Origin of the sequence: Rhodococcus sp. JVH1, from assembly GCF_000280725.2 — a bacterium.
GTDB lineage: Bacteria > Actinomycetota > Actinomycetes > Mycobacteriales > Mycobacteriaceae > Rhodococcus_F > Rhodococcus_F jostii_A.
This window is the reverse complement of record NZ_CP166289.1, coordinates 4,576,421-4,633,261: the sequence shown is the minus strand read 5'-3', so window position 1 is coordinate 4,633,261 and position 56,841 is coordinate 4,576,421. Positions and strand designations below refer to the sequence as shown.

Sequence of the window (56,841 nt, the reverse complement as noted above, 5' to 3'; positions counted from 1 at the left end):
CCCTGATACTTGCCGGCGCGTTTGCCCGCGAACGCCGTCAGCGCCTCACGGTGGACCTCGGTGTGATGCGCGAGCGCCCACGGAGCGGCCGACAGCTCGAGAGCAGTGACTCCAACGGCTGGTGCTGGGACTCCCGCAACAGGAGAGCTTCGTGCCACTGGGGTCGTTCCCGGTGCGGCGAAGAACGCGCGGGGCGAGGCGACCCGCAGGTTAGTCGAGCACATCGGGTTCGCTCATACCGAGGGCGATCTCACGACGTTGATGGCGGTGACCAGGGGCAGGATCGACGCTGATCAGACGCGTCTCGAGCTGGAGCTGGAGCCGGAGTCGCAGGTCTGCGCGGGAGGGAATGCGGTGGTGCGCTCGCACTACAGCGAGGTCCTGTGGGCCGACCTGGCCGGGACGTATTAGGCGCTGGGGTTCGATGAGATCGGCGATGAGACATTCAAAGTCGCTAGTGTGCGCCCGACTGATCGAGCCGAACAGCAAACTCGACACGACCGGGCGCTCGAAGACATCAGCGTCCAGGCACCCCCCGGAACACCATCAACGCCAACCTGCGGGGCTGTCGTTCATCGTCGCCTCCCGAACCTCCAAGGCCCCCAGGGAACTCGAGGATCACTTCGGCCGCCGCGGTAACACTATCGCCGAAGGTGACACCGCGGAGCTGACCCGCTCGATGGGCCACGGCCCTGACCGGCGCGACCGCAGGGTGGTGTGGCACTAAAAGTGGCAGCGCGCCCAACGCGACCGGCGCACCACTAACGCGCAGATCGACCGCACCCAGCGCGTAGGCGACCTGGCAGAACCACTACGAAGGTAACGATCCGTCAAGGTCACCGGACGAGCGTCATCCTGGATGAGGCATCAATCGAGCGGGCCCGCCAGTCCGCCGGCCACACGGGCTACGTCACCGACATCGAGCCGACGGTGATGGTCGGAAATGCGGTCGTGGCCGCCTATCACACCCTGCGGAAAGTCGAGCAGTTCTTCCGCCTCGCCAAGTCCGAACTGAAGGCCCGACCGGTCTTCCACCGCACCCGCGAGTCGATCGAGGCGTACCCGACCATCGTGCTCGCCGCTCCAGCCATCGCCCGCCCGCGCCGCGCGGCCAACGCAGCAGAACACTACTGAAGCGTCCGTGTTTTACGTAGTTATGAATTATTCTCTGTAGTTGCGGACTTGAAGCCTGAAGCCTATGGTGTACACCACATCCCAAGCGAGACTTGGTCGCAGTCACACAGGTTCCAGGTCTCGCACCCCTCCAGCTCGTTCGGCCCTCTAATCACCTCTGATCAAAGGGCTACAGCGAGCGGCAACCCTGCCCCATCTCAGTGTTCGAAAGGTCCAAATCGATGACCGCAATCCACGCTCCAAAGAACGACCTGGCACAGTCTGCGGAAACACCTACCTATGACGTCATCGTTGTCGGTGGCGGTTTCGGTGGCATCTATCAGCTACGCCATCTTCGGGACCGGGGATTCTCTGTGATCCTCCTTGAAGCCAGTGGCGGTTTCGGCGGGGCATGGAGCCTCAATCGCTATCCGGGAGCAAGGGTGGACAGCCACGCACCGGTATATCAGTTCACTGACGAATACCTCTGGAAGGATTGGGACTTCTCGCAGATGTACCCCGATCATGAGGAAATGCGTAGCTATTTCAATTATGTTGATTCCAAACTGGACCTGAGCAAGGACAGTCGATTCAACACTAAGGTCGTGGGCGCGACATTCGACGAAGAGCAGCGGATGTGGAGCCTCGAAACACAGGACGGAGCCACTTTCCGGGCAAGGTTTGTGGTGTTCGCGACAGGGTCGACCACGGAACCCTACACACCATCCATCCCAGATATGGATGCGTACCAAGGAGAACTGGTTCATACCGCCCGATGGCGTTCCGATCTGGACATGACGGGAAAGCGCGTCGCGATTATCGGAACTGGCGCAAGCGCTGTTCAGGTAGTGCAGGAAGCAGGCCCAATAGTCGAAAACCTCACGGTTTTCCAGCGCACTCCGAATATTTCGTTGCCTATGCAACAGAAGTACTTGGACGATGAGGAACAAGCCGCCCTCAAGAACAAAATGCCCGATGTTGCCGCGAAATGTCGCGAAACCCACGCAGCGATCGACTACGACTTTGACCCCCGGAGCGGTTTCGAAACCCCGGAGGACGAGCGCAATGCTGTCTTTGAGCGCCTCTGGAATCAGGGCGGATTCGCATTCTGGCTGGGAAATTTCTCGGACTATCTATTCAATGACAAAACAAATGCGCTGACATATGAGTTCTGGAAGAACAAGATCAAGCCCCAGATCAAAGACCCAGTCAAAGCAGAGCTGTTGGTCCCAGAAATCGCCCCTCACCCCTTCGGAGCCAAGCGGCCGGCCCTCCATCAAAACTATTATGAGGTGATGAATCAGACGAACGTCTCTCTTGTCTCCACCAAAGAGACCCCGATCGTCGGATTCACCGAAACTGGGATTCGCACAGCCGACGGAGTCGAGCACGGCGGGTTTGACATTATCGTTCTCGCCACAGGCTTCAACAACAACACCGGCGCACTAACCTCGATCGACGTTCAGAACGCGAATGGCGTCACTTTACGTGACAAATGGAGCCAGGGCGTAGACGCGTACCTCGGAGCAGTCACAGCCGGGTTCCCGAACGCCATTTTCGTCTACGGCCCCCAGAGTCCTGCTGCATTTGCGAACGGGTCCACGAACGCCGAGCTTCAGGGCGAGGTCATGGTCGACTTCTTCGAATTTCTTCGGTCAAACGGACTCACCCGTTTCGAATCGACAGTTGAAGCGGACAAAGCTTGGACCGCGCACATCAACGAGACCGACGACACGGCGCTATTCAATCGGGCCAAGTCTTGGTATAACGGGGGCAACATTCCGGGCAAGAAAATGCAGATGCTGCAGTATCTAAACGGCGTGCCGACATACTTGCAGTTCTGGCAGAAGGAAAAGGAGTCCGGATATACCGATGGGCTGACCGTGTCATGACTTTTCATCACTTGGTCGCTATATCATGGACCCGGTCGATCGATGACTCGAATATATCGGCTTTCGCAATTGCGCTTGATCAGCTGTCCGCCGAATGTACAGAACTGCTACATGCCTACGCTCATGGAAGAGACATCAGTTCGCGCGACGTGAGCAGCGACTACGGGATTTCCGCTGCGTTTCATGATCCAACAGGCTATGCCGAGTACGACGTGCATCCTGCTCATATTCGCGCAAAGGAGCTGCTCTCCAAGTTCGCGGCGAAATACACCGTAGTGCAATTTGAGGCGTGACTAGCGCCTAGGATGCGTTAACTCGAAGCTGCAATCGCCATATCTACCACCGAAAGGGCAGGCAATGAAGAACCATTCACTGCAGACAATATCCAGTGGGCATGGCTACCTCGAAGCACCACGCTGGCACGATGGTCGACTATGGGCCAGCGACTTTTTTGGCAAGCACGTCCTTCATTTCGAAGAGGACGGCAGCCACACTGCATTCGCGACGCTCGAAGAGTCACCGTCTGGGCTCGGTTTCCTACAGGATGGATCGGTCTTAGTGGTCCTCTTGGATCCGACGAAGAAGAAGGTTGTGCGCATCGCGTCCGACGGATCCGTCAGCGAGTACGCCGATATCGCGCATATCGCCCGCGGAATGGCAAACGACATGCTGGTATCGCCGTCCGGACATGCCTACATTGGTAACTTTGGCTTTGACCTCGGGGCTGAGGATCCGAAGGCAACAACTTTGGCCCACGTAACACCCGAGGGCAACGTAAGCAGAGTTGAAGGCGATGCGACATTCCCGAACGGAGCTGCTCTTAGCGCGGACGGTCGAACTTTGCTCCTCGCGGAGACTTTCGGTCACCGGATTGATGCTTTTGACGTAAACGCCGATGGTTCCTTGACTAATTTCCGAGTGTGGGCACAACTCGACGAGAGCATGCACCCTGACGGGATTGCACTGGACACCGAAGGTGGCGTCTGGTTCGGCAATGGCCTGACCAACGGCCCGGAGAGCGGCTTCTATCGCGTTGAGGAGGGCGGCGAGATCACCGATTCCGTTCTCGTGCCTGACGCCTGGGCTGTTGCGTGCACGTTCGGCGGATCGGACCTGGATGTGCTGTACATGTTTTGCAATGCGACCACTCTCGAGCAGTTCGGTGAAGGTAAGTCACAAGGCACCGTCCGCACCGCGCAGGTGAATCGACGTGGCGTCGCACAGTAGGCCGGCCTGAATCTCCCTAGAGGTGGGCCGTCCGTGCGGAGTTCGATCGGGCCCGAGACGGCCCGAGACGGCCCGATCGGTACTCCGTCCGTACGGAGTTCGATCGGGCCCGAGACGGACCGATCGGTACGGTGCCGAGCAGTCATCTAGTCATGCGCTTCAACTGTAGACGCTCCAGCGCTTTGCCCTTCGTTTGGCTGCGGCAGCGTATTGACCGTAATCGTCTTTCGTAAGCAACCTTGGAAGACAAGGTATATGACCACTTTAGAGAGGTTACATTATGCCCCCATCCGGTGGCGCCGACCGCAGACAGTTTTATATTAACGGTCAGTGGCGAGAGGCTGTCGACCCAGAATTATTTACTATTGCAGAAGCAGCAACCGAGCGGCCGCTGGGCGTTGCCGCAATGGGTGGTCCTTCGGAGATTGACGAAGCTGTTTTGGCCGCGCGGGCGGCACTCGACAACGGCCCCTGGGGGCGTTCCACCCCGCACGAACGGGCCGAGACTATGCGGCGGTTCGCCGATAGCCTCGAGCGCCGAGGAGAATCCACCGCGCGCTTGGTCAGTCAGCAGAATGGCATGATTAGGCCTTTATCGATTATCAGTAACGCTGCGGCCCCGGTAGCGGTACTGCGTTCAATGGCTGAGCTCGCCGAGGCACGGACTTTTGAGACTCGCCGCCCCAGCAAGAAGGGGCACACCATTGTGCGGCAAGAGCCAGTCGGTGTTGTTGGTGCAATCGTTGCGTGGAACTATCCTCAGTTGCTGGCTATGGCCAAGATCGCTCCTGCTCTCGCCGCTGGGTGCACTATCGTTTTGAAACCAGCCCCCGAAACTGCGCTTGACGCCTACGTGCTCGGGGAAGCAGCGGAAGATGCAGGTCTGCCGCCTGGAGTCCTCAACATTGTTGCTGGTGGCGTTCGCGCGGGCGAGGCCCTTGTGGCCCATCCGGGTGTGGACAAGATTGCATTTACCGGGTCAACGGCTGCAGGGCAGGCGATAGGCGAGGCGGCAGGCCGGTCCCTCAAGAGGGTATCGCTCGAGCTCGGTGGCAAGTCGGCGGCCGTTGTGCTCCCTGATGCGGATCTGGATGTCTTCGCTAGGAGCCTGGACGACGCTGTGTTCAAGAACGGGGGGCAGACGTGCACCACAAACTCCCGTATCTTGGTTCCCCATGGTCGTTCCCAGGAAGTTCTAGATGTCCTGGCTGCCTATGTGGATGATCTGGCGATGGGGGACCCGCTTGACGACGCGGTCACTTTGGGCCCGATGGTGAGCGATCAACACCGAGAGCGAGTTAGAAACTATATCCGGCTTGGGGAGTCTGAGGGATTCCAGCTTGTCCGTGGCGGCGCCGAGCCGCCTGATGGCCTAACGCGAGGGTGGTTTGTTTCGCCTACTATTTTTGGAGGCGTGGACAATAACAGTCGACTGGCGCAGGAGGAGATATTCGGTCCTGTCATCTCCGTTATCCCGTACGGGTCCGAGGATGAGGCCGTTCGTATCGCAAATGACACCGTCTTCGGTTTGGGCGGGGTCGTCTTTACTGAGGATCACGAGCATGGCCTAGATATCGCGTCACGTATCAGGTCTGGCACAATGGGGATCAATTATTTTTCGATGGACATGGGCTCCCCCTTCGGGGGCGTGAAGCACAGCGGAATTGGGCGAGAATTCGGCCCTGAGGCGCTGGATTACTATCTTGAATACAGGTCCATCTATGTCTAGTCGCCTCGGAGCCTTCCGACCCCACTCCCTGTTCAAGGGGATGCCTAGAGGCTTCATGATTTACCTTCCCCCTCGGCCGGCCCGACCCTTCAATACCCACCAGAATGAGCAGCCATGACCAACTCGACAGTCAACGCCCTTTCGGCCGACGCCTGGGACGCCTCTTCCAATTCAGCCGCGCTGCCTCCGCGGACTGGCGCGCTCACAGACATTCGCGTCGTCGACCTGTCGCGGGTGCTCGCCGGACCACTGTGCGGGCAGATGCTTGCTGACCACGGTGCGGACGTAACGAAAGTAGAGCCACCAGCCGGCGACGAAACCCGCGGTTGGGGCCCGCCGTTCGTCAGAGAAGACCACAGCACGTACTTCGACGGGCTCAACCGCAACAAGCGCAACATCAGCGTCGACCTACGAATCGAGGAAGGACAGCAACTCCTGCGCCGAATGCTCGCCGAGGCCGACGTCGTGATCGAGAATTTCAAGGCCGGGACGCTCGAGAAGTGGGGCCTGGGAGACGAAGTACTCGCCGCGGAGTTCCCGCGCCTCGTACACTGCCGGATCACCGGGTACGGAACCGACGGGCCGCTTGGTGGCGCGCCCGGGTACGACGCAGTGCTTCAGGCACTGTCCGGGCTGATGAGTATCAACGGCGAAGCTGACGGCGAGGCGATGCGGATCGGGATCCCGCTGGTGGATATCATCACCGGCCTCAATGCGATGAACGGCATCCTCATGGCACTGCACGTGCGGCGCGAGACCGGGCGCGGGCAGCTTGTCGACCTCGCGCTGCTCGACAGCGCGGTGTCGATCCTGCACCCACACGCCGGCAAATGGTTTGCTACCGGCGTCGCGCCGGAACGCACCGGCGTCGCCCATCCCACCATCTGTCCTTACGAGACGTTCATCTGCAGTGACGGACCGTTCTTCATTGGTGCCGGTAACGACCGGCAGTTCCGGTCGCTCGCCAACGCGTTGGACGCGCCCGGGCTCGCCGAGGACCCACGGTTCACGACGAATACCGATCGTATGGCGAACGCAGTACAGCTGCGCAAGGTCCTCGGCGGACTCATCGGCGGTTGGCAGCGCGAGGCCCTGGCCGCCGCGCTTCGACTGGCCGGTGTTCCCTCGGGGGCCGTGAACAACGTCGGGGAGGCACTCAACCTTCCGCAGGTGCGGCACCGAAAGATGGTGATCGAATGCGACGGGTACCGAGGTGTCGGCGTACCAGTAAAGCTGTCCGAGTCCCCCGGTTCGGTGCGATTCGGCCCTCGCCACCGCGGCGCCGACACCGACGCTGTTCTCGCCGAGCTCGGATTTTCCGAGAACGAGGTTGCGTCTCTACGCGGCTCCGGGGTATTGCCGGAGTAGCGGGGCCGCAACACCCGTGAATTCCGTCATTCGGGGGCGTTCCGAGGACGGCATACCGATTGCAGCACAGTGGTTACGAACTCCGGTCCGTTGTCCATCCGCAACACCAGCGGCGGTCCACCCTACAGCGCGAACGCCTTGTCCAACTCGATCAAAGCGAGCCATAGCACCGGCCTGGAAGTAAGCGATCATCGAAACCTTCGTCGCCCCGCACTGCCCATTCGTCGTCCCCGTCGAAGACACCGAGCAGCACCGCATGCTCGGGAGGCTCGAAGTAGCGGTCGGAGTACGGTTCCAGCAGCACATGCTTCTCCGTGAGACGAACCTGCCCGAGCCCGTCGACTCGCAGAAGTCGCGCCGTCGGCCACTCCTCCCGCAGCGCCTCGGCGTCGTCGCGCAGTGCGGCGGGGCGGTCGAGGCCACTACGCGAAGTCGCGGCCAGTCGCGATCGAGTTCGATCATAGATTCACGCCCAATCTCGTAATGGTGTTTCACAATTGCTCAGACAACTCATGCTCGTGCCGCGCGCCTTCGCCCATCAACTCTGAAAGCCCCGGAGGGCTCGCCTTCCAGGCACCGTACCTACCGACGCGTCATCAACGCGGTTATTTCACAGATGATCTTATCCACAATGAAGAATGGCTATCTGAAACTTACTTGACTGCAAGCTAAGTGACACGACGCACCAACCTTGTATCATCATATCCGTTGCACCCCAACCTTTTTAATCGATACTCAAGGCTGTTACCCTTGGCCGTGGCACGGTTCCCGCCGATCAACTGATCTCGATTAGCGAAGTGGTTTGTCGAGTGCCTTTCCCCAACAAAAACCCTCAAGGAGCACGCTATGCCGCTGTTGCATGTGACCCAGACCCCCGGCCAATCCGCCGAAGCGAAGCGTGAGCTATTGAAAAAGCTGACCGCTGCATACGTGGACGCGACAGGAGCGAAACCGGCAAGTGTCTGGGTGACGATCGAAGAAGTGTCGAAGGACGATTGGGCCATCGGCGGTGAGACTCTGACCGAACGAGCCTCGAAGCCGGCCTGACCGACTTTCGGCGAGCGACTCCGACTTCTCGTTCGGCCACCTCGGTCGCGCGAGAGGCCGGAACCCACCCTCGGTTCTCACTGAACGTCGGCGCCCCCGATCAACTGGACGTGGTGCCCTCCGCTCACCTGCTGAGCGGAGGGCACCACGTCGAGAAACTCGTCGATTCCATCAAATGTTGCGGAAACGGCGTAGTCGGCGTTGCCGTCCTTGATTCCGAGATCTCGGCCGTGCCGATACTGAACAATCTGCGGACTGCAGCCGAAGTCGGGACCGACAACTACAAGTCAGTCATCGTGACTGATTGACCCTCACACAAGGAGCAACTTTCATGGATGATCCCGTTCTCGTCCAGCGCGACGGTGTTATCGAGACCTGGACAATCAATCTGCCCGAAGAACGCAACCCGATCTCCGGCGAGGACGTGATCGACGCGCTCGTTGAATGCGTGGCCGCTGTCAATGCCAGCCATGAGACCAGAGCAGTCATCGTGACGGGCGCCGGTTCCGCGTTCTCGGCCGGCGGTAACGTGAAGGACATGGCGGAAGGCCGCGGGCTCTTCGGAGGCAAGCCTCACCAGCAGCGCGAGGGCTATCGGAAGGGAATTCAACGTATTCCTCGGGCTATGTACAACTGCGACGTCCCCCTGATTGCGGCGGTGAACGGCCCCGCAGTGGGCGCCGGCTGCGATCTCGCGCTCATGTGTGACATGCGGATCGCCTCCGACACGGCCTTCTTCGCAGAAAGCTTCGTCAAGCTGGGCATTATTCCCGGGGACGGTGGAGCGTGGTTGCTGCCACGCGCGATCGGCGCGGCCCGCGCTGCCGAGATGACGTTGACCGGGGACCGCGTCGACGCGGCGACTGCACTGGAATGGGGGCTGGTCTCCCGGGTCGTCGCCCCGGAGCAGCTGCTCGACGAGGCGCGCGGGCTGGCGGAGCGCGTAGCGGTCAATCCGCCGAACTCGGTGCGGATGGCAAAGAAGCTTTTGCGTGAGTCCCAGCATCTGAGTCTCGATAGTTTGCTCGAGTTGTCCGCTGCCATGCAAGCGCTGTCCCATCACACCGCCGACCACCGGGAGGCCGTCAGCGCGTTCATGGAGAAGCGTCCGGGTTCCTTCACAGGTGAGTAGCACCTGAATCGCTCGAGGCTGGGTCGGTATCACCGGAGAATGACCGCCCAGCCGCCCGCGAGCACAGTATGAGAACCACGAACGAGCAGATCTATCACCGCCTGACCCAATGACATGCGCTGGCCGTGGAGGCAGTCGTTCACGGTTCTAGACTCGAGGTGCGATGGAGGTGCGCGATGGACAACGGATCCGTCCTGCAAGCCCATGACCGGCGGCCGCCGTGGGGGCTCACGGCGGCCGCCGCCGGCTGTGTGGCAATGGTGCTGACCTCACGCTGCAGGTGCTGGTCGTCGCCGCCGTACTCGCCGGTGTGGCGATCCCGGCGTTCCATCGCACACGTTGGCGCCCGTTGGCGGCCCGGGTGCGCCTCGATCCGCGCCGGGTTGTGCGTGCCCGCGATCCCGTTGTCGGTGCTCGTGCTCGTCGATTCGCTCTGACCGGCGCCGGACCCGCACACTCCTCCCATGCAGCAACTCCTCGCGGACAACGAACTCGCCCTCACCGTCGTGATGTGCGTGGTCGTGGTGGCGCTCGCCGCCGCCGCGGTGCCCTGCCCGCACAGCTTCCGGCTTTTCATCCGCGCCTTGGCCGGCCGAGCGTCGATAGATTCCCGCCCGCATCCCGTCGAACCCTGAGGGGCGCTAGCCGGTCAGGTGGTTGGTGCGCGTTCGAGGAGTGCGGGACGCCCGTGGTCCCCGGACGGGATCGGGTAGAAGGTGTGGTGGGTGGTGGGGTCGACCACCACGACGTGCGCGCCATCGGCGAGGTGACCGGACCCGACCTCGGTAAGGTGTCCGCCCTCCTGGTCGAACACGCTGACGGTGCCGCTCTCGGCGGCAACGTAAAGGCGGTGCGCCCCTTGGTCGTAGGCGAGCACATCTGGTTGCCCGCCGACCCCGGCGGCACCGGCGGTCTTCCAGGTCGCCAGGTCGACGGTGAGCAGGGTGGCATTGTCCTCGCAGGCAACGAACGCGAGCCGTGCCGGTGGGTCGAGGGCGAGGCCGTGGCCGCCGCGGCATCCAGGTGTCGGAAGCCTGCGGATGACGGTAAGGGTTTCGGGGTCGATGGCGGCGAGATCGCCCGTGCCTTGGACCGCGACGAGCATCTGGTCGGCGACCGGGTCGTAGGCGACGTTGCCGACGTCGCCGCCGAGGTCGACTGTGCCGCGCACGTGTGCGGTGGCGGCGTCGATGACGGTCTCGCTGCCGCCGGATTCGTTGGTGGTCCACACCGCACCGCGTTTCGGGTCGTAGGCGATCCCGTCCGGGTAGTCACCGGTGGGGGCCTGTCCGAGCACGGCGGCGGTGTCTTCGTCGAGGAGGACCAGGCGATTGTCGCCGGTGGCGGTGACGTAGACCCGGCGCAACTCGGGGACGACGAGGACGCCGTGTGCCTGCGGCAGGTTCAGGATCGTTCGGACGACCTGCTGGGTGTGGACGTCGACTTCGATGACCTCGCTGGCGCCGAGGTGTGCAATGAACAGCAGTCCCCGCTCGGAGTCGAGACTGCCGTAGTCGAAGCGTGAATTGTCGCCGGGAAGGGCGATCTCCGCGACCGGGCGCAACGGCAGCGGGCCACTCTCCGGTGGTGTCGACCGGGACGAGCACGCGCCGACCAGGATCGACGCCCTAACGAGTGCGGGCAGCAGCCGGGCTGGTCTCAGTCTGCGCCGGTCACCGGTACGGGTGCCCATCCCAGCTCCTGTCTGCTTCCTGACTGGTCAGGTTCCGGGTGTGACGTGGGTGGCCGCCTCTTCGTCGTCGACGGCCTCGAACACGACGGCCACTTTCACGGTAACCACGGTTACAGTCCAGTAACCAGGTGCGCGCCCAAGTCGCCCCACCGGCCCCCGAACCCACGGATAGACATCGCAGTGAAACCGTGGTTACATCACGGTTGTGGAACCTGAACCGGCACCGGACGAGCGACCCGACGAGTGGGTGATGCTGGCGTATCGCATCCCCCGCGAGCCGTCGACGCCGCGGATCGCGGTGTGGCGCAAGCTCCGCAAGTACGGGGTGTTCCAGCTCGCCGACGGGGTGGTGGTGCTGCCCGCCTCGGCCCGCACCCGCGAGCAGTTCGACTGGGTCGCCGAGGAGATCGTCGAGGCGCACGGGCAGGCGGAGGTGTGGACCGCCGCCCCCACCACCCAGAACCAACAGGACCGGATGCGGGCGAAGCTCTCGGCCGATCGGGCCGCCGAATACGACGAGATCACCGACGCCGCCGAAGCGGCACGCTCACTGCCCGACCCCGACGGACGGACCAAGAAGCTCACCCAGCTGCGCCGCCGGATGCGGGAGATCGACAAACGCACCTTCTTCCCGACCGCCCAGCGGGACGGCGCGGAGGCCGCGTTAAAGGGGCTGGCGACCGGCCGGCCCGCGGAAACGCAGGTGCCGCAGTGAGGTGGGCGACCCGCGCCGGGATCCACATCGACCGCGCCGCCTGCGCGTGGTTGATCCGCCGCAACATCGACCCGGACGCCAAATTCCTGTGGGTGACCGATCCGGCGGACGTCCCGGACGATGCGACCGCGTTCGACATGCGCGGCGTCGAACTCTCGCATCACCACGGTGATTGCAGTTTCGAGACGATCCTGCGCCGCTACGAACTCACCGACCCGGTGCTGTGGGTACTCGCCGAAATCGTGCACGAGGCCGACATCGACGACGGAAAGTTCGACGCCCCCGAAGCCCCCGGCCTGGACTCGGTGCTGCGCGGGCTGTCGTTGACCGGCACCGACGATCAGACCCTGGCGGTGGCGACCCGCATCTTCGACGGGCTCTACGAATTCCATCGCCAACGTGTCCTGTCCGGCCGCGAACCGTCCTGACCCCGATGCGACCCGACCATCCTGCCCCGCCCTGACTTTCATGTTTCGGAGACCGACGTGAGCAGTAACGAACCCACCACCCGCGCCACACCGGCCCCCACTTCCCGACGCCGCGACTTGATCCCGCTGCGGCAGGCGAGCTGGGCGTGGTTTCTGATCTCCCTGCAGACTTTCGGTGGTCCGGCCGGGCAGATCGCGGTCATGCAACGCACCCTCGTCGACGAGAAGCGGTGGATCGGGCAGAAACGGTTCCTGCACGCCCTGAACTACTGCATGCTGCTGCCCGGCCCGGAAGCCCAGCAGCTCGCCATCTACACCGGGTGGCTGCTCAACGGCACGATCGGCGGTCTGATCGCCGGGGTGTTGTTCGTGCTGCCCGGGATGATCGCGATGCTCGGACTGGCCGCGATCTACGTCGCGTTCGGGGCCACCACTATCGTGCTGGCCATCTTCGCCGGCATCGCCCCCGCCGTCCTCGCCGTGGTCGTGCAGGCTGTTACCCGGGTCTCGAAGCGGGCGCTGACCCGGCCCGCGCACGTGGTGATCGCGGTCTGCGCATTTTTCGCGTTGGCGCTGTTCGCGGTGCCGTTCCCGATCGTCATCGCGGTGGCCGGGTTTGCCGGCTGGCTCATCGGCCGCCGCACGCATGGCGCCGACAACAGCGGCACAACCGAGAAGGACACTGACGAGACGCCGCCGCTGATCGCCGACGACGCTCTGCACGCCGACGCCCCCAGCCTGCGCCGGGCGGTCCTCGTGCTCGGTGTCGGTGTGATCGCGTGGGCCGTTCCGATGGTGGCTGTGGTGGTGTTCACCGGCCGGCACAGTGTGTTCACCGAACAGGGGATGTTCTTCTCCGGCACCGCTTTGGTCACTTTCGGTGGCGCCTACGCCGTCCTGGCCTACGTTGCCCAGAAGGCGGTGGAGACCTACGGCTGGCTCACCCCCGGCGAGATGGTCCGCGGTCTCGGGCTGGCCGAGACCACCCCCGGGCCGCTGATCATGGTGGTGCAGTTCGTCGCGTTCCTCGGCGCCTACCGCAACCCCGGCGATCTCGACCCCTGGGTCGCCGCGACCATCGGCGCGCTGCTGACCACGTGGGTGACGTTCGTGCCGTGCTTCGTGTTCATCTTCCTCGGCGCCCCCTACGTCGAGCGGCTCCGCAACAACACCCACCTGACCTCCGCGCTGAACGGCATCACCGCATCGGTGGTCGGAGTGATCGCGAACCTGGCCCTGTACTTCGCCGTCCACACCCTCTTCGCCGACGCCTCCCTGCTGCACTGGGGGCCGATCCACCTGCTGGTGCCCGACCTGAGCACGATCCGCCCGGTCGTCGCGGTCATCGCCGTCCTCGCCGGGGTGATGATCTACCGGCTGAACTGGTCCGTGCTGCGCACCCTCGGGGTCTGCGCCCTCCTCGGCCTCACCGCCGGCCTGGTCGGGCTCCCCGTCACCTGACCTGCGCCGCCTCCCTCACACACGTCGAATGCGCGACACCGCCCGCGCCAATGGCCAGGTAGAAGTTGATACCGCCCCGATCAGCGGCTCGTTTCCCTCGTCGATGGCCCCGCCGCAGGCTTTGTGGGCGCACCGACAGTTTCCGGCGAAAAACGGGCTGAGGTGGGGATTCCTCCACAGTGCCAACACAAGGGCTCGGACTCCCAGCTATAGCTAAAGGGTCCGCCAGACCACCCCAGTTCGCCTCAAGAAGTAGCGAGCAAACGCAGGTCGACAGGTTGTCCGTCTGAGGGGAACGGCAAGGACGTGAAGTTGAGTGGGGCGACGTAGTCGGCGTCGACGTGCCAGTCGAAGCGCAGGAGGAGGTGATGCATGATTGCTTTGATCTCGGCGCCGGCGAAGTGCATTCCGAGGCATTTGTGCACGCCACCACCGAAGGGCTCCCAGGCATATCGGTGCACCTTGTCTTCACGTCGATGCTCCGCGAAGCGTTCGGGATCGAAACGCTCGGGTTCGGGCCAGTACTGCGGCATGTGGTGGGTGAAATGTGGCACCACCGCCGCGTAGGTTCCCGCAGGCACGAAGTGCCCTTGCACCTGGGTGTCGCGAACCGCTCGGCGCGCCATGACCGGCACCGGAGAGACGATCCGGAGGCATTCCTTCATGACCAGATCGAGGCTGTCCAGTCCGTCGAGATCGGCATAACTCGGCGCCGGGGTCCCCAACGCGAGCGACTCCGCCCGGCATCTGTCCTGCCACTGCGGGTGTTGACCCAGATACTGCATCATCGTGGAGATGGTGATCGTGGAGGTGTCGTGCGCGGCCATCAGGAGGAAGATCATATGATCGACCACCTCGTCGTCGCTGAAGCGTTGTCCTGCTTCGGATTCGATGTGACAGAGCACGGAGAACAGGTCGTCCGTTTCGTGTGATCGACGCGCCGGTAGGTATTGCCGGAAGAAGTCTTCCAGGACTCGGCGTCCGTCTAGTCCTCGCTTCCACCTGGTCCCCGGGACCGGATAGCGGACCACCGAGGTTGCCGCCTGCACGCAATCGACGAAAGCCTTTTTCACCGAAGAAATCTCGCTTTCGGTAGACCCTTCCGCGCCACCCATGAAAATGTCGGTGGCGAGATCGAGAGTGAGCGCCTTGAGCGCCGTGTAGGCGCGGAATCCGTTGGTGGGAGTCCAGGCGTCGAGCGCCGAATCGATCGCCGGGTTGAGAACGTCGACGGTATTCTCGAGGCGCGATCGGGTGAAGGCTTGCTGCATGATTCGACGGTGTCGTAGATGTTCTTCCGAATCGAGAAGCATGAGGCCACCGTGAAAGAAGGGGCCGATCAGCACCGACCAGCCGTCACCGTTGACGAATGCCCGATCTTTGTTCTGCAGCACTTCCTGGCATGCGTCGGGTCCGAGGACTGCGACCCAACGCCGACCGACCATCGAGAACCAGGAGACCTCGCCGTAACGGTCCCAATGCTTTTGCATCAATGCGAGTGGATCTCGGATGTATTCGAGTACGTGCCCGACGCCGGGCAGCCCCGATCGCCCCGAGACCGGTTGCAACTGCGACTGTACGGGTGGAACGGCCAGGATCTTGGACATGACGAACCTCAACTCCCGTCTCATCTGACAGCGCGTCCTGTCAGATGAGCGTAGTCTGCGCCATCGAGATCACGTCTGTCAATATCGATCCATGACTCCCCCTACGCCCCGTCGATACGCTGGCCTGAGCGGCGACCAACGTGCAGCACTGCGCCGCGAGAGTCTGCTCGAGGCGGGATTGGACGTGTTTGCAGCCACAGGTAAGGGCGGCGCCACCATGACCGCCATCTGCGCGCACGCCAAGTTGACGGAGCGATACTTCTACGAAAGTTTCACCAGCAGAGACGAACTCCTACAGAATGTCCTGGACGGCATCGCCGACGAGGTCCGTCAGGCCGGACTGGATGCGCTTCGAGCGAGCACCGGGACGATCGAACAACGCGTACGAAATGCCATCGCATCGTTCGTCACCATCCTCACCGAAGATCCACGCAAGGGACGTGTTGCGATGATCGAATCCGCCGCGTCCGAACCTCTGCGCACCCACCGACGCGCAGCACTGCGGGGCTTCGCTCAGATGGTGGCGGACGAAGCCACGCGCATATACGGAGACAGAGCGTGGTCACCACATCAAGGTGAAATCAACGGACTGCTGTTTGTGGGCGGCTTGGCCGAGCTGGTCACCGCATGGTTGAACGACGAGATCTCCATCACGCCCGGCGAGATCGTCGATGCGGCAACATATCAATTCACCTCCACCGCACACCGATGAGGGGCGCGGTGCTTGGGCTCGTAATGTTGGCCACGGGGACACGGACGCGTTGTTCGAGATCGTCGTCAGATCCGGATCGAAGAAGGTTCCCGGCTGGACTACGCCACCGATGGGTGACGGTACCCACATTGATGCCGTGGGGGCAGTTCGTCGGCCAGAGCGAACGACAGATTGTGCAATCCGGCTTTACCGATCGAGGCAGACGCCTCGATGCACAGGAAAGTCAAGGTCCTGACGCTGCGACGAAATGCTGTACACGCGGCTACCCAACACTTGCACTGTGCGGCATCGATCAGTGTGTAGGGCCAGTGCTTGGGGCGCACTCGCCGACGGAGGTGCCTTTTCACTCCTTCAGAACGACCGGACCGTAGGTGTCGGCGTATTCGAGCGCGAGTTCCAGCTTCAGCCTGTTCGGTCCGACGGGGCGGCCGAGCAACTCCTCGGCGCGCTGGATGCGGTAACGCACGGTGTTCTTATGCACGCCGAGCGCCCGAGCAGCCGCGTCCGGACTGCGGTTCACGGTCAGATAGCCGCGCAGCGTGCGGCGCAGCATTGCGGAGGCTGCATCGGTACCGTCAAGGCCGCGCAGTTCACGGGAAACCAGCGCCCTCGCCGCGTCGGGATGGCCGTCGAGCAGGTGGACAATTTCGACGTCCGCATAGCAAATGAGCTGAGTCTCGGCCGGTCGAGATTCCGAGATGCGTTGAGCAGCAATAGCTTCGATGTGACTTTGCCGAAATCCCTGAATTCCTTTGCCCGGGTTACCAATCGCGATCCGGATCCCGGCCGGGATGCCCGGACCGATGTCCAATGCGGTGAGATCCGGCTCGACTTCCGCCGCCAGCCATGCCCAGAGCCCTCGCGATCCGGACGGCACAGTAAGCATTTGCCGAGCCCCGATCTTGGCCGCAACCGTACGGGCGGCGGAGTCCAGAACGCCGATCTCGTCCTCGGCCTGATTCGACTGTGTGTCCTCGAGCCACAGCACAAGTGCGGTGTTATGCACGAGCAAGGGGTAATTCAAACGATTCGAGGCTGCCACGGTATCGGCGATCTCGCCTCGGATGATCGCCTGCACCGTTTCTGCCTGCCGGGCGAACGCGCCGCTCAATCCCCGCTCTCGTTCCTCGCTGTAGGTATCCGCGAGTACCTCCAATGAGACGTTGAGCCAGTGATTCGCCCGCTCCAGTAGCCGAATCAGGACTTTCGGTTCCAATACCGGGTCGGTGATGCGCTCACTTGCTGTTTCCGCGGCGAATCTCAGCAGAGCTTTCTGGCCGACCCGGTAGATCTGCATCAATACCCTCAGATGCAGGCCCCGTCGGGCGATTGTGCACGCGAGACCATGTGCGGCGGGTGGGAGGTCCACCTCCGCGGACTCTCCGGTGAGCCAGACCAGCAGTGCGCGCCCTTGGTCACGGGTGCTGGCTTCGAGGTCCCGTCGCAACTCTCGGTCCGCGGAAACCTCGGGAACCTCGGCCACTATCACGGCGTCGAACCTCGCGACGAGACCATCCAGGGTTCCGGGCACCAGCGCCTCCGCAGCGAACTCCCGAAGCCAGGCAAGCACCATGTCGTCAGCGGACACGTCGATACCTCCTTCTAATTGGACCCGGAGCACAAATGACGAGGGCCCAATTGGCTGATTTCGCTAAGAAACGTGCGGTTTGGTTGTGCAATTCTAATAGGAAGTGTCGTGCATCATAGGAGGCGGGGTTCACATGAGATCCGGAAGCAAGGCGCACACGAGGTGCGACGACATCGACGTGCACTGCCCCGCCGACGGCCGCCTCGTCGCGCGTGTACCGGACGAGAGTTCCGAGGCAGTGACCGATGCCGTCCGTCGACTGCGCGCCCACCAACCCGAGTGGGAAGCGCTGGGGCCGAAAGGAAGGGCCATGTGGCTGCGGAAGCTGCGGGACTGGCTTCTCGACAATGAGCGCCACCTCATCGACGTGCTGCGGTCCGAGACCGGGAAGCCACGCGCCGAAGCAGCCATCGAGCCTGCGCTCGCGTGCGACCTGATCAACTACTTCGCGGACAACGCCGGCAAGTTTCTCGCCGACGAGCGGGTGAAACCGCACGGGCCGCTGTCGATGACAAAGCGACTGATCAAGACCGTCCGCCCCTACCCGGTGGTCGGTGTGATCACCCCGTGGAACTTCCCGCTCGCGATGCCGGCGATGGACATCATACCGGCGCTGCTCGCTGGTGCGGCGGTGCTGCTCAAGCCGTCTGAGGTAACGCCGTTGTCAGCCGTCGAACTAGCTCGGGGATGGTCGGAAATCGGTGCACCCCCGGTCTTCTCGGTACTCACTGGCCGCGGCGACACAGGTGCAGCGGTAGTGGATTCGGTGGACTTCGTGCAGTTCACCGGCTCCACCCCGACCGGTCGAGCGATCGCCGTGCGGGCCGCAGAGCGGCTGGTGCCATGCAGTCTCGAACTCGGCGGCAAAGATCCGGCCATCGTGCTGGCGGATGCGGACCTGGACCGCGCGGCAGCCGGAATCGCTTGGGGCGGACTGTTCAACGCCGGACAGGTGTGCGTGTCGATCGAACGCGTTTACGTCGAGGCGCCCGTGTACGACGAATTCGTCGCGCGACTGGTGGCACTCGTCGGCTCGCTCCGACAGGGTGACGACTGCGACGGGTATCGGATCGATGTCGGTGCGATGGCTACACAGGCCCAGCGTGACCTCGTTGCCCGACACGTCGACGACGCTGTGGACGGCGGCGCCACGGCGCTGACCGGCGGCAAGGCCGGGAGCGCTGGCACCTTCTTCGAGCCGACGGTCCTCGTCGACGTGAACCATTCGATGGCCTGTATCCGGGAGGAGACGTTCGGGCCCACGATCCCGGTGGTGAAGGTCGCCGACGCCGACGAAGCCGCGCGCCTGGCCAACGATTCCGAGTACGGCCTGTCCGCGACGGTGTGGTGCGGAGATCGGGCCCGCGGCGAGGCGATCGCGCGCCGGCTCGAAGCCGGCGCGGTGAACATCAACGACGCCTTCTCCAACCTGTTCGCGCTGGGGTTACCGCACGGGGGATGGAAGCAGTCTGGTCTCGGCGCGCGATTCGGTGGTGAGTATGGAGTTCGGAAGTACACCCGGCAGCAGGCGATCACGGTGCCGCGCGGACCCGCAGTGAAGCGGGAGTTGCTCTGGTATCCGTACGCGCCCGGCCGCGGTCGTCTCGTCGGCCGGGTGCTGCGGGCCCTCGTCGCGCGCGACCCGCGCCGCCGCCTATCCGTGACAAGCCGCTCGAACTCCCTGTAACGACGACAGAAGGACAGAAGGAAAATGACACAATCTCTGCACGGTCGCGTCATCGCGATCACCGGCGGTGCCCGCGGAATCGGGTTCGCGACCGCCACGGCCCTGACCAGGCTCGGCGCGAAGGTGGCGATCGGCGACATCGACGACGTCAAGCTGAAGGAGTCCGCGACCGAACTCGGCCTGGTCAGCTACCGGAAGCTCGACGTGACGGATGCCGAATCGTTCGGGGCCTTCCTCGACGACGTGGAAGCAACGCTCGGACCTATCGACGTGCTCGTAAACAACGCCGGCATCATGCCCGCCGGCCGAATCGCGGACGAGCCCGATGCGGTCACCCGCCGGATCCTCGATATCAATGTCCTCGGGGTGATCACCGGTTCCAAACTGGCTGTTCGGCGAATGCTGCCGCGGGGCCGTGGGCACGTGGTCAACATCGCCTCACTCGCAGGCGAAATCTACACACCAGGGCTGGCCACCTACTGCGCCAGCAAATATGCCGTCGTCGGCTTCACGGACGCGGCCCGGGTGGAGCACCGCGGAACGGGAATCGAGTTTTCCGCGGTGCTCCCGTCTTTCGTCAACACCGAGCTGACTGCCGGCACCAAGGGGCTCCCTGGACTCAAGAACGCCGAGCCGGAGGACATTGCGCGTGCCATCGTGGCATTGATCGAATGCCCCAAACCGAAGGTGCGGGTGACCAAGCTCGTCGGTGCCCTCGCCGCGAGTCAGAAGTTCTTCCCTCGTCGGATCAGCGAAGCGCTCACCCGTGCGCTCCACACGGACAGAGTGTTTCTGGAAGACGTCGACATCACTGCCAGGCAGGCCTACGAAGAGCGGGCTCGTCACAGCTGAGCAGACTTTCGGATGCAGGTCACGAAGTCCCGGCCATGGGACGGCTACCCGCATGCGCGCCGACTGAGGCTGCACCCTTTGAGTGGACACCCCGGACAATGGTTCTAGGAGAGCCAGGAGGGATGTCGAGGTGGGACGCCAGTCTCTGTACACGGAGGAATTCCGGAAAGACGCGGTCGCGTTGTATCGGGCGGCCGACGGCAAACGCGCGTACGCGGCGGTGGCCGCGGATGTGGGCGGCAGTGGCGAAACGCTACGGACGTGGGTCCGCAAGGACACCGCCCGTAACGCGCGCTCGCAGGACCGCAGTACCGGCGCCGACGGGACCGAGGCGGACGAGCTCGCGCGGCTGCGCGCGGAGAATGCGCGGCTGCGCGGTGCGGAAAGGAATGGCAGCTCGAACGCGAGATTCTGCGCCGGGCAGCCGCGTATTTCGCAAAGGAGGTGAAGTGAAGACCCGCCGCTGGGACTTCATCTCCGACCATCGCGCCGAGTTCGGCGTGCAGCGGCTGTGCCGGGTGCTCGGGACCTCCCGTTCCGCCTACTACAAGCACCTGATCACGGAGCCGGCCCGAATCGAGCGCCAGGCCGAGGAAGCCGCGACAGTCGCCGAGATCCGCGCAATCCATACCGAGCACCGGAGCGCCTACGGCGCCCCGCGGGTTCACGCCGAACTCCGCTCCCGCGGACGCAAGATCAACCGCAAACGGGTGACCCGGCTGATGCGAATCCACCACGTGGTGGGCAGGCACCTGCGCCGCAGCAAGCGCACGACCGTCGCGGACAAGTCGGCTCCGTCGGTGCCGGATCTGGTGATGCGAGACTTCACCGCTACGGCTCTCGATACCAAGTGGTGTGGGGACATAACCTACATCCCGGTGGGATCCTCGTGGTTGTTCTTGGCCACGGTGATCGACATCTGCTCACGCCGGGTGGTGGGCTGGTCGATCGCTGACCCTCCCCCAAGGACTGCGTCCAGGGGGTACCCCCATGCGCACCGATCTCGTCACGGACGCGATCGAGATGGCGGTGCGCACCCGCGGTGGTGACGTCGGTGGCGTTATCTTCCACAGCGACCGCGGATCACAGTACACCGCAGCAGCTTTCGTCGATGTATGCCGCCGTCATGGGATTCAGCAAAGTCGAGGACGGGTCGGCTCGAGTTACGATAATGCTCTCGCCGAGTCGTTCTTCCAAAGACTCAAGAGGGAGTGGCTGCACGGACGGAGTTGGACGTCGAAGTCGCAGGCACGGCTGGACCTGTTCGAGTGGCTCTCGTACTTCAATCGACGTCGCCGTCACTCCGCCCTCGGATACCTCACCCCAGTGGAGTTCGAACAACGACTCATCGCGTCGTCTACGCTGTCAGTCGCCGCATGAAATCCGGTGTCCACTCCCGAGGGCCAACCTCAGACCGCGACCAGGCCAGACACCCGGTCGAGTCTGTAGCTGGCACGGGCAGCCATCCCAAGGCCCGCATGGACCGGGCCAGACGTGGTAAGTCTGCCGAGCGGACGATGACGGCCGGTAAGCATGAACCGACTGAGCTGACGCAGCTCACACCGACACGAAGCGGGGGAACCCTGACGATCCATCCCGCTTCTGCTCAAAGGCGCCCGTTCCGACCTGTAACCGGCGGCCGCGAACGCCCGCTCCAGATCGTTCGGGGTTTTCCGATTGACGCCCCGAAAGCAAAATCATCACCGGACGGGTCTCATGCCGAGCCGGCGGTTATGCAGAGAGGTCGGCGAGTTTCGGTCAGCGGCCGGCTTTCCGGTGCGGGTTCGGCATTCGGGACGCCCGCCGAGGGAAAACCGGCAGTCCGAAGGCAGCCTCGGCAGCACCCGCATGAGCAGACGGGCCTCACGGATGCAGTACGACCTTGGTCCATCCGTCGTCGCGGGCATCGAAATGCTGGTAACCGGATTCGGCCTCGGCCAGTGGCAGTTCGTGGGAGACGATCCAGGACGGCTTGGCACGGCCCTGGTGGATCAGGTCGCGCAGCTGCCGGTTGTAGTGCTTGACGTTGGCCTGCCCGGTTCCGACCTTCTGCCCCTTGAACCAGAATTTGCCCATGTCGAAGGCGATCTTGCCGTGGCGTTCGAGTTCGTCGGGGCCGTTTCGGTCCTGGGGCAGGAAGATCCCGACCACCCCGATGTGGCCGGTGAAGCGCACCGAGTCGACGAGCCGGTTCATCGTCATCGCGGCGTCCTCGTGACCCTGCGGGTCGTGCGCCTGATAGCCGACGCATTCACAACCCTTGTCGGCACCCTGCCCGCGGGTCTGTTCCAGGACCTGCTCGACCGGGTCGCCCTTCGAATCGTCGATCGGAATGACGCCGATCTGCTCGGCGAGCTTGAGCCGGTCCGGATGCCGGTCGACGATCATCACCTTGCTCGCGCCCTGGATCATCGCCGAATACGCCGCCATCAACCCGACCGGTCCGGCCCCGTACACCACCATCGAATCGCCGGGTGAGGCTGCACCCTTTGAGTGGACACCCCGGACAATGGTTCTAGGAGAGCCAGGAGGGATGTCGAGGTGGGACGCCAGTCTCTGTACACGGAGGAATTCCGGAAAGACGCGGTCGCGTTGTATCGCGCGGCCGACGGCAAACGCACGTACGCGGCGGTGGCCGCGGATGTGGGCGTCAGTGGCGAAACGCTACGGACGTGGGTCCGCAAGGACACCGCCCGTAACGCGCGCTCGCAGGACCGCAGTACCGGCGCCGACGGGACCGAGGCGGACGAGCTCGCGCGGCTGCGCGCGGAGAATGCGCGGCTGCGCGGTGCGGAAAAGGAATGGCAGCTCGAACGCGAGATTCTGCGCCGGGCAGCCGCGTATTTCGCAAAGGAGGTGAAGTGAAGACCCGCCGCTGGGACTTCATCTCCGACCATCGCGCCGAGTTCGGCGTGCAGCGGCTGTGCCGGGTGCTCGGGACCTCCCGTTCCGCCTACTACAAGCACCTGATCACGGAGCCGGCCCGTGTCGAGCGCCAGGCCGAGGAAGCCGCGACAGTCGCCGAGATCCGCGCAATCCATACCGAGCACCGGAGCGCCTACGGCGCTCCGCGGGTTCACGCCGAACTCCGCTCCCGCGGGCGCAGGATCAACCGCAAACGGGTGACCCGGCTGATGCGAATCCACCACGTGGTGGGCAGGCACCTGCGCCGCAGCAAGCGCACGACCATCGCGGACAAGTCGGCTCCGTCGGTGCCGGATCTGGTGATGCGAGACTTCACCGCTACGGCTGTCGATACCAAGTGGTGTGGGGACATAACCTACATCCCGGTGGGATCCTCGTGGTTGTTCTTGGCCACGGTGATCGACATCTTCTCACGCCGGGTGGTGGGCTGGTCGATCGCTGACCACATGCGCACCGATCTCGTCACGGACGCGATCGAGATGGCGGTGCGCACCCGCGGTGGTGACGTCGGTGGCGTTATCTTCCACAGCGACCGCGGATCACAGTACACCGCAGCAGCTTTCGTCGATGTATGCCGCCGTCATGGGATTCAGCAAAGTCGAGGACGGGTCGGGTCAAGTTACGATAATGCTCTCGCCGAGTCGTTCTTCCAAGGACTCAAGAGGGAGTGGCTGCACGGACGGAGTTGGACGTCGAAGTCGCAGGCACGGCTGGAGTTGTTCGAGTGGCTCTCGTACTTCAATCGACGTCGCCGTCACTCCGCCCTCGGATACCTCACCCCAGTGGAGTTCGAACAACGACTCATCGCGTCGTCTACGCTGTCAGTCGCCGCATGAAATCCGGTGTCCACTCCCGAGGGGCAACCTCAGGGCTGCATGTCCGCGAGGCGGGTGCAGTGCCAGCCGGTGGGAAAGATGTCGGAGAGCATCACGTAGTCGGTTTCCTTGTCCTGGGCATCCTCGGGCAACCGCAGACAATTGAAGTCGCCGAACGGCACCCGCAGATATTCCGCCTGCCCGCCCCAGAACGGGCCCATCCCGGCGAACCCGTATGCGGCGCCGGCCATCTTCGGATCCGGGTGCACCGTCTGGCAGAACGCGGTCAACCCTTCCTCGCAGTTGCGGCAGAACCCGCAGCCGATGTTGAACGGCAGGCACACCCGATCCCCGGGTGAGACCTTGACCACCGCATTGCCGACCTCGGCGACGATCCCCAGGTTTTCGTGACCGAGGACCATCCCGGGCTCCAGGTCGGTGCGGCCCTCATACATGTGCAGATCCGACCCGCAAATATTGGTGCTGGTGATCTTTACCAGCACATCGGTCGGCTGCTCAATCCTGGCATCGGGCATATCCTTCACATGAACCTCACGTGGCCCGTCGTACACAAGCGCTTTCATCTCGACTCCCTGATGCTGCGTTTCCCGGTGGATCCCGGCCCGGCGGCCACAGGCGATGACATGTGAGCGACCGAATGAATCGTGCCGCTGGGGCAGACGCGACAGCGCACGGAACTGAAAACAACACCAAAACGTTGGCACACCACCATGTTTCGCGTCACAGCCGATAAAGCGGGCGCATTCCAGGCGTCGCATTCCATCCACCATGGAGTCTCCTCTTTCGGCTCCACGATTACTAGGGGTGAGATCGGTTTCCTTGATTGGTGGGCACGGGGGCTCCTTCCCTTCACCGGTCGATGGTGTGATGCTGGACCATGTCCACCACCTCGAACAGGAGACCCGACATGGCCACCAAGGCGCTGCTGGTCCGACTCGAAGCAAAACCCGGCAAGGAAAGCGCGGTCGAGGAATTCCTCCGATCGGCGCTGCCACTCGTCGAACAGGAGCCCGGCACGAAGCCCTGGTTGGCGGTACGGTTCGGCCCCTCGACGTTCGGCATCATCGACGCATTCCCCGACGAGGCCGCCCGCGACACACATCTCAATGGGCCGGTCGGCAAGGCCCTCGGCGAACGCGCCGACGAACTCTTCGCTGCGCCGCCCGAAATCAGCTACCTCGACGTGCTCGCCGACAAGCTCTGAGCCGCCGACTGGAAACAGCCCGCCCGCAAGCTCGACAGAACCCGACATCACCCTCGCGACCGCGAACCTTGACACGCGAGTCCGCCGAACCTGTCGAATCGTGGTACACACCGACGAGACGAGCGCAGCCTGACACCTCACCGGCCCCCCACCACACTCCCCGGACAGCCCGTTCTCGCAAAGGCCCGAGGTGAGGTCGCCGAGCGGATCGGGCGGCTTCCGCGGAATGAACCTCGGGGCGGCGGCGTGTCAGCCGGATGCGGGGCCTGGCTGATCCGACGTGGGGCGGGGGGTGTGCTGAAGTTCAGCGTTGATGCGTCGGGCCTCGGCGAGTTGGTCTTCCAGGATGATGATGCGGCACGCGGAATCGAGCGCGGTGCCCTGGTCGATCAGTTCGCGGGCTCGGGCGGCGAGACGCAGCTGGTACCGGGAGTAGCGGCGGTGGCCGCCCTCCGAGCGCCCGGGGGTGAGCAGCTTCGCGGCGTCGAGGCTGCGCAGGAATGCCTGTGTCACGCCGAGGATCTCAGCGGCGTGACCCATGCTGTATGCCGGGTAGTCCTCGTCGTCGAGCTTCCCGGCCGCGCGTCGGCCGGGCGAATCTTCCGGAATGGGGTGACGCCTTTCCAACGGACAGGGCCCCCGGCGCCGTGAGGCACCGGGGGCCGGAGCGGGTTTCACTTCCTTGTTCACTGCACTTCTTCCGGCTGTCGGGCCTTCGTGCCGCCCGGCAGCCGCCGGATATGCCGGGGCCTTACACACTCATATCAACCCTTGCCCGGCACATCCTGGTCTTGCGTTACTTCTCTGCGGGCAGTTCATTCTCTCCCGCACCTCGTGAACTCTTTCCTTGCGACGAGAGGAACTCTACAACAGCGATGCCTCAATGTCTACAGTCACCACTACAGATATTCTGGAGCGGTTGACCGGGGATTTCACACCCGGCAGCCGACTTTTCTGTTCACGTCGGCGGCCGCTCGCTCGACGGACCGGCACTCGTTGATCGATGACGGACGGCGAAGTGGCAGTCGCAGTAGGCGTCGAGATGTCCGCTTCCTCAGATCAGGTGTGGTCGTCCCCGTAGGTATGTCGCCGCGATCAGCAGAGCTGGGCCCCGAATCCGTCGTCGCTCAGCACGTCGCGGGTGCACTGGGCGTCGACCCACCCGGACAGCTCGCTCACCCGCGGGCGCCCTTGTCGACGAGGCTGTTGACCGGCCCGAACGCGTTGAACAGGTGGTCGCCGTAGGACAGCAGGTTCTCCCGGCCCACCTCGGGGATGCCGACGGCGTCGGGGAAGACCCGTAGCGGGAACGCGGCCGCCAGCGCGGGAACCGTGTCGAAGGTGGTTGCCGTCTCGAGCACCTGATCGACGAGGACCTCCGCATCCACCAGCCAGCATGCGCGCAACTTTCTGCAACGCCCGCGGGCCGAGGACCTAGTGCCACCAGTTCATGTACCTCGGGTCCGCGACGATGGCACCGGGACGATCACCACCACTGACGGTGAATCGCTGACCGGTCTGTTCTTCGGACCATCCTTCTTCGCTAGCCACATCCTCGCGTTCGAACGCAACGTCGTGAGGTCTCGACGGCTTCGGATCTCTGTCGGCGAGGGGCCGGCGGCGGGGTCGATCACGTGGGTGGCGCCGCGGCGATGATGACGATCCTCCGGGAGCTGCAGAGGGGGTCCGTCAGATCCTGGGTGAGGTCTGCCCTGGTGTGAACTCAGGCTCCTGTTGTGTACTGGAAGCAGCGGTGATGTGGATGTGATGCCGCTTCGAGCAGCCAGGCCCACCCAGCGAGTCCGGGCGCGACCGGAACCAGCCCTGCGGTCGCCGACCCAGGCCACCCCACCGACCACTGATCCCGTTGGATAGGCGACCCGACGAATGGAGAACCGACATGTCCGCAGATAGCAGTGTGCCCCCGACCGGAAGGGACACCGACCGCGTGCGGATCGGTGCGGTCTACCCACAAACCGAGCTCGGCGGGGACCCCCACGCTGTGCGGCGATTCGGCACAGCAGTCGAGGATCTGGGTTTCGACTACCTACTCGCCTACGACCACGTCCTGGGGGCCGTGCACGCCGACCGGACACCGCCCCTGACAGGGCCCTACACCGAACACGACCCGTTTCACGACCCATTCGTCATGTTCGCCTTCCTGGCTGGGATCACCGAGCGGATCGGTTTCTCCACCGGCGTGCTGATCCTGCCGCAACGCCAAACCGCTCTGGTGGCGCGGCAAGCCGCCGACGTCGATCTACTCTCCGGCGGCCGGTTGCGGCTCGGTGTCGGTGTCGGCTGGAGCCCCGTCGAATATGAAGCCCTCGGCCAGGCCTTCCGCACCCGGGGAGCCAGGCAAGAAGAACAGATCCAGCTGCTGCGCCAGCTGTTCACCGAACCGGTCGTCGAGTTCTCCGGCCGCTTCGACCGAGTCGATCGCGCCGCCCTCACACCCCAACCGAGCCGGGCCATCCCGATCTGGCTCGGCGGCGCCACAAAGGCAGCGTTCGAACGCGCCGTCCGCCTCGCAGACGGCTTCATCTTCTTCGGAGCGACCGGGATCGACACCGCTGTTGAATCCTGGCAAGAGCTGCGCGAACGCGTGCATGCAACGGGCCGGCCGGTCGAGGATTTCGGCGCGGAATACGTCGTGCTGAGCCAGGGTGCCGACGCCGTCAGCACCGAGATCGCGGCCTGGCGCGCAGCGGGCGGCACCCACGCCGCCGTAGCGACGATGGGCTTTGGCCTCAACACCGTCGAAGCGCACATCGACTACCTCACCACGATCGCGGACACGTTGAACCTCACCTGACATCCGCAGACACATCACCCCGCCCCGCTGCGACATCGAACCAGCGACGAGACATCGCAGCTGGGACGTCGTCAGTGCATGTGGCTTCCACCGTTGATGTCGATGGTCGTCCGATCAGGTAGGCAGCATCGTCGGAAGACAGGAAGGTGATGACAGAGGCCATGTCGCGTGTGGTCGCGGTGCGTGCGAGCGGAATGCCCTGTGCAATAGGTTATTCCTGCTCGTCGGTGCTACCGACACGAATGTTGGTGTCCACCGCTCCCGGCGTGACAGCGTTGATCGTCACGCCGGAGTCTTCCAGTTGCGCGCAAGCGATTTGGTGAAGCCGAGGATCGCAGCCTTGGCCGACGAGTACGGCACCTTGCCGAACCCTCCCCCGCCGCGCTGCGCGACACCGAAGACATCGTCACGATGCGACCCCAGCCCCAACGGGGCCACCGCCCGCGCGCAGGCCCGGCTCGGCGACCGGGTCCGATCAGCGTTCGACGCCGGCATCCGCGCGGCTCGATCCGGCGCCGCGAACCAACCGCTCCGGCAGACCACCGGCCACACATCGGAGGCGACGGATCTGGAGTGCTGGGCGGCCCTGGACACGGTCAACCTGCGCGATCGGATCGACACCGAGACCGACGGTGTGAACGCACAGATCGGTGAACACGGCATCCGCCTGTCCGGTGGCGAGCGGCAACGGTTGGCGATCGCCCGCACACTGCTCGCCCGGCCCCCGCTACTGCTGTTGGACGAGCCGACGTCCAGCCTGGACAGTCGCAACGAGGAAATCTTCCAGACCGCGCTCGAGGCCACCGGAGTCGATCAGACCGTCGTCATCGTCGCGCACCGGCTCGCGACGGTGAAGAACGCCGACCAGATCATCGTCCTCGACCACGGGCGGGTCCACGCGGTCGGCACCCACAACGAACGGATGGTCCGCCGAGTGGTTGTGCGACCGGCCCCGGACGGGACGAGTCGAACTCACCGGAAGACTCGTCGTCGATATCTTCTGGACGGGGTCCGACAATCCTGTACTGGTTCGCGGCAGGGTTCGACGGGTCCAGCTTGTCGAACAGCGCATCGAACACACCGGAAGTGGATTGCGCGCCGTGGACGGCACCGAGAGACTGACCGAGGTCGAGTCCACCCCGCACCGCTTCTGGTCGAACCCGGAGACACCCTCGACCGAGGACCACTTCCAGGGGACCGGAGTGCTACTCGACCTGGACCTCAACGACGTACCGGCCACCAACGTGGAGTTCGTCGCCGGCGCGGTCTCCGTCGACGGACCCGACGTGTGGGTGATGGATCGGTCGAATCCTGTCCTGCTGCACATTGATACGCGGTCGACACCACCACGAATCGTCGAGTATCTGTTGCCGCTGACGATCGAGCCACCGAAAAACCAGTGGACCCGCAAGGTCCACGCCGACCGCGACGGGTGCTGGATCACCTCCCGACACGAGGTGTTCCGGTGCAAGCGTGCCGGGGACGGGACATTGACCATTGAACGCGTCAGTGCCGAAGGCGGTAGCAGCGTCGGCACTGACGAGCGACTGGTCCTTGTCGGCTCCACGTATCCGACGCTGCGCCATGACCGCCGGTACGGTGTGGTGCGAGTCGATCCCGATGCTCACCCGGTGCGGATGCTCGATGACGAGCGGCGGTTGATCCCTGTCGATGATCCGGCAACCGTTGCCCGGGTGACGGCTCAGACGCGACGTGCCGACAAGGCGCGCGGCGCCGACGACACCGAATGGGTCGCCGTCGTCGAACTCACCGTGCAGTCTCAGGACGGCACGCGGCGGCACCCATATATGAGTCGCCGTAACACACAGCCCCGGCGACGCCACGGTGTCCGGCACTGGGTCGGCGCCGAGCCGGCCAGGACGCTTCCGGACCGCAGTTCTGGAAAGCGTGTGCCGCGGGCGGCGGCACGCGGGCGAACGACTCAGCCCCTCGCGGGCAGCACCCGGGGGGTGATGGTTCCTGCACCCCGGGGGTGTTGGCGGCGGCAGCCCGGACCGACAATTGTTGGTGTACCAGCGACCCGACGGAGGAGTCCGCAGATGCTCAGTCGTACCCCCGGGCTGTGGCCCCCTGACACGTCCCCGCATGGGTCGGGCCATTCCCGACCGCGATCACAATTATCGGAATCTGCGTCATCGTTGTGCCCATGATCGTGTTGTTGGTTCTCGGAAAAATCGTGGACCGTCGGGCCGAACACGCAGACCCTGAGCAGGTCGCCGAACTGCGACGACAATTGGCCGCCCTCTCCGAGAATCCGCTTCCACCGCCGGACGAGGACGAGACCGAGGACACCTAACCTTCCCTCGCTGGATCGAGCATTGACCTGACACCCGGTCACCGCGCCGCAGGGGCGGGTAGGAGAAACGGTTGGAGCCCGCGGACCTGGTGGAGCGAATGGTGTCGGCGAAGGCTTGTGCGTCCAGGCTTGCCGGTCGGCGGCGATGTCGAACCAGAAGTCCGCTCCCGCCGAACCGGCTGGGCCTGGTGTGGTCAACTGCAGCAGGGCGCCGACCTGGTCGGCGGAATCCTCTTCCGTTCCGTGGTGGGCAGTGCATCCAGGTCGATCGTTATGTGCCCACATCTCGATCCGACGCGCGCGACTCGAATACCGCACTCCCCCAGCCGGTCACCACGGGAGCAGATCGGACACACTGAAGCCTTTGTCGTCCTGTTTCAACGCCAGATCGATCGACAGGCTGGCCGCCACCACCAGAGTGGCCAACGGATCCGGCAGCCGCCGAGGAATCTGCACGACATACTGATCCGCATTGGTCAGTGCAGCTTTGTCCCACCCCGCCCACGTCTTGCTGATCCGGGCGACCTCGTTGTCAGACGCATCGACAACCGAAAAGTCCCACGCCAACACGTTCTCGGCTTTGATCGCGCCGACCGACACGCCGTCCGCCGACAACGAAAAGGTGATCGCACCGAACACGTTGTCCTGCCTGATTTCCCCGACCTGCTGTCCGTCGCCACGCTCGACGACGATCGTCGACTTGACCATCTTCCTCGGCCGAGTCAGCCGCAGCAGCACCGCCCCCTCGACGTCGTGTACCTCGAGGGTGTGGGTGAAGAACTGATCGAGGCGTCCGATGAACCGCGCCACCTTCTTCGTGGTGGACTGGCCGACCTGCACCACCGAACCGAGCGGCTTGCCGTGTTGGTCGTACACCGCGAACTCCGCCGCCAGCTCGATCAGTTTGGCCCGCTGATTGACCACCAGCACCGACTCGGTGAACAGCGTTCCCCCGCCACCACCGACCGGATCGTCGATGTTCGCACCGCGCCGCACCTGGTCGCGGATGCGGTCCGGGTCATGACGGCCTTCGATGCCGAGTTCCCACGCGCTGCCCCCACCAGACCGGCCGGGCTTCCCCGCGGATCGGTCCGGATCCGGGTTCGCACCAGGCTCAACTTCCGGCATCACCTGAGTATAGAACTGCCGCCCGCCGCCGAACAGCCGACGACGGTGGTGCACGACACCCGCCGCCCCGGTCGACTCCGGTCCGGCATCGGTCTCCGAAGAGTGGCGAAACTTTTTTCTGTGCAACATGTTTTCTCTCCCTTCCCGCCCTGCGACGGCGTTAACAACACTGACTATGGACAGAAGTGAAATGACCTCGGTCTCCCGATTCCGGGACACCACTCGACGACCCCGACCCCTCCGGCGCGGTCGGGCGCGACAACCGGTGCCCACCGGGCGCAGCAGCCCGATGAGCACCGGTCGTCGAGGATGACGAACGGCGGGAAGGCCCGTACCGTCCTCTCCGACGAGCACTATCCGACATCGCCGCCGTCACCGCCCACGGCACTGCCGCCGCGATTGCCGACACCGTCACCGGCCGAGCCGCCGATGCAGTCGCCTCCGTCCCCGCCCCGGGTGCCGCTCCCGGGCGCACCCGGTTGGCACTCGGCGGCGCCCGGGACGGCAACACCGGGGACGGCGGCCGGGGCGATGTTCGGCCCGTCCGCCCGGGTGGCGACCCCGCACCCGAGTGCAACGACCGCCGTCGCCGCGGCAGACGCAACGATCACCCCGAGCGTGGCCCTGTTCGACATGACGCGTTACTTGCCGACACTGCCGCCGGCCCCGCCGGTACCGTTGCCACCGGTATTGCCGTTCCCGGTGCCGGCGTCGCCACCGGTGCCGGCACCGCCGTTGCCGCCCTTCTGGTTGTTCTCGAAACCGATGTTGATTCCGCCGCCGCCGACGTCGCCGCCCGCACCGCCGGTACCGGTTCCGCCGGTGTTGTTGTTGCCGTTGCCGGCATCCCCGCCGTTGCCGGCCCCGCCGGTGCCGCCCTGCTGGTTGTTCTCGAAACCGATATTGATCGGCACATCGAGGGGGAACGGGGCGGCGGACGCGGCACCCGCGCCGAGGACGAGCATCGGCACCGCGGCGGCGCTGACGAGAAGAGCACGGACGGTGGTCTTGACGGACTTGGTGGTGTTCAGCATGGTGTTTCCTCCGGTGTGAGTTGAGTGGGTGACGCTTTCGATGCCGTCAACATTGCCGGTCGAGGCAGGGGTCTCTCATCCTCATCAGGGTGAACATCACTGCACCCCCCCAGGCCGCCGAAACCCCTGTTCCTCCAGCGCATTGCAGAACCTGCACGGGGTGATCGAAGGCCCACCCTGAAGGGGATGTGGCTTCGATTCGCTGTGGACCAGTGTGGACAGGGCAATCGCACCCCACCGCACACTCCCGAGGAGAACTCCATGACCCAGCCCGAACCGACCACACCGCACCCCCCGCCGCCCCCGCCTTCGAATGTCGGATGGGCCGTCGCGGCCATGATGTTCTTCTGGCCCCTCGCGTTCTTCGCGTTCAGCGACGCACTCAAAGTGTTCCCCCGCTGGTGCAGCGGTGACCTCGACGGCGCCCGCGCCGCGTCGTCGCGAGCGAGGATGCTCGGCATCATCGCCCTGTGCCTCGGCGGCCTCCTCACCGGCTGGTGCCTGATCACGGCCTTCCAAACCTGACCGACACCCGACAACGCAGAACACGCACACGCAGACATCCCGACAGCCGGACACGCAGAGATGCAGAGATTCAGTGTTCCTGGGGAGGGTGGTCACAACAGCCCCCAAGGGTGGCTAACCCGAGTTCCCCCAGTCCACGACGATAGGAGGACAGCAACAGCAAGACCGAAACGCAGCGACCCGTCCACGACCACGAGAAAGCACACCGATGACCTCGAGCACCTACAGTGACCCGCCGACCAACGACCCCCGACATCAACACCGCACCGCGCTGATCGAACACCGCGAGCAACTGTCCCGAGCCCGGTGGATCGCCGTGGTCTTCCCACTGCTGGTCCTGACCGTGTTGTCGGGGTTCTTCGCCGACACACTCACCCCGTGGCTGCCCCTCGCCTGCCCCCTCGCCCTCGCCGTCGGAATCGCCGCAGCAGTGATGATCGGGCAGTTGCTCCACACCGTCGAGCAGATGCTGGCACCGGCGCCCACCACCTCGGCCGTGTCGATGGGCACCTTCCGAAAAGATCACCGCCAGTGACGAACCCGGCCCTGATCTACACTGCCCGCGGGCACACCCACGAAATGCCCCTGGCCCCGGACCGCTCCCCCATCACCATCGGCCGCGCCACCCACGCCGACCTGTCCCTGCAATCGGACCCGGACATCTCCCGCCTGCACGCCACCGTCGAACACCTCGGCATCTACTGGACCGTCTGCGACAAAGGCCTCTCCCGCAACGGCACCGTCGTCAACGGCACTCGGCTACGGGGACGCCACATCCTGCACCCCGGAGATGTCATCCGGATCGGCGCCAGCACCCTCACCTACCACGGCCAGCCCGCAACCGACTGCGGCATCACTAACATCGGCGACACCCTCGACACACCACTGCACCTCACCCCCGCCCAACACACCGTCCTAAACGAACTGTGCCGGCCCTTCCACGACGGCACCGACCACCCCATCCCCGCATCGAACCAACAGATCGCCGACGCTCTGCACCTGAGCATCGAAACCGTCAAAACACACCTGCGGGCCCTCTTCACCACATTCCAAATCGACGACCTCCCCCAACACCACAAACGCACCCAACTCGCCACCCGCGCCCTCACCCACCACATCCCCACCCCCTGAAGACCCACACCCTCACCGGTTGCCATCGCGAGCGGCAGTCACCCTGTTGCACGCCTGGGCACCAGCGCGCGTGGCGGGGGCATCTCCTGCACCGACTCCTCGAGCTCGTACATGGACAGGTCCTTGCCGTCTTTGCCTCGATCACCCCCCACCGCCACCCCACGGGCCCTACAGCGAGCGCTACCGGCCCGGGCCGAAGGGGTCCGAGGATGTGGAGAGAGCAGCGATGCGTGGCCGGTGGTCTGCCGGAGCGGTTGGAGCGCGGCGCCGGATCGAGCCGCGCGGATGCCGGCGTCGAACGCTGATCGGACCCGGTCGCCGAGTCGGGCCTGCGCGCGGTCGGTGGCCCCATTGGCGCGGATGACGCTGATCGCCGACAGGGTCTGGTTCAGATCGCCCGTCAGGTCTCCGAGCCGGGACTGGGTCTTGAACGTCAACGCTCTCAGCCGCCGGGTGATGTGAAGTCACGCTGCGACCACGGTCGCGACGACGAGGACGGTGACCCCGGCCAGGACGGGGTCGAGCAGCATCATCGCGGTCAGCGCGCCGACCAGGACGAGGATCCCGCCGAGAGGTTCGACCACACCGTCGGTGAGCGCGGCACGTAACAGGGTGGTGTCCGAGGCGACCCGAGAGACCAGGTCCCCGACGTGGCGGCTGCGGTACTCGCTCATCGGCAGCCGCAACAGGTGCCCGATCAGCTCGGTGCGGGCGGTGAGCACCACACTCTCTGCGGTCCGTTGAAGCAGGTAGTACTGGATCGTGGCGAGGACCGCCCCGGCGGCGAGGAGCCCGATCAGCGCCCACACCAGGCCGCTTAGTGGGGCACCGTCGCCGACGGCGGTGATGATCCGGCCTACCAGCACCGGTTGCACCAGACTAAGTCCGGCTGCGGCGATGGAGAACACCGCTGCCGCTCCGAGTAGCCGACGGTGCTCACGCACATACGGCCGCAACGCACGCACACCTCCCCGGCCGGTGGTGCCTGCGTTTGCTCCCTGTGTATCCATCCGTTCCCCCAACCCCGAGAAACAAGTTCCGCCATCATATTTGGCTCGGACCTGAATCTCTGGTTGATCCACCGAGGACCAATCGCCTCGGGGTGCAGCGGCCGTGTGGGGATCTGACCGGTTGTCCATCCATCATCGGAGTCGATCGCCTTGGGCTGAGGACCGATGGCAGCCGGTTCGCACACCCCGGCCTACGCACCTGAACGCGTAAAGCGTGTGAAGTCCAGCGTGATCGAGGACGCACGGTCAATCCCGATCTCCGGGTACGAGATCGTAAAGACGACCTCCTCGCTGGAGCCTTCTGGCCTAGGGCTCAGAAAGTACGTTGCACCGGTTTCGGATTGGCGGCTGTAGCTCTTACCGCCGTACAGCCGGGGCATCGTCGGGTCGTCATCCTCTGGCGCCTGGGGCGGAGTGCATTTCTTGTTGGTGGCGATCTTGCCGTCCGGAAGCACTATTCCAAGGTAGATGCGGTGCTTGTGGGGTCGGCGGAAACGGTGGGTGAGGTTGATTCGTTCGCCGATGAATGTGTCCTTGCCTTCGTCCTGCTCGCGTGCGATCAGATCGAAACGAATCCCAGTGGAATAGATCCGCAGCCGGGACAGCATCAGCTTCACGCCCCGGTTCTGATCCTGAGCAAAGACGAACTCCTCATCGGACCAAGAGACAAGGGCGTCGTCGTTGCTTGGGGGCTTGCGTCTTGCCGGAACATCTTTCCGGGCGGCGAGCCGGGCTTCCTCGGCAGCCTTGCGCGCTTCCAAGCGTGCAATATGCGCGTACCACTCAGGGGTGTGTTCGCCCCCGATTGCGTAGTTGATCCTGCGCACGCGGGATCGTCTCGATCTATGCCTTCGACGACTTCACCATCAATCCATAGTGTCAGGATCCGATCCATAGTGTCGCTGCGCTCGTCGGTAGCGGAACGACGACCGGGACGGATCGTCCGAACGTCGAAGTCCCGACCCGCCCCGCATGCGGATCGATGACCGACCAAAGGCCCGCCTTCCCGTGGGAACCTGCATAGATGGTTGATTCGTCTCCGTCGTTGATTGCATCCCAACGGCTGTCCCTTCTCACGGACTACGGTCAGTTCTACTTGTCCGGTGATAGTTCTCCCGACAGCCAGGAAGACTTCGAAGAACTTGTCGAGGAAGCTCTGAGCGACGGAACGATCGCAAGCAACCAGACGTCCGCCGTTGTTCTGTCCCCGCACCAGAACAACTTCGACATGCAGATGGCGATCAAAGTCTGGGACCAGAACCCACCCGAGGACCGAGGAGACTGGGACCAGGTGGTGGACCTCGTCCTCGACATCGATCAAGACGGATCCCTGCTCCTTGATTCCCCTCCGGGCGGAGAACCACACCAAGTGACGGTCGATCCGGGCCGGTACCGCGTGGAAGTATGCGGCCGCGGCTTCGTGGCCCTCGGTTGGCCCGGCTCGACCGAACCCAGGGACACGTGGCGCATCCGCTTGTGGCCGGCCACCTCTACAACCGATGACCTCCCACCGAGGAAGCTCTGGACCGAGACAGACACCACGACGAGCAATGCGGATCCTGCAGAAGCTGGGCCGGAATCGACGCCTGCATCGGCTTCTCGGACGACACCCCACGACCCCGCACTCTCGCCGGATGACGATTTTGCGATCTGGGGAGGTAAACCCCCGACAGCCGAGCTTCTCGCAGCCGGGTCGATGGCACCGAACCTCTGTCTCCTGGACCGCGCCCTCGCGGAAGCGATCGCCTTCTCATCCCCCGACACTCAACGCTCGATTGCCCGGTGGGCTGCCCGGACAGCGATTGAGCGAGCGGACCTGAGCACCACGCAGTGGGTCCAGGACGGACTTAACGCGCTCGAGGAACACGTCGCGCTTCCTGCGCCGTTCGACGGTCTCTTCAATGCGCGGCAGCGGGTCGAGACCGACTCCGCCCTTCGGCGGCTTCGTGCTCGCGCGAAGCCAGCCCTCAGAAACCAGCAACTCGCGCGGCAAGTCTTCGCCGTCAGTTCACTCACCAGCGCCGGGGCCGACGATCCCGCGCGAGCGGCCCTGGACGCGACCTACTACGCGGTAGTCGACGATGAGAACACCCAGGTGTTGTTAGGTGAAATTCGGTCGAAGTTCCTTCCTCGATAGACCGTTTCACTTCAGGAACCCTGACCGGCGTGTTCTGGAAGCGGTCCCGTGACCGGAAGTCTCCTGACCTGCTGTTGTCCCGTAAAGGTGGTCCGGTGACGAATTCCGAAACGGTGCCATTCCAACACCACCTCGCCGAAGGTGTTGCAATGACCGATAGAACCCTGGGTGCGATAACCGGGACTCCTCCAGCGCACCCCCACGGCGCCTTCGGCATGGGCCCAGTCAGTCAGCTCAGAGGTTAATGGTCAACCCTATCCATAACCCGGGCACCTACCCGTTCAACGTCCAGGTGACGTTTCTCGTGCCGGCCGCCTAGCGTCAGTACCCCTCGCCGGATTTACCTCATCGCTTCCTGTCGCGCTCTTGGATGATCCGATCGGCCAGCCGATACACCGCGCGCACGCCGGTGGGAGGTACGTCGGGTACGGCTCGGCCTGCGGTAGCAGTGTCGGAATCCCCAGGGACAATCCCCCTCCAGCACGACATACCAATCCCCAGCTATCACATCTGGCCTGCCCAGATGTAGCTACGGCGACCTTGTTCCACCGCTGGATCCCATACCGCGGATAGCACTCCCCGCCCGGGCAACAGCGACTCGCAATGGACCCAAGTCACTGAAGGTTTAGGACTGTATTCCGATGGCGGCCGGCCCAAATCGCCGGCCGTGGCGGGGCCACATGACGTCAGCTCAGCATCACTACGCAGGGCGTTCGCGCGGGCACCGGAGTTCGAGTCAACAACCAGGTATGCGGACGAGTCGGGAAATGAACCGTAGTACTTGGCGTACACGATGGTGTCGTCCTCCGTCAGGTGCAGGCCTAGGTCTGTAGCCAGCTCTGCGGCGGCGTTCTCGTCCGATCGTGCGACGTACCAGTGGTAGAGCCGAGGGCCACCGAACCAGAGAACCAGCGCTCCGATCACGACAACCGCAACAGCGATGCCAGTCCACATTCGCCGTGATGGTTTCGGGAAGACCGTCATCCCTTGATACGACCACAACCAACAACCGCCACCTCGTCAGGGATACCGACCATGGTGGCGCATTCGCGGGCCGAGATGAACGCCGTACCTGCGGCGCCGTCATCCAGCGCGCGGTCCCGGGTACACGAAGCGGCGCCGTACGTCCGCGAGGCCCCTTCATTGGGCCCATTGGGCAGTTGTACCGATCCGCCTCCGGCGGTCGATACACAGCGCAGGAGGTGTTGTCATGCTCGACTTGTCGTACTGGTTCCCCGACGTCATCAACGCTCTGACCGCAGCAACGAGGTGGTGGCAGTCGCTTCCATTCAACTAACCCTGGAGGAGATGACAGTGATTCCGATCCCCCCGTACGGGTTGGGCGACAGCTGGATGGTGTGGACACCTTGGCTGGTGCCCATCGTTCTCTGGTGGAACTCCTGGCACTGACCCAGTACCTACCGCGCGCAGCTGACATGACTTTTGCGGACCATATCACCGCTGTTCCGGAATAAGCGGACCATCTTTGGTCAGGTCACGGGCTTAATCGGGCGTATGCGTCTGATCGCGCCCATGCTGGCCACGGCCGGCACACTCCCGGACAACACGGACCGTCCGTGGAGTTTCGAGATGAAGTACGACGGGTGCCGGATGCTGGCCTCGGTGGGCGGCTGCGAGCCGGTGCTGTGGACCCGCGCCATGAACGTTGTGACACCTCATATCCCGAGATCGCCGAAGCTTTGACAGCGGCATTCGGCTGCCGCGGACGCATCGTTCTCGACAGCGAGGTCGTCGTACTCGATCACGGCAAGCCCCCGTTCGGCCTGCTCCAGCGGCGCATTGGGATTGCACACGCGACGAAGCCGTTACAACGACGAATCCCTGTGACATTCTTACCCTTTGACGTCCTTTACCGGACTACGGGCTACTCCCCATCGCCTGCCTCGATGACGCGAGATACCAAGCGCCGATTGCAACCTGATCGAGGGCGTCGCGTAGTAGCAACTATCGCAATGTGTGCGTTCGTCGACGCGAGTCGAAACCGGACGAGCACACCGTCGGCGCCGAGGGTGATCCGGTGCAGCATCGACCGTCCTAGCCGTCGTAGAACGGCGATTCCAGACCTGTTTCGAGGATTGAGGGGCGGTCTGCGCTCACCCAATTACCGACTCGACAATGACCCGGTTAGCGCCCCGGCAATGAGAATCTCACCGGACGGTGCTATCGGGTTCCTACTGGTCAGTGAGTTTCAGTCAGGGCCCGGCTTTCGGGACGTGCCGGTCAGCGTTCCGTTTGCGGCACAGCAGGAAGTTTGACCCGGTAACCCAGACGCTGTGTCCCGAAGACCGGGTCAGCCTCCGAGCCGTCAAACCACCGGATGGACCGAGAATCGGGGGCACACTGCGGAACGGTTCCTTGCGGCTGAGCCGGAACCGGCAGCCCACGGACCTGAAACACATCGCCCTGGCTCGGTAGTGTGCAACGCATGCCCATCAAACTCGAGAACGTCGGCATCGCCGTCCGCGACCTCGAAGCGACGATCGTCTTCTTCACCGACCTCGGGCTGACCGTCCTCGGCCGTGACACCGTCAGTGGAGAGTGGACCGACACCGCCGTCGGCCTCGACGGCAACCACGCCAACATCGCCATGCTCCAGACGCCAGACGGCAACGGTCGCCTCGAGCTTTTCGAGTACATCCACCCCGACGCCATCGAGACGGAGCCCACCCGGCCTAACGAGATCGGCATGCACCGCGTGGCTTTCTCAGTCGACGACTTGGACGAGGCTCTCGAGATCGCCGCGAGCCACGGCTGCCACCCGCTGCGCGGTGTGGCGACCTACGGGGACGTGTACAAGCTCACCTACGTCCGCGGCCCCAGCGGCATCATCGTGATGCTCGCCGAAGAGCTGAAGAAGAGCTGACCGCAGAACGATCGGTAAATGGTCATCAATCCTCGATCGGCTGACTATTGCCCGAACGTGAAGCGCAGGTTCGCGTTGATGAGTTCGTTCACTCGCTTGCGCATGCGGACGGTCGTCTCCCCGTCCGGGACCGGGTCGTCGACGATCAACGTCCAGGACAGAGTGGTGCTGCCGTGGGGTGGGCCAACGATGTCGAAGCGGATCCGTGCGTCCGGACGCCACGGCCAGATCGAAGTCCATACGACGAGGTTCGGTTCGACCGCTTCTGCGATCGTGGGACGTTGTTCGTCGTTGTGCAGGATCAGCCACCGACGAACTGGGTCACGGTCAGGGTCGGTCAGGGCTTCGCAGACGATGCGAGGCGGTGGTGGTTGGGTGCGACGCCGGCTGGCAATTTCGGGCACCAACGAACCATATCGGTGCCTCTCACTTTTCGATTGCCGACCTGTGCCCGCTCATCGATCGTCCGCCGGTATGGGACCGGCGGACATTCCAGCGGGGATGGCTAGGTGTTGAAATCTGAGAGAGCGTCACGCTGAGCCCGGTGGGCGCTGCGTTCGATGGCCCGGTACACCGTCGACCGGCCCACCGAGAACAGATCGGCCAGTTCAGCGGTCGAGTACTCGCCTGACACGTGAAGCTCGACCAGGTGCCGTTCCTGGCGTGGGTTGAGCTTCGGCTTCTTGCCCTTCAGGTGTCCCTTCGCCTTCGCGATCCGCATCCCCTCCCTCGTTCGTGCCCGAATCAGGTCGCCCTCGAACTCGGCGACCATCGCCAGGACGTTGAACAACAGGCGACCGACCGGGTCGGTGGGATCGTGCAACGAGGCTCCGATCTGCAGACACGCGTGCCGAGCGGTGAGCTCGTCGACGATGTCCCGAGCATCGGGCAACGAACGGGCCAGGCGATCCAACTTGGTCACCACGAGGGTGTCGGTGTTCCGGCACGCTGCAAGGGCGTTCTGCAGTCCTGGCCGTTGACGATTGGTGCCGGTCAAGCCGTGATCGACGTAGATCCGTTCCGGTGAGACCCCGAGCCCGAGCAGTGCGTGCTGCTGTGCGGTCAGGTCTTGCTGATCGGTGGACACTCGTGCATACCCGATGTACATCGCTGATTCCCATCTCTCGAACGCACAACGCCGGCGGCGCAGTGCTTGGGACTCCACGGTCAAACATCATCGGCAAGGGCAGGCCAGGACCGCTGCCCGGAGCTGATGCCGTTGGTGCATTGGCCTTCCAGGCCCGGCATGGCTCAGCCTTCGAACGATTCATCCCGGTGATCGTTCCGTCCGGTGCGGCGGGCAATCACACCGACGGTCACTTCTGCCTCTCTAGGCCGAGAGACGCGTGATCTTGGCGAGGGCGTCGCCTATCTTGTCGGCCGCAAGGTCGAGCTCGTAGCGGTCCTGGATATTGAGCCAGAACTGCGCACTGTTGCCGAACGCCTTGGCCAGCCGCAACGCGGTGTCTGCGGTGATCGACCGCTTGCCGAGCACGATCTCGTTGATCCGTCGGGGCGGAACACCGATGATCGTGGCTAGGCGGTTCTGCGTGATGCCGAACGGCTCGAGGAAGTCCTCGCGGAGGATCTCGCCGGGGTGAATTGGGCTCAGGTCTGTAGTCATTGTCGGTGTTCCTTTGTCGATTCTGTGGTCGGATGGAGCGTCGGCTCCCCTCTGGTGGTTAGTGATAGTCGGTGATCTCCACGTCGTATGCGGCGGTGGCGCGCCAGATGAAACAGATGCGGCACTGATCATTGATCCGAACGCTGTACTGGCCCACCCGGTCCCCGGAGAGCTTCTCCAGGCGGTTGCCTGGGGGCACCCTCAGGTCGTTGACGTCGGTGGCAGCCTCGATCAACAGGAGGCGCCGGCGCGCGATCCGCTGAATGTCCTGCGGGAGCTTCTTCGAGAACTGTCGGTGAAAGACCCGCTCGGTCTCTTTGTCGGCGAACGACTCGATCACTCCACGAGTATAACGCACTGCGTTAATAACGTGAAACGTTATGCTCCGTGGAGAGTGGCGGCGCGTCTCCAGCGGTGCTCCAATTGGCCATCCGCTGGCGGGAGCTGCGGAGGCTCAAAATCTCACTCGGTCAGCAGCAACGGCCGAGCGCATACGACCGATCTTGCTCGGTCCGAACTGCGCGGCCGGGACGTCCACCAGGTCCAGACGCTGGCGGCTACGGGTGCCGCATCGCTCGATCCTCAGCTGCCTCCGAGGATGATTCCCGCCCGCGAAAGCTGGCCCATTACATCGATCAGCCAGAAAGTTACTGCGGGCGGAAATGGGGACCAGAAGTTCCAGCTGTCTCCTGCCAGATGAATGAAGCTGTCCATCTGAATCACCTTCTACGAGCGACGGCTGGCGAAGTCGTCGGGGAGCACAGCCAACGATATTCGACATCCGACGGCCGACAGCCCGGAACAAGGATGAGAAGGGAGCGGCACGCCAATGGTGACGGTCTTCGATGACGGATCCCTTTCCGACCAGCGGCAGGTAAAGCAGAGCTGGATTGGTGCGCACGACACCCCGCTTCGTCACCGAGGCAACAGCGTCGAGACGGGCCTGGCGTGCAATCAGGCTAATGACACGGGCGGGCAGCTCGGACGCGCGAAGATGGCGTTATGCCGATCCAGGACTTGTGGAATCAGGACAGTTTGGTGTGGCACTTTGGCTTGTTCGACGGAGGCCCCGCGATCGGGTCTGATCACGACGTCGAGGCGCCGCAGGTATGGGTGCGTGCACTCGAAGCCGTCGCCCGCGATCTGCGGTGCCTGCGGTACGGGCGCGACGTGCGGTTGGGTGGATTGGTGTGGGAGCTTGCCGTTAACGGTGACTACGCCGTCACCATCGGCTGGCAGGGCGTACACGGCATCAGTGGGTTCAGCCGCTGCGACGGCTTGTCGATGGATGTTCCGTTCGCTGAGGCCGCGGTCTGGGTGGCCGATACCGTTCAGTCAGACCTCGCTGGCTACGACTTCGTGCAGTGGCCCTCACAGGGACAACGCATGCTGCTGCCGCGCAAGCGCGACGATGGTCCGGTTTGGATCGATACCCCTACCGACGACACGGTTGCCGCCATTGGTGAGCTATGTCAGCACATCGACCGGTAGGGCAAGACCCTGGTCTGTAAGTCTCTGAGGGATCCGCTTTCGGGACCAGGGCCGACCACTGCCGGACTTGCGCAGGGACTCCAATCTCGTCCCGGTGATGGTTCCTTGTGCGGTCATCGCGTGTCGGGCGCATTGTTCAGGTCGGGGCACTTAGCTCAGCAAACCATCGGGTGACATTCGTGCTGGCTGCGAGGAGGATCGATACAGAACCAACTGGTCGCAACTAGGGCGAGGCGGAGCCTGACATCATCCCAGACCAGTCTCGCAGGTAAATGAGAAATCCCCCAGGAGGCTGCGGTGACATATAGCGCTGCGTCAGCCGAGACACCCGTTCGGGTAGAGCGCTGCGACGTCTGCATCGTCGGAGCTGGCATCGCCGGAGTCAACGCTCTATTCGTCGCCAGTCAATACTTGTCTCCCTCACAGAAGGTCATCCTGGTCGATCGCCGCGATCGTTCCGGCGGCATGTGGGTCGACACCTATGCATATGTGCGACTACACCAACCGCATGGCCTGTTCACCGCCGGCAACATCAAGTGGACCCTTGGCCAGGATCGCTCCTATCTGGCAACAAAGGACGAAGTCCTCACCCACTTCGAACACTGCCTCGACGTGGTCAAGCAACGAGTGCAGGTGGACGAGTACTTCGGCTGGGCGCTCGAGTCGCATGACGAGTCCGACGGGATCGTGCGCCTCACCTGCACATCGTCGGACAGCCAACTCATGGTGGTCGAGGCGAAGCGACTGATCAAAGCCAGCGGATTCGGGGTTGTGCCCAACGACCCACTCGAAATCTCCAGTTCACGTGTCGTGTCGGTGTCACCCGACTTCTGCGACATGCGGGGCGACGAGATGCGGGCGAGCGACGCCCCCGTATGGGTCGTGGGTGGCGGAAAGACCGCGATGGATACCGCTCACACACTGATCACGGAATACCCCGGTCGTGAAGTGAACCTTGTCGCAGGTTCAGGAACATTCTTTTCGAACCGCGACCGTCTATTCCCTGTCGGCGGCCGACGATGGTGGGGCGGCACAATGGTCACCGGCATTTTCATAGAACTGGGTCGGCGCTTCGACGGGACAAACGAGACCGATGTCGCGACCTGGTTACGCGATACCTACGGCACCTGGTTGACCCCTACTACAGGAAACTACCTGCTGGGCTTGCTATCCGAGTCGGAGAACAAGACGATCGCCACCGGCCTGAACGAGGTGATCATGGATCACGTCGTGGATGCCGTCGACCGCAACGGCGAGACCGACTTGGTGTTCCGCAGCGGATCAGCGAAGACGATCCAACCGGGCAGCTGGATGGTGAACTGCACCGGATACATGCTGCGCGGCGACCACCCCTACGAGCCCTACGTGTCCGACACCGGTGCGGTCGTCACGGTGCAGCCGCGCTCTGCCACACTCCATCTGACCTCATACATGGGTTACTTCTTGACCCACCTACTGTTCTTGGACAAGCTCAGGGACATCCCGCTGTATGAACTCGACGCGCCGGATTTACGGAAGAAGTCAAATGCAGTATTTCCGTACACGCTCGCATCGCTCGCCATGCACAACCTCAGCCTCATCGTCGACAGCGTCCCGAACAAAGTGTTCCTCGATTGCGGACTCGATCTCGATCGCTGGTACCCGCTGCCACGCCGCATGATCGGAACAACGCGATTCATGCTCACCCACCGCCGCGGACGTGAGCACCTCCGGCAAACCCTAGACACTGTGCGTGAACGATTCGATGTTCGCTGCGGCCCACTGAGCCACGCATAACCATCAGTTCCTGACGCCTCATGTCCGCGCAGACCCACGGCGGCGCAGCTCGATCCCGTAAGCGGATCCGCTTACGGAACGAGGGCCGACTGCCGCCGGCATGCGCTGGGACGCCACTTCGTCCCGGTGCAGGTTCCGTTCGCGGCACAGCAGGAAGTTTGACCCGGTAACCCAGACGCTGTGTCCCGAAGACCGGGTCAGCCTCCGAGCCGTCAAACCACCGGATGGACCGAGAATCGGGGGCACACTGCGGAACGGTTCCTTGCGGCTGAGCCGGAACCGGCAGCCCACGGACCTGAAACACATCGCCCTGGCTCGGTAGTGTGCAACGCATGCCCATCAAACTCGAGAACGTCGGCATCGCCGTCCGCGACCTCGAAGCGACGATCGTCTTCTTCACCGACCTCGGGCTGACCGTCCTCGGCCGTGACACCGTCAGTGGAGAGTGGACCGACACCGCCGTCGGCCTCGACGGCAACCACGCCAACATCGCCATGCTCCAGACGCCAGACGGCAACGGTCGCCTCGAGCTTTTCGAGTACATCCACCCCGACGCCATCGAGACGGAGCCCACCCGGCCTAACGAGATCGGCATGCACCGCGTGGCTTTCTCAGTCGACGACTTGGACGAGGCTCTCGAGATCGCCGCGAGCCACGGCTGCCACCCGCTGCGCGGTGTGGCGACCTACGGGGACGTGTACAAGCTCACCTACGTCCGCGGCCCCAGCGGCATCATCGTGATGCTCGCCGAAGAGCTGAAGAAGAGCTGACCGCAGAACGATCCGTTTGGGGAACGTATACGCCAGGTACGCCGTTAGCCTGATGCGATGACGCAATGGGGGACCGTCGGAGTCGACCATCACCAGTTCGTGATGGGATCGCGGCAAGCTGACACCCTCGACGGTCAACAGCGCGGAAGTCTGCTCGAGGTCGGCCCCGGATTCGCCACGGTACACACCGGTATCGCCTACGGACCGGTACGAGTCGGGGTCGAGGTCCTGGACTCGGCGCCGCACGCTGAGGCATTCCCGGAGTGGGAAGTAATCGAGGAGGCCGACCTCGAGGTGACGACGGAACTCGTCGTCATGACCCTCACCGGTGAGCTCGCTGACGGACTACGGGTGACACCGCAGCTTCCACCCGCCCGGTATCGGCTTCGCGCGCATGCACGGGGACGGGACGCCAATTGGGATACGGATGTCAGCGAACCGTCAGAGGACTACTGGCTGCAACTGTGGCCTGCCACCGGCGAAAGCAGCTTCGCCCAACTCAAGAAGGAGGACTCGGTCTGGAGTGACGGCGACGAACCCACGGCGAAGGATTCGATGCCCGATCCGGCTGCTGATGCCACACTTGCGTCCGCCGGCCCCGCTAGGGCGGTGCTGTCCGATCCCCATCGGAGTCTCGCTGAGAAGTTTGCCGAATGGGGGGTCGCCCGCCCCCCGAACGATTCCGGCTATTCGACGATCGCGCCATCCGTGAGGCGGCGAAGCGACTCGCTCAACTCGACCGGGACCTCTTCGATCAGCTGATCGAACTCCCGGAATCTCAGCAGGATGCCATTGCTCGTTGGGCAGCGAAAAGCGCACACGAACGGGCCGGCCTCGCTGATATGGGTTGGGTCGCAACCGCCCTGACCGCACTCGAAAAGCATGACCCGCTTCCGCCGCCCTTCGACAACGAAGCGCGTGCCCTCGAACGCCTCTCCAGAGACCCCGAGACCCCGCAACAGATGTCCCTCCACTCGGACGGGCGTCAGTACGTGCAATGGATCTATGCCGCCTCCTCGATCTTCAGGGCGCTCGAGACTAAGGAACTGGCGATGCTGCAACCCCTCATGCTCGCCGCTCTCACCTACGGAACCGACCATTACCAGGAACTTTTCGACGAGCTACGGCGAGCATTCGACCTTTGATCGCACCCCGCTAGCCGAACGACGACCGGGACGGATCGTCCGAACGGCGAGTCCCCGCCCCCTCCCGTAGGCGGATCGGCAACCAGTTGCCGATCGGAAAAAAATCGGTCGCGCGTGCCGGTGAGCCTTAGTCGCAGACCTGCGGTGCGACGAGAAACAATCCGCCACAGACGAAGGCGCGGGATAGCTTCCACTCATTGTCGGAACGCACGAAGGGGATGGGTCCGACCGGGTAAGGGGCCATGCGTTCGAGGTGGCCCTGGCCAGTCGCGTTGATCATGTCTGGGCCGACGGGTTCCACGGTAGTGAACTGGATGTATTGGGGTGAGGGTTGCGCACCCCAGGCCCGCGCGATCGGCAGGGTCTGGTCGCTGGGACCATCCAAGAGACGCGCGCGGTCCTCCTCGCGTATGGAGTAGTTGGTTGTGGCGTTGTACAGGGCGGTCAGTTGCTCGGCGGTAGGCACGAGATCGGTGATCGGCGCCGGCGGCGGTGCGAACTGTGTGGATTGGACGAAGACGGTCGGATTACGCGATTCGGTGTCATCGACGGACGAGCAGGCGCCGGCAGTTGCGATCGCGACGAGAGCGCTGGCACCTATCGCGGCTTTCCTCACCCTCATGATCTTGGTATCGCCCCAAGTCGACGCAGCGTGACAAGCCCGTGCCACAGCGCCCGTCCCGAAGTCGGAACCCCCGCTGGGCGCTCCGGGCCGACAGCGAGCCAGCGGACAAGTGGTTCCCGCAAGCGGATCCCTGACCGGGCACGCACGCGCGTTGCGGAGCCGGCGTCTCGGGAACCGTCACCGGCGCGTTCGGGAAGTGGATCGGTAAGTGGGTATCGATGCGTCCGACATCCCACTATTGGCCACAGGAACGGCCACCAGAAGAACGTCGTCACCGAATCCGATCATCGCAATCAGCCGAAGATCGGGCCGAAGATCGTTATCAAGGGGTACACCGTGTACCAGTAATGGTCACCGAGCCAGTACCACATCGGGGAAGGGGACATCCGGGATCCTCTCGTCGATCGCACGGCAAGTGCTCGCGGCCACCCCGACCTACGTCAACGTTCGCCCAGCTAGCCCGCCCCGTCAACCGAGCCCCACACATCAAGGATGCCAGGCACTCTGAAGGATCGGCGACCGGTCAACGATCCGCATACGGAACGAGGGCGGACTGCCGCCGGCCCGCGCTCGAACACCACTTCGTCTCGGTGCAGGTTCGGCTTGGGGAATCGCAAAATGGCCGGCCCGTGGACTGGGATGATTGCGAAATGAGAACCCGCGGAACCGTGCGAAGTTGGGACCGCCAATCGAGGTCGGGCGTATAGTGTCCAGGCTGCGGTGCCCGAGCAGGCGGGCGGCGATGTGGACGGGAAGCCCGCCGGTAACAGCGTCGGTGGCGAACATCCGCCGGAAATCGTGGGCGGTGTACTGCAGCGGCTCACCGGCAGCATCCCGCAGACCAGCGCGCTCGAGGGCCGAGGCGAGCATCGTCTTGATCGTCGCTGTCGCGATCACGATGATCCTCGCGCCGTGCCGGCGTTGGAACAGGTGCGGCAGCGGAGGACCGGTCACCCGTTCGTGTGGGTCGTACCGGGCGACTAGCGGTATCGTCCCCGAGTTCTTGGCCCGCACACGCGCGATGACGGTCGCGAGGACGCTCGCGAGCTCCGGCGATACCAGCAGCAGACGTTCCTCATTGTTCTTCGACGGTGCAACCTGTAGCAGCGGCACCAGCTCACCGGTCTCGGGAATACGGTAGGACACCAACGCCAGGTGCGTCAGTTCGAGAAGTTCCTCGACCCGAACACCGGTGTGCCGCAATGTCTCGATGATCGCCCATACCCAGAACGCTTCGTCCTCGACCTGCCGGATGTTGATCATCTCGCCGGTGCGCAGGTTATCGACCTGCACCGAGGGTTCACGATCCTTGATCACCCTCGGCTTCCGCAGTCGATACCTGTCGCCGTCGAACTCGAAGGTCTCACCGAGTGCGACCGCGGTGGCCGCCGCCAGGAGCGCAGCCTGGCGGTCCCGGTGTTCGCGTGCCGAGTCGACCAACGACTGCAGGTGGGGAAGACGTTCGCGCACCCGTTGATGCATGGCCGAGCGGGTTGCCCAGATCGTCTTGCCGAGACCGCGGGTTTCGGTGCGGGAGATCGGGCACGGGACGGCGTACTGAGCCCACCAGGGGTCCTCGTGGGCCATCTCCTGGATGTCGAGGTAGAGCGACCTGATCCGCATCAGTATCTCGGCGCCGCGGCGCCGGGGGCGCGGTTTGCCACCCTTGCCGGTGGCGAACCGCAGACGTTGCTTCCACGCGGCCACCACCTCGTCACTGAGCCGGAGACTGTCGACCTCGGGATGGTGCACTTCGATGTCCCGCCAAAAGGTTCCGGCGAGGATTCCGGCATGGGCGCGGAAGGTGTTGTAATCGACCTGAGTGCGGCGCTCATCCATGTAGCGGACGAGCATCTCGCGGACGGACTCCGTACGAATGTTGTAGCTGTCGATCACCGCGGCGGTGGTGACCTGACCGTGCCGAAGTTGGTCCCGCAGGGTGAGGTTCGAGTCCAGGATTCCCATCCGCTGCAGGATGTCCCAGGCCGGATAGATGCCGACGACCGTCGTCAAGACCTCGTCGCGGCACAGGGTGTGGTACTCGTGCACGTCCTGTGCGGTCAGCTCGCGGACCCTGCGCCCGGTGTAGAGGACCATTCTGGTCAGCACCCGGATGCCGTCGTCCTGATGATTCCTCGCGCAATCCAACCCCCGGGCGACCTCCTCGGCCGCGGTGAACCCGTCCGGGTCGAGGACCAGCCGACTGTAGTCGAACACGTACCGCGACCGGCTCCGATTCAATACGTGATAGCTCGGCAACACCGCCCGACTCAAGAACACCGCGGTTAGCCCGATGGTGAGTTCTTGGCGCTGGTACGCCATCGACCGGGTGTCTCCGGCTGACAATTCATCCATCCAGTTGCGGTGTTCACCGCCGGCGGCCATCCACCGGTCCTGCCAGCCGGCGCCCTCATAGCCGTCCAGCCACTGCAGAATCCGGAAGGCGCCCCGCGCGAGTTTGTTTCGCTTCGGATCCGACTTCGAGCGCGGCAGCGGCAGCCGCCGCACCAGGACCATCACCTCGTCGATGCTCAAATGGTTGGCCGCCCCAACCCGCAGCGGGGTGGAGGATTGCCGCACGAATCGGGACGGAGTCACCAATTTGGTCACGTAGGGCGCCTCTATCTCCGGCGCATCGATGGTCACGACGGCACCTGCCCGAACAGGATCGCCAGATCCGCGGCGTCATAGCCCACCCCCACCGGCGAGGACACCGCCGCCGTGGCCGGTGGACGCTCGCGCACCGTCTTCAAGTGCTCGTGGACGCGATGGATCACGTCGTGGTCATCCTGGTCGAGATAGAGCTGGGTGGTCGACAGATGCGCATGGCCGAGAATCACCTGGATGTCACGCAGCGACAACCGTGCATCGCGAAGCATCCGGATCGCACACGTATGCCGCAGATCGTGCATCGTCCAGTTGGTCGCCAACCGGTCATTCACCCGTCGCAGCACCGCCCGCAACGCGTCGTAGGACAGCGGTTGCGCCCGCAGACCGCCCCCTCGGTCACGGCGCCGCAGCGTCCACCACACCGAATCGCCCGCGTGCCCGGTGGGATGGGCGGCGATCACCAGACGCAGCCAGACGAACGCCTCCGAACTCGCCGGGATCCACTGCTGTGCCCGGGTCCCTTTCCGGACTACACGAATCAGCTGATCGCCCCAATCGATGTCGCAGCACCGCAGTCCCAGCAACTCGCCGGCCCGTGCCGCCGAACTCACCGCGAGCGCCAGCATCGCCCGATCCCGGTCCGACCGCAGCGCCGCGAACAGCTCATCCCACCGCTCGTCCGGAACGTCACGAGGAAACCGCCGGGGAACTTTGGGGTTGTACCGCAGCCGCTTCTCGTCGCGGAACGGCTCCGCCGGGTTCCAGTGCGCACCCGGGAAGCGACCCCCGCGACGGTTCTGGGCGACGGGGTTGAGCAACGGCCCCTCGCCGCGCTCGATCCAGTCGTCGTAGAAGCTGCGCAGCACGGCGTTGTTATGGCGCACCGTCCGGGCTGCATACCTGTCGTTGAGATACGGCTTCCGAGTCACGGCATTGACCGTCCCCACCGTCGCCAGCGACGCAGTCCGGGCACTATTGCGCGGCTTCGACGTCTGCCGCAGCCACAACACAAGATCGCGCACCTCACCCGAGGTAGCGCGCTGCCACGGGACCTCAACCACCCGCAGCCAGCGCCACCACCGCAACAGCACGAAGGAGTAGCTGCGGACGCTGCCAGCACTGTTACCCCGCGCCACGAAGTCCCGGAGAAACTCCGCCACCGGCGCAAGCACCTCGCCGTCGTCGCCCACCACCACAAACGGCACCACACCCTCGGCTGTGACGACCCGGCCCCACCGGGGCACCACCACATCCTCCACGAACAGCTCGTCACTTCTCGACACCACGCGGCCTCCTCTCAGGCCCCGTATTCCTATCCGCAGAAGAAGGACGCATCGGGATCAGACTCGGCGTGTCCGCCGCTAGTCCGGTCAACAGTTCTGGCGTTCGACGACCTGGACCTCATGAGCGCGCCGCACCTGGATCGGCGGACGGAGCTTGCTGAGCTGGATTCGGTCATCCAGGACGTCGGCGGCCTGCCCATCACCGTTCCTCCGCACTGGGAAAGTCGGAGCAGCAGAATTATGCTGATTTCCGCGTAAAGTGCTGGAATGGAACGAATTTGGGCCGAATGGTCGACATCAATCTGCCTTCCGGGCAGCGGAGCCGATCCTGGATCAAGCACGCAATCAGGACTCGCAGCTCGGTTTTGGCGATCGGCTTCGTCGGCTCCAGTCGGTCGGTTGCCGTGCTGATCCTCGGAGCGTACGACGCTACTGGTAATGCGGGATATTCAAACCTGCGGAGGGCCGATCGATGGCGGAGAGCAAACCAGGGAGTCGGTGTTGCACGCGCTTGTCACGGTGCGTCTACTTGGGGCGATACCTAGATCATGAGGGTGAGGAAAGCCGCGATAGGTACCAGCGCTCTTGTCGCGATCGCAACCATCGCCGGCGCATACTCGGTTATTCATCACGCCGCCGACCCGATCGTGCCGATGGCATCGGGGTATTTAGAAGAGCATTCATCGAGCACGCAACAAGCTCGTCGGGGAACTCGGCGTGTCGTGAAAGGTGCGGAATACGGACAAGATCGTTGAGTGCTGTGCGAACCGCATTCACCAGCGCGAGTGCGTCTGCCTCGGTGACTTCTGAACGCGAGGTTCGTAGCCATTTGACCCATTCGGCGAGGTCGTCCTGGCGGATTCGCCGATCACGCTCGGCAGCACTAGCGGGGAGGTTGAGGGCTTCGGTAACTGAAACCGCGAACAGATCCGTTGCTTCGGTTGCGATACGAACATAACCTCTCACGAGGCCTTCGATGACCTGTTCATCGGAGGCGCTGTGATGCATGGCCCTGGAGCTCTCCAGGGCCATCCATTCCTGTACTCGGATGATCATGGCGGAAAGGATGTCGGCCTTGCTGTCGAAGTACCTGTAGACGGCAGGGCCTGCGATGCCGAACTCGTCGAGGCTGACTCCACCGAAACCGCGCTCCCGGAACGCGCGCGCCGCTGCTGCGATGATCTGTTCGCGACGTGATGTACCTGGTCGTTCATTTGCGACTGGAGCCTCCGCCGCTGGCGCATCGCGGGACTCGGGTGACGCTGACGCGAATTCGGGTGTATTGATGGCTGCCAACGCAGCAGACACCAGTAGTGGGGACAGGCGACGCTGCGACAGTGACCGGTCGTAGTGCCCTGGGCTGGTGATGATGCTCACCGCCATCCACGCGCGTACGTCGGCACCGAATCTGCTCTTGGAGGGATCGGCTTTTTCAATGGCCCTTCGCACCGCGCCTCCGATGCGACGAGTACCCTCGCGCACTCGCTCGAAGTCATCGGCGGTGAGGTGCCGTGCTTCTCGCTGCCATAGGGGGCCGAGTCGAAGGCTCTCCAGTGATGCCTCGACCATCCGCGTCAATAACTCCTCTAAGCTGCAGACGCCGGTTTCGGAGCGCTCGGCGGATTGGGCTGCCATGAGCAGTCGATCCTGGTCTTCGAGGACCACCTGCGACAGTAGATCCTGCTTGTTGGCGAAGTGCCGGTAGATCGCCCGTGCGGTGACGTCGGTTGCCTCGGCGATGTCTTCCATCCGCACGGCGTGAAACCCGTATTTCGTGAACAATTCACTGGCGTTGTGGAGTATCTGCGCACGCCGGTCACTGGGTCGCCGGCGCGTGGCAGTGGACGCCTTCACAGTTTGCGATGCGGTCACGACGCCCCCTTTCCTCCTCGAGGCCCATATGGAATGCACACGATGTCCGGACTGGCGGCGCAGCCGTTAGTACAGCCTTCTGACGATATACCGGCGGCGGACGGTCCCCCGCAGTACCCCGCACTACCGCCGTTCGGACACAATGCCTCCTCCCACGCAGGGCGGCGCAGGCGCACTGCGCCCGAGCGTAGGTGAAGTCTCCACTACGGCCGCAGTCCGAACAGCATGCACAATTTTCGATAAGAGTCATGGACAACTTCCGTTACATGATGCTACGCACTTGATTCGATGAAAGATACGTTTGCCTGACATTTTCGGCTTAACACTCAGCTATGCTCCCCTCACACTGCCGCGGTTCACTCGCAGATCGGCAGCTCTTCCTTCTTGTCATTTGCCGCCTCAACAGGTCATATGCTTCCGAATGAACGAAAAATCAACCAAGCATCCTCTGAACGCTCTGGCTCTGAGCAGTTTCACAATTTCAGATACGAGCTATTGACATATCTATGGAGCGGGGCCTACTAATGTGAGTAGAAGCACACCCGGATCGTGAAGCAAACCACTAGGGATCAACGACATGCCGCCTCACGGAGGCGACCATCCGCACCCGGCCGGTCACAGCTTCTGCTTACGCCCGTTCGAACAAAGGAACTTCGATGAAGGATCTGCAATTTCTGCAATGGAAGACCGATCAGAAGGTAGGCACGGTCTGGCTTACCCGCCCGCCGGTCAACGCGGTCACCCGCGAGATGTACGCAGAGATCAAGTGGTTCTTCACCCACACGGAGGAGTACCTCCCCGAGGCTCGGGCGATCGTCTTGACCGGCGCCGGCAAGCACTTCTGCGGCGGCAACGATCTCACCGAATTCCAGACGATGACGCCGGAAAACGCCGGTGAGCGCATGCTTGCGGTCCGTGAAGCGTTCTGGTCGATCTACGATTGCCCGTTGCCGGTGATCGCAGCTGTCCACGGAGTGGCCGTGGGCACCGGATTGGCCCTGGCAGCGTCGTGTGATCTGGTCGTGGCAGCCAAGGGCGCCACCTTCACGCTTCCCGAGGTCAACGTCGGTGTGATGGGCGGCGCCAAACATGCCTCACGCCTGGTACCGCAGCAGTTGGTCCGCTATTTGCACCTCACCGGCGAACCGCTGTCTGCCGAGGAACTCGCGCAGCAGGGCGGCGTCTTGAAAGTCGTCGATCCCGATCAGCTACTCGACGTAGCCTACGACGTGGCGGCCAAGATGGTCCGGCACTCGCCGGTCACGTTGCGGTTCGCCAAGCGCAGCCTCAATGCGATCGAATACCAGGACCTCAAGGGCGGCTACGAGTTCGAGCAGGGTCTTTCCGGCGAGTTGTCCGCCTACTCAGACGCCAAAGAGGCTGTGGCAGCATTCTTCGAGCATCGCGCGCCGGCCTACACGGGAGCTTGAGATGAATGCTGTTTCACCTGTGCCGGTCGAGCAGATCACCGAGATCGCCGATCTGCGGCGCGAGGCTCGGAGGTGGCTTGCCGAAACAGAGATCCCCACCGTGCCGTTGGGGCTGGAGGAACGGTACAACGTCCTTCGTCGATGGCAGCGCACTCTATTCGATGCCGGATGGATGGGGCTGGGATGGTCACGTGAAGCGGGCGGACGTGGCCTCACCGCGCGGCACCAGCAAGTCTTCTCCGAGGAGCTGGCGCGCGCTCATGCACCCGCCCCGATCGGATTGATCGGCCTCGATGTGGTCGGCCCCTCGATCCACCGGTACGGTTCGTCCGAGCAGCGCTCCCGTTTTCTGCCACCGCTGCTCACGGGCGAAGACATCTGGTGTCAGGGGTTCTCCGAACCCTCTGCCGGCTCCGACCTCGCATCACTGCGGACCCGCGCTCTTCGCCACGGGGACAAGTACGTCGTCAACGGACAGAAGGTCTGGACCAGTTGGGGCAATCAGGCCAGCTGGTGCGCATTGCTGTGCCGCACCGACCCCGACGCCGAACCCAAGCACGCCGGCATCTCCTACCTCATCGTCGACATGAGTTCCCCCGGAATCACCGTCCGTCCACTCGTCCAGATGACAGGCGATGCCGAATTCTGTGAGGTCTTCTTCGACAACGTCGAAGTCCCGGTCGGCAACCTGGTCGGCAAGGAAAACGACGGCTGGCGAATTGCCCTCGACACCCTGTCTCAGGAACGTGGCAACTATGCAATGCGCCGACAGGTGGAGATCGGCTGGGGTGTCGAGAAGACGATCGACGGATTACGAGGCACCTCCCTGGAATCGACGACCAATCGTCGGATCAGCACCGCCATCGGAGAGTCACATGTGGCGCTGCGGGTGTTGGATGCTCAGATCCGCCGAACTGTGCAACGCCTGATCGACGAAGTGGGACCACATCCGCTCGACTCGATCGACAAGCTGGTCCTCAACGACGCAGAGCAGGTGGTCGGCCGCGCCCTCGTCGATCTCCTCGGACCGTTCCGCCTCGACGCCGAATCACAACCTCTCGGGCTGAACGCCGCGCAGTTGATTCACGATCATTACTTCTCGCGTGCCGCATCGATCTACGGCGGTACATCGCAGATCCAACGCAACATCGTTGCCGAGCGGCTGCTCGGCCTACCCAGGAGCTGATGATGAGTCTCACCGCAGCTGACGTGGACCTCGTCACCCCGATCCGCGAATTCTTTGACCGCCGTGTCACATCCGACTACCGCCATGCCCTGCTCAGTGGCGGCGGCTGGGACCCGGAGCTGATGGCCGAACTCGACGACCTCGGCTGGTCCGAGCTGACCCGCCCCGAAAACCGCGGTGGTCTAGGAATCGACCTGACCGCGGTCGCCGGTCTGATCGCCTTGGTCGGTGATCGGCTCGTACCCGGCCCCCTGGTCGAGCAACTGATCTTGCCGGCGTACCTCGACATTCCCGACGGTTCGCTCGTCGCCTTCGCCGACCCTGCCGTCACTCTCGACTGGGCATCCTCGATCGGTTCCGTGCACATGGAATCGGGGCAGATCCAGGGAACGATCGAACTCGTACGCTTCGGCGCCGAGGCCGACTCGCTGGTACTGGCAGTCGACGGCCCGGACGGACCGGCGCTGCTGCTCCTACCGGGCAGTGACCCGGCGCTGGCGCTCACGCCGATCAGCAGTTCCGATCCCACATCGCATTACGTGCGCCTGGAGATCGCATCGCGAACTGTCACCGACGCCGAGATCCTCGCCACCGGAATCGAAGCGGCCACACTCCTACGACAGATCCGGGCATGGTTCCGGCTTCTCACCGCGTGCGAAATCAGTGGTATCGCCCGCCGTATGCTCGAGAAGACTGTCGAGTACGTCGCGCAGCGCCAGCAATTCGGCAAGCCCGTCGGATCCTTCCAAGCCGTGAAACACATTGCGGCGTCGATGGCACAGGCGGCCATCTCGATGGAGGCACTCTGCGAGGCAACGGTTTCCGATATTGC

General features: G+C 63.7%; 58 protein-coding genes and 6 pseudogenes (1 of these 64 running past the window's edge). 38 read left to right on the top strand and 26 right to left on the bottom strand.

Annotated elements, in window-relative coordinates:
* Positions 1–267 precede the first annotated feature (267 nt).
* The 7 genes from JVH1_RS21430 (at position 268) to JVH1_RS21400 (ending at position 7,329) form a co-directional block, all read left to right on the top strand.
* A complete protein-coding gene (locus JVH1_RS21430; protein WP_237735162.1) occupies positions 268–411 on the top strand; it encodes a hypothetical protein in 144 nt (47 codons plus the stop codon).
* 519 nt (positions 412–930) lie between these two features.
* Entirely contained in the window at positions 931–1,134 is a 204-nt protein-coding gene (locus JVH1_RS21425; RefSeq protein WP_009475832.1) for a hypothetical protein, read from the top strand.
* Positions 1,135–1,355: 221 nt separating this feature from the next.
* A complete protein-coding gene (locus JVH1_RS21420; protein WP_009475833.1) occupies positions 1,356–3,005 on the top strand; it encodes an NAD(P)/FAD-dependent oxidoreductase in 1,650 nt (549 codons plus the stop codon).
* Positions 3,002–3,298 carry a Dabb family protein gene (locus JVH1_RS21415; protein ID WP_083849750.1) on the top strand — a complete coding sequence of 99 codons (297 nt, stop codon included), beginning with the start codon at positions 3,002–3,004 and terminating at the stop codon, positions 3,296–3,298. The genes JVH1_RS21420 and JVH1_RS21415 overlap by 4 nt, the downstream gene beginning before the upstream one ends.
* Positions 3,299–3,362: 64 nt before the next feature.
* The gene (locus tag JVH1_RS21410; protein ID WP_029539022.1) at positions 3,363–4,232 is read left to right on the top strand and encodes an SMP-30/gluconolactonase/LRE family protein; all 870 of its coding nucleotides are present in this window, start codon (positions 3,363–3,365) and stop codon (positions 4,230–4,232) included.
* A gap of 280 nt (positions 4,233–4,512) precedes the next feature.
* Positions 4,513–5,961 (top strand): aldehyde dehydrogenase, encoded by a 1,449-nt coding sequence (locus JVH1_RS21405; RefSeq protein ID WP_009475836.1) that lies wholly within the window; start codon positions 4,513–4,515, stop codon positions 5,959–5,961.
* Positions 5,962–6,075: 114 nt separating this feature from the next.
* Entirely contained in the window at positions 6,076–7,329 is a 1,254-nt protein-coding gene (locus JVH1_RS21400; RefSeq protein WP_009475837.1) for a CaiB/BaiF CoA-transferase family protein, read from the top strand.
* Between the two features lie 151 nt (positions 7,330–7,480).
* Here the strand turns inward: JVH1_RS21400 and JVH1_RS21395 are convergent, their stop codons facing one another.
* Entirely contained in the window at positions 7,481–7,633 is a 153-nt protein-coding gene (locus tag JVH1_RS21395) for a hypothetical protein (RefSeq protein WP_009475838.1), read from the bottom strand.
* 542 nt (positions 7,634–8,175) lie between these two features.
* On the opposite strand from JVH1_RS21395, the gene JVH1_RS21390 reads away from it, so the two are divergent.
* From JVH1_RS21390 to JVH1_RS21375, 4 genes are all read left to right on the top strand, one after another.
* Entirely contained in the window at positions 8,176–8,376 is a 201-nt protein-coding gene (locus JVH1_RS21390) for a 4-oxalocrotonate tautomerase family protein (protein ID WP_005264727.1), read from the top strand.
* 331 nt (positions 8,377–8,707) lie between these two features.
* Entirely contained in the window at positions 8,708–9,508 is an 801-nt protein-coding gene (locus JVH1_RS21385; protein WP_009475841.1) for a crotonase/enoyl-CoA hydratase family protein, read from the top strand.
* 176 nt (positions 9,509–9,684) lie between these two features.
* Positions 9,685–9,945 (top strand): hypothetical protein, encoded by a 261-nt coding sequence (locus JVH1_RS21380; protein WP_157173973.1) that lies wholly within the window; start codon positions 9,685–9,687, stop codon positions 9,943–9,945.
* Positions 9,946–9,972: 27 nt separating this feature from the next.
* Entirely contained in the window at positions 9,973–10,143 is a 171-nt protein-coding gene (locus JVH1_RS21375) for a hypothetical protein (protein ID WP_009475843.1), read from the top strand.
* Positions 10,144–10,157: 14 nt separating this feature from the next.
* On the opposite strand, the gene JVH1_RS21370 is transcribed toward JVH1_RS21375, so the two are convergent.
* Positions 10,158–11,201: a YncE family protein gene (locus JVH1_RS21370; RefSeq protein ID WP_009475844.1), complete on the bottom strand. Its 1,044-nt coding sequence runs from the start codon at positions 11,199–11,201 to the stop codon at positions 10,158–10,160.
* 205 nt (positions 11,202–11,406) lie between these two features.
* On the opposite strand from JVH1_RS21370, the gene JVH1_RS21365 reads away from it, so the two are divergent.
* From JVH1_RS21365 to chrA, 3 genes are read left to right on the top strand one after another with little or no spacing between them, the layout of a single operon-like run.
* On the top strand, positions 11,407–11,916 hold the full coding sequence (locus tag JVH1_RS21365) for a Chromate resistance protein ChrB (protein WP_009475846.1): 510 nt from the start codon (positions 11,407–11,409) through the stop codon (positions 11,914–11,916).
* Positions 11,913–12,344 (top strand): chromate resistance protein ChrB domain-containing protein, encoded by a 432-nt coding sequence (locus JVH1_RS21360; RefSeq protein WP_009475847.1) that lies wholly within the window; start codon positions 11,913–11,915, stop codon positions 12,342–12,344. Before JVH1_RS21365 ends, JVH1_RS21360 begins: the two co-directional genes overlap by 4 nt.
* 57 nt (positions 12,345–12,401) lie before the next feature.
* A complete protein-coding gene (gene chrA, locus JVH1_RS21355) occupies positions 12,402–13,805 on the top strand; it encodes a chromate efflux transporter (RefSeq protein ID WP_009475848.1) in 1,404 nt (467 codons plus the stop codon).
* A 245-nt stretch (positions 13,806–14,050) separates the two neighbouring features.
* Here chrA and JVH1_RS21350 read toward each other — a convergent pair whose 3' ends face one another.
* A complete protein-coding gene (locus JVH1_RS21350) occupies positions 14,051–15,412 on the bottom strand; it encodes a cytochrome P450 (protein ID WP_009475849.1) in 1,362 nt (453 codons plus the stop codon).
* Positions 15,413–15,503: 91 nt separating this feature from the next.
* Here JVH1_RS21350 and JVH1_RS21345 point away from each other — a divergent pair, with 91 nt between their 5' ends.
* Entirely contained in the window at positions 15,504–16,124 is a 621-nt protein-coding gene (locus JVH1_RS21345; protein WP_043779549.1) for a TetR/AcrR family transcriptional regulator, read from the top strand.
* Positions 16,125–16,467: 343 nt separating this feature from the next.
* Here the strand turns inward: JVH1_RS21345 and JVH1_RS21340 are convergent, their stop codons facing one another.
* On the bottom strand, positions 16,468–17,712 hold the full coding sequence (locus JVH1_RS21340; protein WP_009475852.1) for a CdaR family transcriptional regulator: 1,245 nt from the start codon (positions 17,710–17,712) through the stop codon (positions 16,468–16,470).
* 133 nt (positions 17,713–17,845) lie between these two features.
* On the opposite strand from JVH1_RS21340, the gene JVH1_RS21335 reads away from it, so the two are divergent.
* The 3 genes and pseudogenes from JVH1_RS21335 (at position 17,846) to JVH1_RS21325 (ending at position 21,631) form a co-directional block, all read left to right on the top strand.
* Positions 17,846–19,399, top strand: a complete 1,554-nt coding sequence (locus tag JVH1_RS21335; protein WP_009475853.1) for an aldehyde dehydrogenase family protein — start codon at positions 17,846–17,848, stop codon at positions 19,397–19,399.
* Between the two features lie 24 nt (positions 19,400–19,423).
* Entirely contained in the window at positions 19,424–20,251 is an 828-nt protein-coding gene (locus JVH1_RS21330; RefSeq protein WP_009475854.1) for an SDR family oxidoreductase, read from the top strand.
* Between the two features lie 130 nt (positions 20,252–20,381).
* Positions 20,382–21,631: pseudogene (locus tag JVH1_RS21325) on the top strand (IS3 family transposase).
* A 483-nt stretch (positions 21,632–22,114) separates the two neighbouring features.
* On the opposite strand, the gene JVH1_RS21320 reads toward JVH1_RS21325, so the two are convergent.
* Complete coding sequence (locus JVH1_RS21320) at positions 22,115–22,714, bottom strand: zinc-binding dehydrogenase (RefSeq protein ID WP_371113018.1); 600 nt, start codon at positions 22,712–22,714, stop codon at positions 22,115–22,117.
* A gap of 78 nt (positions 22,715–22,792) precedes the next feature.
* Between JVH1_RS21320 and JVH1_RS21315 the strand changes: the two genes are divergently transcribed.
* A protein-coding gene (locus JVH1_RS21315; RefSeq protein ID WP_085998427.1) for an IS3 family transposase occupies positions 22,793–24,012 on the top strand; the annotation gives its coding sequence in 2 pieces (ribosomal slippage) (positions 22,793–23,045 and positions 23,045–24,012; 1,221 coding nt in all).
* Between the two features lie 29 nt (positions 24,013–24,041).
* Here the strand turns inward: JVH1_RS21315 and JVH1_RS21310 are convergent.
* Positions 24,042–24,782: an alcohol dehydrogenase catalytic domain-containing protein gene (locus JVH1_RS21310; RefSeq protein ID WP_371113017.1), complete on the bottom strand. Its 741-nt coding sequence runs from the start codon at positions 24,780–24,782 to the stop codon at positions 24,042–24,044.
* A 137-nt stretch (positions 24,783–24,919) separates the two neighbouring features.
* On the opposite strand from JVH1_RS21310, the gene JVH1_RS21305 reads away from it, so the two are divergent.
* On the top strand, positions 24,920–25,216 hold the full coding sequence (locus tag JVH1_RS21305; RefSeq protein ID WP_009480791.1) for a putative quinol monooxygenase: 297 nt from the start codon (positions 24,920–24,922) through the stop codon (positions 25,214–25,216).
* Positions 25,217–25,465: 249 nt separating this feature from the next.
* On the opposite strand, the gene JVH1_RS21300 is transcribed toward JVH1_RS21305, so the two are convergent.
* Both JVH1_RS21300 and JVH1_RS21295 read right to left on the bottom strand, forming a co-directional pair.
* Positions 25,466–25,756: a MerR family transcriptional regulator gene (locus tag JVH1_RS21300; protein WP_041811459.1), complete on the bottom strand. Its 291-nt coding sequence runs from the start codon at positions 25,754–25,756 to the stop codon at positions 25,466–25,468.
* A gap of 561 nt (positions 25,757–26,317) precedes the next feature.
* A pseudogene (locus JVH1_RS21295) lies at positions 26,318–26,650 on the bottom strand (cytochrome P450); the annotation flags it as partial.
* Positions 26,651–26,654: 4 nt separating this feature from the next.
* On the opposite strand from JVH1_RS21295, the pseudogene JVH1_RS21290 reads away from it, so the two are divergent.
* Both JVH1_RS21290 and JVH1_RS21285 read left to right on the top strand, forming a co-directional pair.
* A pseudogene (locus JVH1_RS21290) lies at positions 26,655–26,797 on the top strand (NAD(P)-dependent alcohol dehydrogenase); the annotation flags it as partial.
* 319 nt (positions 26,798–27,116) lie between these two features.
* On the top strand, positions 27,117–28,031 hold the full coding sequence (locus tag JVH1_RS21285; protein WP_009475861.1) for an LLM class F420-dependent oxidoreductase: 915 nt from the start codon (positions 27,117–27,119) through the stop codon (positions 28,029–28,031).
* Positions 28,032–28,102: 71 nt separating this feature from the next.
* Here the strand turns inward: JVH1_RS21285 and JVH1_RS21280 are convergent.
* Positions 28,103–28,456: pseudogene (locus tag JVH1_RS21280) on the bottom strand (SDR family oxidoreductase); the annotation flags it as partial.
* Between the two features lie 68 nt (positions 28,457–28,524).
* On the opposite strand from JVH1_RS21280, the pseudogene JVH1_RS21275 reads away from it, so the two are divergent.
* Positions 28,525–28,725, top strand: a pseudogene (locus tag JVH1_RS21275) (hypothetical protein); the annotation flags it as partial.
* 33 nt (positions 28,726–28,758) lie between these two features.
* On the opposite strand, the gene JVH1_RS21270 reads toward JVH1_RS21275, so the two are convergent.
* Both JVH1_RS21270 and JVH1_RS21265 read right to left on the bottom strand, forming a co-directional pair.
* The gene (locus JVH1_RS21270) at positions 28,759–28,917 is read right to left on the bottom strand and encodes a hypothetical protein (protein WP_202803486.1); all 159 of its coding nucleotides are present in this window, start codon (positions 28,915–28,917) and stop codon (positions 28,759–28,761) included.
* Between the two features lie 319 nt (positions 28,918–29,236).
* Positions 29,237–29,833, bottom strand: coding sequence for a hypothetical protein (locus JVH1_RS21265; RefSeq protein WP_043779561.1), 597 nt, complete (start codon positions 29,831–29,833; stop codon positions 29,237–29,239).
* Positions 29,834–30,198: 365 nt separating this feature from the next.
* Here JVH1_RS21265 and JVH1_RS21260 point away from each other — a divergent pair, with 365 nt between their 5' ends.
* Complete coding sequence (locus JVH1_RS21260) at positions 30,199–30,348, top strand: hypothetical protein (RefSeq protein WP_009475863.1); 150 nt, start codon at positions 30,199–30,201, stop codon at positions 30,346–30,348.
* A 330-nt stretch (positions 30,349–30,678) separates the two neighbouring features.
* Here the strand turns inward: JVH1_RS21260 and JVH1_RS21255 are convergent, their stop codons facing one another.
* The 3 genes from JVH1_RS21255 to JVH1_RS21245 form a co-directional block, all read right to left on the bottom strand.
* Complete coding sequence (locus tag JVH1_RS21255) at positions 30,679–31,605, bottom strand: phospholipid scramblase-related protein (RefSeq protein WP_009475864.1); 927 nt, start codon at positions 31,603–31,605, stop codon at positions 30,679–30,681.
* 224 nt (positions 31,606–31,829) lie between these two features.
* Positions 31,830–32,111: a hypothetical protein gene (locus JVH1_RS21250; RefSeq protein WP_157173974.1), complete on the bottom strand. Its 282-nt coding sequence runs from the start codon at positions 32,109–32,111 to the stop codon at positions 31,830–31,832.
* 6 nt (positions 32,112–32,117) lie between these two features.
* Positions 32,118–32,510: a hypothetical protein gene (locus JVH1_RS21245; RefSeq protein WP_009475865.1), complete on the bottom strand. Its 393-nt coding sequence runs from the start codon at positions 32,508–32,510 to the stop codon at positions 32,118–32,120.
* A 261-nt stretch (positions 32,511–32,771) separates the two neighbouring features.
* Between JVH1_RS21245 and JVH1_RS21240 the strand changes: the two genes are divergently transcribed.
* The 3 genes from JVH1_RS21240 (at position 32,772) to JVH1_RS21230 (ending at position 34,166) form a co-directional block, all read left to right on the top strand.
* Positions 32,772–33,035, top strand: a complete 264-nt coding sequence (locus tag JVH1_RS21240; protein ID WP_009475866.1) for a CD225/dispanin family protein — start codon at positions 32,772–32,774, stop codon at positions 33,033–33,035.
* 208 nt (positions 33,036–33,243) lie between these two features.
* Entirely contained in the window at positions 33,244–33,570 is a 327-nt protein-coding gene (locus tag JVH1_RS21235) for a hypothetical protein (RefSeq protein WP_009475867.1), read from the top strand.
* Complete coding sequence (locus JVH1_RS21230; protein ID WP_009475868.1) at positions 33,567–34,166, top strand: FHA domain-containing protein; 600 nt, start codon at positions 33,567–33,569, stop codon at positions 34,164–34,166. The genes JVH1_RS21235 and JVH1_RS21230 overlap by 4 nt, the downstream gene beginning before the upstream one ends.
* Before the next feature lie 38 nt (positions 34,167–34,204).
* Here the strand turns inward: JVH1_RS21230 and JVH1_RS21225 are convergent, their stop codons facing one another.
* From JVH1_RS21225 to JVH1_RS21215, 3 genes are all read right to left on the bottom strand, one after another.
* Positions 34,205–34,603, bottom strand: a complete 399-nt coding sequence (locus JVH1_RS21225) for an ABC transporter ATP-binding protein (RefSeq protein WP_009475869.1) — start codon at positions 34,601–34,603, stop codon at positions 34,205–34,207.
* Between the two features lie 27 nt (positions 34,604–34,630).
* Positions 34,631–35,176, bottom strand: a complete 546-nt coding sequence (locus JVH1_RS21220; protein ID WP_009475870.1) for an ABC transporter transmembrane domain-containing protein — start codon at positions 35,174–35,176, stop codon at positions 34,631–34,633.
* 191 nt (positions 35,177–35,367) lie between these two features.
* Positions 35,368–36,003, bottom strand: a complete 636-nt coding sequence (locus JVH1_RS21215) for a hypothetical protein (RefSeq protein ID WP_043779564.1) — start codon at positions 36,001–36,003, stop codon at positions 35,368–35,370.
* Positions 36,004–36,404: 401 nt separating this feature from the next.
* Here JVH1_RS21215 and JVH1_RS21210 point away from each other — a divergent pair, with 401 nt between their 5' ends.
* From JVH1_RS21210 to JVH1_RS21200, 3 genes and pseudogenes are all read left to right on the top strand, one after another.
* Positions 36,405–37,313: a hypothetical protein gene (locus tag JVH1_RS21210; RefSeq protein ID WP_157173975.1), complete on the top strand. Its 909-nt coding sequence runs from the start codon at positions 36,405–36,407 to the stop codon at positions 37,311–37,313.
* 1,515 nt (positions 37,314–38,828) lie between these two features.
* Positions 38,829–39,184: pseudogene (locus JVH1_RS21205) on the top strand (DNA ligase); the annotation flags it as partial.
* A gap of 575 nt (positions 39,185–39,759) precedes the next feature.
* Entirely contained in the window at positions 39,760–40,197 is a 438-nt protein-coding gene (locus tag JVH1_RS21200; RefSeq protein WP_009480663.1) for a VOC family protein, read from the top strand.
* Positions 40,198–40,241: 44 nt separating this feature from the next.
* On the opposite strand, the gene JVH1_RS21195 is transcribed toward JVH1_RS21200, so the two are convergent.
* The 5 genes from JVH1_RS21195 to JVH1_RS21175 form a co-directional block, all read right to left on the bottom strand.
* Entirely contained in the window at positions 40,242–40,601 is a 360-nt protein-coding gene (locus JVH1_RS21195; protein ID WP_009480669.1) for a hypothetical protein, read from the bottom strand.
* Between the two features lie 101 nt (positions 40,602–40,702).
* Positions 40,703–41,305 (bottom strand): recombinase family protein, encoded by a 603-nt coding sequence (locus tag JVH1_RS21190; protein ID WP_009480668.1) that lies wholly within the window; start codon positions 41,303–41,305, stop codon positions 40,703–40,705.
* A 222-nt stretch (positions 41,306–41,527) separates the two neighbouring features.
* Positions 41,528–41,821, bottom strand: coding sequence for a HigA family addiction module antitoxin (locus JVH1_RS21185; RefSeq protein WP_007297375.1), 294 nt, complete (start codon positions 41,819–41,821; stop codon positions 41,528–41,530).
* Between the two features lie 58 nt (positions 41,822–41,879).
* Entirely contained in the window at positions 41,880–42,161 is a 282-nt protein-coding gene (locus JVH1_RS21180) for a type II toxin-antitoxin system RelE/ParE family toxin (RefSeq protein ID WP_009480667.1), read from the bottom strand.
* A 242-nt stretch (positions 42,162–42,403) separates the two neighbouring features.
* On the bottom strand, positions 42,404–42,535 hold the full coding sequence (locus tag JVH1_RS21175) for a hypothetical protein (RefSeq protein ID WP_009480666.1): 132 nt from the start codon (positions 42,533–42,535) through the stop codon (positions 42,404–42,406).
* A 288-nt stretch (positions 42,536–42,823) separates the two neighbouring features.
* Between JVH1_RS21175 and JVH1_RS21170 the strand changes: the two genes are divergently transcribed.
* From JVH1_RS21170 to JVH1_RS21150, 5 genes are all read left to right on the top strand, one after another.
* Positions 42,824–43,312, top strand: a complete 489-nt coding sequence (locus JVH1_RS21170) for a hypothetical protein (RefSeq protein WP_043782979.1) — start codon at positions 42,824–42,826, stop codon at positions 43,310–43,312.
* A 297-nt stretch (positions 43,313–43,609) separates the two neighbouring features.
* Positions 43,610–45,088, top strand: a complete 1,479-nt coding sequence (locus JVH1_RS21165) for an FAD-dependent oxidoreductase (RefSeq protein ID WP_009480664.1) — start codon at positions 43,610–43,612, stop codon at positions 45,086–45,088.
* Between the two features lie 332 nt (positions 45,089–45,420).
* Positions 45,421–45,858, top strand: coding sequence for a VOC family protein (locus JVH1_RS21160; RefSeq protein WP_009480663.1), 438 nt, complete (start codon positions 45,421–45,423; stop codon positions 45,856–45,858).
* Between the two features lie 57 nt (positions 45,859–45,915).
* Positions 45,916–46,620 (top strand): hypothetical protein, encoded by a 705-nt coding sequence (locus JVH1_RS21155; RefSeq protein WP_009476187.1) that lies wholly within the window; start codon positions 45,916–45,918, stop codon positions 46,618–46,620.
* 80 nt (positions 46,621–46,700) lie between these two features.
* The gene (locus tag JVH1_RS21150; RefSeq protein WP_009476188.1) at positions 46,701–47,003 is read left to right on the top strand and encodes a hypothetical protein; all 303 of its coding nucleotides are present in this window, start codon (positions 46,701–46,703) and stop codon (positions 47,001–47,003) included.
* A 127-nt stretch (positions 47,004–47,130) separates the two neighbouring features.
* Here the strand turns inward: JVH1_RS21150 and JVH1_RS21145 are convergent, their stop codons facing one another.
* From JVH1_RS21145 to JVH1_RS21130, 4 genes are all read right to left on the bottom strand, one after another.
* Complete coding sequence (locus JVH1_RS21145; RefSeq protein WP_009476189.1) at positions 47,131–47,625, bottom strand: hypothetical protein; 495 nt, start codon at positions 47,623–47,625, stop codon at positions 47,131–47,133.
* Between the two features lie 489 nt (positions 47,626–48,114).
* Entirely contained in the window at positions 48,115–50,274 is a 2,160-nt protein-coding gene (locus JVH1_RS21140; RefSeq protein ID WP_051033717.1) for a site-specific integrase, read from the bottom strand.
* Positions 50,271–51,524 (bottom strand): tyrosine-type recombinase/integrase, encoded by a 1,254-nt coding sequence (locus tag JVH1_RS21135; protein WP_237735200.1) that lies wholly within the window; start codon positions 51,522–51,524, stop codon positions 50,271–50,273. Before JVH1_RS21135 ends, JVH1_RS21140 begins: the two co-directional genes overlap by 4 nt.
* 618 nt (positions 51,525–52,142) lie before the next feature.
* Positions 52,143–53,393, bottom strand: coding sequence for a TetR/AcrR family transcriptional regulator (locus JVH1_RS21130; protein ID WP_009476192.1), 1,251 nt, complete (start codon positions 53,391–53,393; stop codon positions 52,143–52,145).
* A 656-nt stretch (positions 53,394–54,049) separates the two neighbouring features.
* Between JVH1_RS21130 and JVH1_RS21125 the strand changes: the two genes are divergently transcribed.
* The 3 genes in view from JVH1_RS21125 to JVH1_RS21115 are tightly spaced (at most 19 nt apart) and all read left to right on the top strand, a layout consistent with a single transcriptional unit that may run on beyond the window.
* Positions 54,050–54,823 carry an enoyl-CoA hydratase-related protein gene (locus tag JVH1_RS21125; protein WP_005264718.1) on the top strand — a complete coding sequence of 258 codons (774 nt, stop codon included), beginning with the start codon at positions 54,050–54,052 and terminating at the stop codon, positions 54,821–54,823.
* A 19-nt stretch (positions 54,824–54,842) separates the two neighbouring features.
* On the top strand, positions 54,843–56,009 hold the full coding sequence (locus JVH1_RS21120) for an acyl-CoA dehydrogenase family protein (RefSeq protein WP_043779968.1): 1,167 nt from the start codon (positions 54,843–54,845) through the stop codon (positions 56,007–56,009).
* Between the two features lie 2 nt (positions 56,010–56,011).
* On the top strand, positions 56,012–56,841 hold the 5' portion of the coding sequence (locus tag JVH1_RS21115) for an acyl-CoA dehydrogenase family protein (protein WP_011595902.1). Its footprint extends 244 nt past the window's final position; the window shows 830 of its 1,074 coding nt (coding positions 1–830); the start codon lies at positions 56,012–56,014; its stop codon lies off the right edge, out of view.

Bases quoted from the DNA above. Each gene is read 5' to 3' on its own strand.
- JVH1_RS21420 (WP_009475833.1), top strand. From the start codon at position 1,356: ATGACCGCAATCCACGCTCCAAAGAACGACCTGGCACAGTCTGCGGAA.
- JVH1_RS21415 (WP_083849750.1), top strand. From the start codon at position 3,002: ATGACTTTTCATCACTTGGTCGCTATATCATGGACCCGGTCGATCGAT.
- JVH1_RS21410 (WP_029539022.1), top strand. From the start codon at position 3,363: ATGAAGAACCATTCACTGCAGACAATATCCAGTGGGCATGGCTACCTC.
- JVH1_RS21405 (WP_009475836.1), top strand. From the start codon at position 4,513: ATGCCCCCATCCGGTGGCGCCGACCGCAGACAGTTTTATATTAACGGT.
- JVH1_RS21400 (WP_009475837.1), top strand. From the start codon at position 6,076: ATGACCAACTCGACAGTCAACGCCCTTTCGGCCGACGCCTGGGACGCC.
- JVH1_RS21390 (WP_005264727.1), top strand. From the start codon at position 8,176: ATGCCGCTGTTGCATGTGACCCAGACCCCCGGCCAATCCGCCGAAGCG.
- JVH1_RS21385 (WP_009475841.1), top strand. From the start codon at position 8,708: ATGGATGATCCCGTTCTCGTCCAGCGCGACGGTGTTATCGAGACCTGG.
- JVH1_RS21380 (WP_157173973.1), top strand. From the start codon at position 9,685: ATGGACAACGGATCCGTCCTGCAAGCCCATGACCGGCGGCCGCCGTGG.
- JVH1_RS21375 (WP_009475843.1), top strand. From the start codon at position 9,973: ATGCAGCAACTCCTCGCGGACAACGAACTCGCCCTCACCGTCGTGATG.
- JVH1_RS21370 (WP_009475844.1), bottom strand. From the start codon at position 11,201: ATGGGCACCCGTACCGGTGACCGGCGCAGACTGAGACCAGCCCGGCTG.
- JVH1_RS21350 (WP_009475849.1), bottom strand. From the start codon at position 15,412: ATGTCCAAGATCCTGGCCGTTCCACCCGTACAGTCGCAGTTGCAACCG.
- JVH1_RS21345 (WP_043779549.1), top strand. From the start codon at position 15,504: ATGACTCCCCCTACGCCCCGTCGATACGCTGGCCTGAGCGGCGACCAA.
- JVH1_RS21335 (WP_009475853.1), top strand. From the start codon at position 17,846: ATGAGATCCGGAAGCAAGGCGCACACGAGGTGCGACGACATCGACGTG.
- JVH1_RS21330 (WP_009475854.1), top strand. From the start codon at position 19,424: ATGACACAATCTCTGCACGGTCGCGTCATCGCGATCACCGGCGGTGCC.
- JVH1_RS21320 (WP_371113018.1), bottom strand. From the start codon at position 22,714: ATGGTGGTGTACGGGGCCGGACCGGTCGGGTTGATGGCGGCGTATTCG.
- JVH1_RS21310 (WP_371113017.1), bottom strand. From the start codon at position 24,782: ATGGTGGATGGAATGCGACGCCTGGAATGCGCCCGCTTTATCGGCTGT.
- JVH1_RS21305 (WP_009480791.1), top strand. From the start codon at position 24,920: ATGGCCACCAAGGCGCTGCTGGTCCGACTCGAAGCAAAACCCGGCAAG.
- JVH1_RS21300 (WP_041811459.1), bottom strand. From the start codon at position 25,756: ATGGGTCACGCCGCTGAGATCCTCGGCGTGACACAGGCATTCCTGCGC.
- JVH1_RS21285 (WP_009475861.1), top strand. From the start codon at position 27,117: ATGTCCGCAGATAGCAGTGTGCCCCCGACCGGAAGGGACACCGACCGC.
- JVH1_RS21260 (WP_009475863.1), top strand. From the start codon at position 30,199: ATGATCGTGTTGTTGGTTCTCGGAAAAATCGTGGACCGTCGGGCCGAA.
- JVH1_RS21255 (WP_009475864.1), bottom strand. From the start codon at position 31,605: ATGTTGCACAGAAAAAAGTTTCGCCACTCTTCGGAGACCGATGCCGGA.
- JVH1_RS21250 (WP_157173974.1), bottom strand. From the start codon at position 32,111: ATGTCGAACAGGGCCACGCTCGGGGTGATCGTTGCGTCTGCCGCGGCG.
- JVH1_RS21245 (WP_009475865.1), bottom strand. From the start codon at position 32,510: ATGCTGAACACCACCAAGTCCGTCAAGACCACCGTCCGTGCTCTTCTC.
- JVH1_RS21240 (WP_009475866.1), top strand. From the start codon at position 32,772: ATGACCCAGCCCGAACCGACCACACCGCACCCCCCGCCGCCCCCGCCT.
- JVH1_RS21235 (WP_009475867.1), top strand. From the start codon at position 33,244: ATGACCTCGAGCACCTACAGTGACCCGCCGACCAACGACCCCCGACAT.
- JVH1_RS21220 (WP_009475870.1), bottom strand. From the start codon at position 35,176: ATGGATACACAGGGAGCAAACGCAGGCACCACCGGCCGGGGAGGTGTG.
- JVH1_RS21210 (WP_157173975.1), top strand. From the start codon at position 36,405: ATGCAGATGGCGATCAAAGTCTGGGACCAGAACCCACCCGAGGACCGA.
- JVH1_RS21200 (WP_009480663.1), top strand. From the start codon at position 39,760: ATGCCCATCAAACTCGAGAACGTCGGCATCGCCGTCCGCGACCTCGAA.
- JVH1_RS21190 (WP_009480668.1), bottom strand. From the start codon at position 41,305: ATGTACATCGGGTATGCACGAGTGTCCACCGATCAGCAAGACCTGACC.
- JVH1_RS21185 (WP_007297375.1), bottom strand. From the start codon at position 41,821: ATGACTACAGACCTGAGCCCAATTCACCCCGGCGAGATCCTCCGCGAG.
- JVH1_RS21175 (WP_009480666.1), bottom strand. From the start codon at position 42,535: ATGGACAGCTTCATTCATCTGGCAGGAGACAGCTGGAACTTCTGGTCC.
- JVH1_RS21170 (WP_043782979.1), top strand. From the start codon at position 42,824: ATGCCGATCCAGGACTTGTGGAATCAGGACAGTTTGGTGTGGCACTTT.
- JVH1_RS21160 (WP_009480663.1), top strand. From the start codon at position 45,421: ATGCCCATCAAACTCGAGAACGTCGGCATCGCCGTCCGCGACCTCGAA.
- JVH1_RS21155 (WP_009476187.1), top strand. From the start codon at position 45,916: ATGACGCAATGGGGGACCGTCGGAGTCGACCATCACCAGTTCGTGATG.
- JVH1_RS21150 (WP_009476188.1), top strand. From the start codon at position 46,701: ATGGGTTGGGTCGCAACCGCCCTGACCGCACTCGAAAAGCATGACCCG.
- JVH1_RS21145 (WP_009476189.1), bottom strand. From the start codon at position 47,625: ATGAGGGTGAGGAAAGCCGCGATAGGTGCCAGCGCTCTCGTCGCGATC.
- JVH1_RS21125 (WP_005264718.1), top strand. From the start codon at position 54,050: ATGAAGGATCTGCAATTTCTGCAATGGAAGACCGATCAGAAGGTAGGC.